54 protein-coding genes, 1 tRNA gene and 1 pseudogene (1 of these 56 only partly in view) are annotated in these 54,150 nt (G+C 69.4%); 26 read left to right on the top strand and 30 right to left on the bottom strand.

Annotated features, from left to right (window positions below; genetic code table 11):
* Window positions 1-196 precede the first annotated feature (196 nt).
* From E5F05_RS14885 to E5F05_RS14905, 5 genes are all read right to left on the bottom strand, one after another.
* Window positions 197-1,348 (bottom strand): sensor histidine kinase, encoded by a 1,152-nt coding sequence (locus tag E5F05_RS14885; protein WP_129119414.1) that lies wholly within the window; start codon window positions 1,346-1,348, stop codon window positions 197-199.
* A 276-nt stretch (window positions 1,349-1,624) separates the two neighbouring features.
* Window positions 1,625-2,404 carry a VOC family protein gene (locus tag E5F05_RS14890; RefSeq protein ID WP_306461362.1) on the bottom strand — a complete coding sequence of 260 codons (780 nt, stop codon included), beginning with the start codon at window positions 2,402-2,404 and terminating at the stop codon, window positions 1,625-1,627.
* 116 nt (window positions 2,405-2,520) lie between these two features.
* Window positions 2,521-3,702 carry an acetyl-CoA C-acyltransferase gene (locus E5F05_RS14895; protein ID WP_129119415.1) on the bottom strand — a complete coding sequence of 394 codons (1,182 nt, stop codon included), beginning with the start codon at window positions 3,700-3,702 and terminating at the stop codon, window positions 2,521-2,523.
* A 13-nt stretch (window positions 3,703-3,715) separates the two neighbouring features.
* On the bottom strand, window positions 3,716-4,174 hold the full coding sequence (locus E5F05_RS14900) for a GNAT family N-acetyltransferase (protein ID WP_129119416.1): 459 nt from the start codon (window positions 4,172-4,174) through the stop codon (window positions 3,716-3,718).
* A 38-nt stretch (window positions 4,175-4,212) separates the two neighbouring features.
* A complete protein-coding gene (locus tag E5F05_RS14905) occupies window positions 4,213-6,291 on the bottom strand; it encodes a 3-hydroxyacyl-CoA dehydrogenase NAD-binding domain-containing protein (protein ID WP_129119417.1) in 2,079 nt (692 codons plus the stop codon).
* A 129-nt stretch (window positions 6,292-6,420) separates the two neighbouring features.
* Between E5F05_RS14905 and E5F05_RS14910 the strand changes: the two genes are divergently transcribed.
* Window positions 6,421-7,410 carry an NADPH:quinone oxidoreductase family protein gene (locus E5F05_RS14910; protein WP_129119418.1) on the top strand — a complete coding sequence of 330 codons (990 nt, stop codon included), beginning with the start codon at window positions 6,421-6,423 and terminating at the stop codon, window positions 7,408-7,410.
* An 80-nt stretch (window positions 7,411-7,490) separates the two neighbouring features.
* Here the strand turns inward: E5F05_RS14910 and E5F05_RS14915 are convergent, their stop codons facing one another.
* Complete coding sequence (locus E5F05_RS14915; protein ID WP_129119419.1) at window positions 7,491-7,928, bottom strand: hypothetical protein; 438 nt, start codon at window positions 7,926-7,928, stop codon at window positions 7,491-7,493.
* A 56-nt stretch (window positions 7,929-7,984) separates the two neighbouring features.
* Window positions 7,985-9,190 (bottom strand): aminotransferase class V-fold PLP-dependent enzyme, encoded by a 1,206-nt coding sequence (locus E5F05_RS14920; protein ID WP_129119420.1) that lies wholly within the window; start codon window positions 9,188-9,190, stop codon window positions 7,985-7,987.
* A gap of 95 nt (window positions 9,191-9,285) precedes the next feature.
* Here E5F05_RS14920 and E5F05_RS14925 point away from each other — a divergent pair, with 95 nt between their 5' ends.
* The 3 genes from E5F05_RS14925 to E5F05_RS14935 are packed head-to-tail and all read left to right on the top strand — an operon-like array spanning window position 9,286 to window position 11,448.
* Window positions 9,286-9,744, top strand: coding sequence for a GbsR/MarR family transcriptional regulator (locus E5F05_RS14925; protein ID WP_164973492.1), 459 nt, complete (start codon window positions 9,286-9,288; stop codon window positions 9,742-9,744).
* Window positions 9,741-10,670 (top strand): ABC transporter ATP-binding protein, encoded by a 930-nt coding sequence (locus tag E5F05_RS14930; RefSeq protein ID WP_129119422.1) that lies wholly within the window; start codon window positions 9,741-9,743, stop codon window positions 10,668-10,670. Before E5F05_RS14925 ends, E5F05_RS14930 begins: the two co-directional genes overlap by 4 nt.
* Window positions 10,660-11,448 (top strand): ABC transporter permease subunit, encoded by a 789-nt coding sequence (locus tag E5F05_RS14935; protein ID WP_129119423.1) that lies wholly within the window; start codon window positions 10,660-10,662, stop codon window positions 11,446-11,448. Before E5F05_RS14930 ends, E5F05_RS14935 begins: the two co-directional genes overlap by 11 nt.
* A gap of 2 nt (window positions 11,449-11,450) precedes the next feature.
* Here the strand turns inward: E5F05_RS14935 and E5F05_RS14940 are convergent, their stop codons facing one another.
* Window positions 11,451-12,497 (bottom strand): WD40 repeat domain-containing protein, encoded by a 1,047-nt coding sequence (locus E5F05_RS14940; RefSeq protein ID WP_129119424.1) that lies wholly within the window; start codon window positions 12,495-12,497, stop codon window positions 11,451-11,453.
* Between the two features lie 56 nt (window positions 12,498-12,553).
* Here E5F05_RS14940 and E5F05_RS14945 point away from each other — a divergent pair, with 56 nt between their 5' ends.
* Window positions 12,554-13,903, top strand: a complete 1,350-nt coding sequence (locus E5F05_RS14945) for an FAD-dependent oxidoreductase (RefSeq protein WP_129119425.1) — start codon at window positions 12,554-12,556, stop codon at window positions 13,901-13,903.
* A gap of 57 nt (window positions 13,904-13,960) precedes the next feature.
* Here the strand turns inward: E5F05_RS14945 and serA are convergent, their stop codons facing one another.
* Window positions 13,961-15,589: a phosphoglycerate dehydrogenase gene (gene serA, locus E5F05_RS14950; protein ID WP_129119426.1), complete on the bottom strand. Its 1,629-nt coding sequence runs from the start codon at window positions 15,587-15,589 to the stop codon at window positions 13,961-13,963.
* A gap of 77 nt (window positions 15,590-15,666) precedes the next feature.
* Window positions 15,667-16,526 (bottom strand): IS5 family transposase gene (locus E5F05_RS14955; RefSeq protein WP_146719925.1). Its coding sequence is split into 2 segments (ribosomal slippage): window positions 15,667-16,169 and window positions 16,169-16,526, totalling 861 coding nucleotides; the frame shifts between segments, so codons are not numbered across the junction.
* 267 nt (window positions 16,527-16,793) lie between these two features.
* On the opposite strand from E5F05_RS14955, the gene E5F05_RS14960 reads away from it, so the two are divergent.
* Window positions 16,794-18,044, top strand: a complete 1,251-nt coding sequence (locus E5F05_RS14960) for an Nramp family divalent metal transporter (protein WP_375791566.1) — start codon at window positions 16,794-16,796, stop codon at window positions 18,042-18,044.
* Between the two features lie 82 nt (window positions 18,045-18,126).
* Here E5F05_RS14960 and aat read toward each other — a convergent pair whose 3' ends face one another.
* Window positions 18,127-18,747 (bottom strand): leucyl/phenylalanyl-tRNA--protein transferase, encoded by a 621-nt coding sequence (aat, locus tag E5F05_RS14965; RefSeq protein ID WP_129119451.1) that lies wholly within the window; start codon window positions 18,745-18,747, stop codon window positions 18,127-18,129.
* A gap of 78 nt (window positions 18,748-18,825) precedes the next feature.
* On the bottom strand, window positions 18,826-19,242 hold the full coding sequence (locus tag E5F05_RS14970) for a PaaI family thioesterase (RefSeq protein ID WP_129119452.1): 417 nt from the start codon (window positions 19,240-19,242) through the stop codon (window positions 18,826-18,828).
* 269 nt (window positions 19,243-19,511) lie between these two features.
* Here E5F05_RS14970 and metG point away from each other — a divergent pair, with 269 nt between their 5' ends.
* The 6 genes from metG to E5F05_RS15000 all read left to right on the top strand — a co-directional run bounded on the left by metG (window position 19,512) and on the right by E5F05_RS15000 (window position 26,427).
* The gene (gene metG / locus E5F05_RS14975; RefSeq protein WP_129119453.1) at window positions 19,512-21,557 is read left to right on the top strand and encodes a methionine--tRNA ligase; all 2,046 of its coding nucleotides are present in this window, start codon (window positions 19,512-19,514) and stop codon (window positions 21,555-21,557) included.
* 66 nt (window positions 21,558-21,623) lie between these two features.
* Window positions 21,624-22,526 carry an alpha/beta fold hydrolase gene (locus tag E5F05_RS14980; RefSeq protein WP_129119454.1) on the top strand — a complete coding sequence of 301 codons (903 nt, stop codon included), beginning with the start codon at window positions 21,624-21,626 and terminating at the stop codon, window positions 22,524-22,526.
* Between the two features lie 65 nt (window positions 22,527-22,591).
* Entirely contained in the window at window positions 22,592-23,434 is an 843-nt protein-coding gene (gene rapZ, locus E5F05_RS14985) for an RNase adapter RapZ (protein ID WP_129119455.1), read from the top strand.
* On the top strand, window positions 23,431-24,765 hold the full coding sequence (locus E5F05_RS14990; RefSeq protein ID WP_129119456.1) for a gluconeogenesis factor YvcK family protein: 1,335 nt from the start codon (window positions 23,431-23,433) through the stop codon (window positions 24,763-24,765). The genes rapZ and E5F05_RS14990 overlap by 4 nt, the downstream gene beginning before the upstream one ends.
* A gap of 49 nt (window positions 24,766-24,814) precedes the next feature.
* Window positions 24,815-25,552 carry a glucodextranase DOMON-like domain-containing protein gene (locus tag E5F05_RS14995; protein ID WP_241687179.1) on the top strand — a complete coding sequence of 246 codons (738 nt, stop codon included), beginning with the start codon at window positions 24,815-24,817 and terminating at the stop codon, window positions 25,550-25,552.
* The gene (locus E5F05_RS15000) at window positions 25,549-26,427 is read left to right on the top strand and encodes a DMT family transporter (protein ID WP_129119458.1); all 879 of its coding nucleotides are present in this window, start codon (window positions 25,549-25,551) and stop codon (window positions 26,425-26,427) included. The genes E5F05_RS14995 and E5F05_RS15000 overlap by 4 nt, the downstream gene beginning before the upstream one ends.
* Here E5F05_RS15000 and E5F05_RS15005 read toward each other — a convergent pair.
* Window positions 26,410-26,604 carry a hypothetical protein gene (locus E5F05_RS15005; protein WP_129119459.1) on the bottom strand — a complete coding sequence of 65 codons (195 nt, stop codon included), beginning with the start codon at window positions 26,602-26,604 and terminating at the stop codon, window positions 26,410-26,412. The two genes, E5F05_RS15000 and E5F05_RS15005, sit on opposite strands and share 18 nt — an antisense overlap.
* A gap of 53 nt (window positions 26,605-26,657) precedes the next feature.
* Window positions 26,658-27,920, bottom strand: coding sequence for a DUF4127 family protein (locus E5F05_RS15010; protein ID WP_129119460.1), 1,263 nt, complete (start codon window positions 27,918-27,920; stop codon window positions 26,658-26,660).
* A 116-nt stretch (window positions 27,921-28,036) separates the two neighbouring features.
* On the opposite strand from E5F05_RS15010, the gene E5F05_RS15015 reads away from it, so the two are divergent.
* Both E5F05_RS15015 and E5F05_RS15020 read left to right on the top strand, forming a co-directional pair.
* A complete protein-coding gene (locus tag E5F05_RS15015; protein ID WP_129119461.1) occupies window positions 28,037-29,197 on the top strand; it encodes an ABC transporter permease in 1,161 nt (386 codons plus the stop codon).
* On the top strand, window positions 29,197-29,883 hold the full coding sequence (locus tag E5F05_RS15020; RefSeq protein WP_129119462.1) for an ABC transporter ATP-binding protein: 687 nt from the start codon (window positions 29,197-29,199) through the stop codon (window positions 29,881-29,883). Before E5F05_RS15015 ends, E5F05_RS15020 begins: the two co-directional genes overlap by 1 nt.
* A 12-nt stretch (window positions 29,884-29,895) precedes the next feature.
* On the opposite strand, the gene E5F05_RS15025 is transcribed toward E5F05_RS15020, so the two are convergent.
* The 3 genes from E5F05_RS15025 to E5F05_RS21695 form a co-directional block, all read right to left on the bottom strand.
* The gene (locus tag E5F05_RS15025) at window positions 29,896-30,345 is read right to left on the bottom strand and encodes a hypothetical protein (protein WP_129119463.1); all 450 of its coding nucleotides are present in this window, start codon (window positions 30,343-30,345) and stop codon (window positions 29,896-29,898) included.
* A 98-nt stretch (window positions 30,346-30,443) separates the two neighbouring features.
* Entirely contained in the window at window positions 30,444-31,535 is a 1,092-nt protein-coding gene (locus tag E5F05_RS21690) for a hypothetical protein (protein ID WP_244944491.1), read from the bottom strand.
* Window positions 31,536-31,537: 2 nt separating this feature from the next.
* Entirely contained in the window at window positions 31,538-32,380 is an 843-nt protein-coding gene (locus E5F05_RS21695) for a hypothetical protein (protein WP_244944492.1), read from the bottom strand.
* 77 nt (window positions 32,381-32,457) lie between these two features.
* On the opposite strand from E5F05_RS21695, the gene alr reads away from it, so the two are divergent.
* A complete protein-coding gene (gene alr / locus E5F05_RS15035) occupies window positions 32,458-33,516 on the top strand; it encodes an alanine racemase (RefSeq protein WP_164973500.1) in 1,059 nt (352 codons plus the stop codon).
* Between the two features lie 337 nt (window positions 33,517-33,853).
* Here the strand turns inward: alr and fni are convergent, their stop codons facing one another.
* Entirely contained in the window at window positions 33,854-34,882 is a 1,029-nt protein-coding gene (fni, locus tag E5F05_RS15040; RefSeq protein WP_129119465.1) for a type 2 isopentenyl-diphosphate Delta-isomerase, read from the bottom strand.
* 128 nt (window positions 34,883-35,010) lie between these two features.
* Here fni and E5F05_RS15045 point away from each other — a divergent pair.
* Window positions 35,011-35,087 (top strand) — tRNA-Met (locus E5F05_RS15045).
* A gap of 320 nt (window positions 35,088-35,407) precedes the next feature.
* On the opposite strand, the gene E5F05_RS15050 is transcribed toward E5F05_RS15045, so the two are convergent.
* From E5F05_RS15050 to hpf, 3 genes are all read right to left on the bottom strand, one after another.
* A complete protein-coding gene (locus E5F05_RS15050; protein WP_375791565.1) occupies window positions 35,408-35,782 on the bottom strand; it encodes a hypothetical protein in 375 nt (124 codons plus the stop codon).
* Window position 35,783: 1 nt separating this feature from the next.
* Window positions 35,784-36,854, bottom strand: a complete 1,071-nt coding sequence (locus E5F05_RS15055; protein ID WP_129119466.1) for a butyrate kinase — start codon at window positions 36,852-36,854, stop codon at window positions 35,784-35,786.
* 118 nt (window positions 36,855-36,972) lie between these two features.
* Window positions 36,973-37,539: a ribosome hibernation-promoting factor, HPF/YfiA family gene (gene hpf / locus E5F05_RS15060; RefSeq protein ID WP_129119467.1), complete on the bottom strand. Its 567-nt coding sequence runs from the start codon at window positions 37,537-37,539 to the stop codon at window positions 36,973-36,975.
* 435 nt (window positions 37,540-37,974) lie between these two features.
* Here hpf and E5F05_RS15065 point away from each other — a divergent pair, with 435 nt between their 5' ends.
* Entirely contained in the window at window positions 37,975-38,202 is a 228-nt protein-coding gene (locus tag E5F05_RS15065) for an Imm32 family immunity protein (RefSeq protein WP_129119468.1), read from the top strand.
* Window positions 38,203-38,251: 49 nt separating this feature from the next.
* Here the strand turns inward: E5F05_RS15065 and E5F05_RS15070 are convergent, their stop codons facing one another.
* Window positions 38,252-39,433 carry an acyl-CoA dehydrogenase family protein gene (locus E5F05_RS15070; RefSeq protein ID WP_129119469.1) on the bottom strand — a complete coding sequence of 394 codons (1,182 nt, stop codon included), beginning with the start codon at window positions 39,431-39,433 and terminating at the stop codon, window positions 38,252-38,254.
* Window positions 39,434-39,517: 84 nt separating this feature from the next.
* Window positions 39,518-41,200 (bottom strand): acyl-CoA carboxylase subunit beta, encoded by a 1,683-nt coding sequence (locus E5F05_RS15075; protein WP_129119470.1) that lies wholly within the window; start codon window positions 41,198-41,200, stop codon window positions 39,518-39,520.
* Between the two features lie 145 nt (window positions 41,201-41,345).
* On the opposite strand from E5F05_RS15075, the gene E5F05_RS15080 reads away from it, so the two are divergent.
* On the top strand, window positions 41,346-41,840 hold the full coding sequence (locus E5F05_RS15080; RefSeq protein ID WP_129119471.1) for a c-type cytochrome: 495 nt from the start codon (window positions 41,346-41,348) through the stop codon (window positions 41,838-41,840).
* Window positions 41,841-41,892: 52 nt separating this feature from the next.
* On the opposite strand, the gene E5F05_RS15085 is transcribed toward E5F05_RS15080, so the two are convergent.
* Genes E5F05_RS15085 through E5F05_RS15100 form a run of 4 tightly spaced genes read right to left on the bottom strand, consistent with a single transcriptional unit; the run spans window position 41,893 to window position 45,081 of the window.
* Window positions 41,893-42,522 carry a CoA transferase subunit B gene (locus E5F05_RS15085; RefSeq protein ID WP_129119472.1) on the bottom strand — a complete coding sequence of 210 codons (630 nt, stop codon included), beginning with the start codon at window positions 42,520-42,522 and terminating at the stop codon, window positions 41,893-41,895.
* Window position 42,523: 1 nt separating this feature from the next.
* Window positions 42,524-43,258, bottom strand: a complete 735-nt coding sequence (locus tag E5F05_RS15090; RefSeq protein WP_129119473.1) for a CoA transferase subunit A — start codon at window positions 43,256-43,258, stop codon at window positions 42,524-42,526.
* A 22-nt stretch (window positions 43,259-43,280) separates the two neighbouring features.
* Window positions 43,281-43,994, bottom strand: coding sequence for an alpha/beta fold hydrolase (locus E5F05_RS15095; RefSeq protein ID WP_129119474.1), 714 nt, complete (start codon window positions 43,992-43,994; stop codon window positions 43,281-43,283).
* On the bottom strand, window positions 43,987-45,081 hold the full coding sequence (locus tag E5F05_RS15100; protein WP_129119475.1) for an alpha/beta fold hydrolase: 1,095 nt from the start codon (window positions 45,079-45,081) through the stop codon (window positions 43,987-43,989). The genes E5F05_RS15095 and E5F05_RS15100 overlap by 8 nt, the downstream gene beginning before the upstream one ends.
* Window positions 45,082-45,196: 115 nt before the next feature.
* Here E5F05_RS15100 and E5F05_RS15105 point away from each other — a divergent pair, with 115 nt between their 5' ends.
* The 6 genes and pseudogenes from E5F05_RS15105 to E5F05_RS15125 all read left to right on the top strand — a co-directional run bounded on the left by E5F05_RS15105 (window position 45,197) and on the right by E5F05_RS15125 (window position 49,831).
* Window positions 45,197-46,357, top strand: a complete 1,161-nt coding sequence (locus E5F05_RS15105) for an ABC transporter substrate-binding protein (protein ID WP_129119476.1) — start codon at window positions 45,197-45,199, stop codon at window positions 46,355-46,357.
* A 134-nt stretch (window positions 46,358-46,491) separates the two neighbouring features.
* Window positions 46,492-46,917 (top strand): branched-chain amino acid ABC transporter permease, encoded by a 426-nt coding sequence (locus tag E5F05_RS21940; RefSeq protein WP_280530581.1) that lies wholly within the window; start codon window positions 46,492-46,494, stop codon window positions 46,915-46,917.
* 17 nt (window positions 46,918-46,934) lie between these two features.
* Window positions 46,935-47,351, top strand: coding sequence for a branched-chain amino acid ABC transporter permease (locus E5F05_RS21945; RefSeq protein ID WP_280530582.1), 417 nt, complete (start codon window positions 46,935-46,937; stop codon window positions 47,349-47,351).
* A gap of 29 nt (window positions 47,352-47,380) precedes the next feature.
* A pseudogene (locus tag E5F05_RS15115) lies at window positions 47,381-48,211 on the top strand (branched-chain amino acid ABC transporter permease); the annotation flags it as partial.
* A gap of 112 nt (window positions 48,212-48,323) precedes the next feature.
* Entirely contained in the window at window positions 48,324-49,112 is a 789-nt protein-coding gene (locus E5F05_RS15120; RefSeq protein WP_186805505.1) for an ABC transporter ATP-binding protein, read from the top strand.
* Window positions 49,109-49,831, top strand: coding sequence for an ABC transporter ATP-binding protein (locus E5F05_RS15125; protein ID WP_129119478.1), 723 nt, complete (start codon window positions 49,109-49,111; stop codon window positions 49,829-49,831). Before E5F05_RS15120 ends, E5F05_RS15125 begins: the two co-directional genes overlap by 4 nt.
* Before the next feature lie 72 nt (window positions 49,832-49,903).
* Here E5F05_RS15125 and E5F05_RS15130 read toward each other — a convergent pair whose 3' ends face one another.
* The 3 genes from E5F05_RS15130 to E5F05_RS15140 form a co-directional block, all read right to left on the bottom strand.
* A complete protein-coding gene (locus E5F05_RS15130; protein ID WP_129119479.1) occupies window positions 49,904-50,644 on the bottom strand; it encodes an alpha/beta hydrolase in 741 nt (246 codons plus the stop codon).
* A 104-nt stretch (window positions 50,645-50,748) separates the two neighbouring features.
* Entirely contained in the window at window positions 50,749-52,068 is a 1,320-nt protein-coding gene (gene aspS / locus E5F05_RS15135; protein ID WP_129119480.1) for an aspartate--tRNA(Asn) ligase, read from the bottom strand.
* Window positions 52,069-52,309: 241 nt separating this feature from the next.
* A complete protein-coding gene (locus E5F05_RS15140) occupies window positions 52,310-52,792 on the bottom strand; it encodes a GreA/GreB family elongation factor (RefSeq protein WP_129119481.1) in 483 nt (160 codons plus the stop codon).
* Between the two features lie 325 nt (window positions 52,793-53,117).
* Between E5F05_RS15140 and E5F05_RS15145 the strand changes: the two genes are divergently transcribed.
* Window positions 53,118-53,699: a hypothetical protein gene (locus tag E5F05_RS15145; protein ID WP_129119482.1), complete on the top strand. Its 582-nt coding sequence runs from the start codon at window positions 53,118-53,120 to the stop codon at window positions 53,697-53,699.
* A 49-nt stretch (window positions 53,700-53,748) separates the two neighbouring features.
* A protein-coding gene (locus E5F05_RS15150) for a 3'(2'),5'-bisphosphate nucleotidase CysQ (RefSeq protein WP_129119483.1) crosses the window boundary here: on the top strand, window positions 53,749-54,150 show its start. It continues 648 nt past the right edge of the window; only the first 402 of its 1,050 coding nucleotides appear in the window; the start codon lies at window positions 53,749-53,751; its stop codon lies beyond the right edge, outside the window.

Genomic DNA, 54,150 nt, shown 5'->3' on the forward strand with positions numbered 1-54,150 from the left:
TCGGCAATCTGGCCGTTGCAGCCTACCTTCGGGTGGGCTGAGGATTGAAACGGCACCGGCTGGGGCGAGGACCTGGCTGCCGCGCAGTTGCAGCCTACCTTCGGGTGGGCTGAGGATTGAAACATTACCGTGCTCTGCGGCCCACTGCCGCACCTCTGCGTTGCAGCCTGCTTTCGGGGCTGCCCCCTTCCCTGCCTCAGTTCAGCAGTTCCACGAAGTCGTCGTCTTCGCTGTCCTGGGCGAGGGGCAGGGTGAAGATGAAGGTCGAGCCATGGCCGCGTTCGGACTCGGCCCAAATGTGGCCGCCGTGTTCCTCGACGGCCAGTTTGCAGAACGCCAGACCCATGCCGGTATCAAAGCGGCCGTGCAGGGTCAGGCGTGACTGCTCGAAGGCGGCAAACAGATTTGGAAGGTCATCGGCGGGGATGCCCTCACCGTCGTCGCGGACCGTGATCTGCGTTTCGTCCTCGGCCTGACGCACCTGAATCTGAATCAGGCCGCCGGTGGTGGTGTGTTTCAGGGCGTTGCTGATCAGGTTGGCGAAGATGCGGCGCAGGATGTCCGGGTCGGCGCGGGTAGGACTGAGGTTCGGGGCGACTTCCACACCGATGTGCCGGTCGCGCAGGCCGCTGCCCACGTCGCCGCACGCCTGCTCGATCACCTCCTCGAACATCGGGCTGAACACCAGCTCGGGCCGCAGGTGCATCTTGCCCGCCTGGATCTTGCGGACATCGAGCATGTTCACGGCGAGGTGCAGCAGATGTTGCGTCTCGTCGTGGGCGACCTTGACCAGTTCCCGGGTGTCGTCGGGCACACGGTCGTCGTCCTCGACCACTTCCAGCAGGCCCATGACGGCGGCAATCGGGTTTTTCAGGTCGTGGACGAGCATGTGAACCAGTTGGTCGCGCACGCGCTCCTCGTGTTCCCAGGTTTCCAGGCGGCGCTGGAGTTGACCGATCCGGCCCTCCAGTTCGCGGTGCCGGGCAGCGCGGGCCAGCAGCGCACGGACCTGAAGGGCCAGCGCCTCGGGCGGCGTCGCGTCGCTGATCAGGGCGTCCGCGCCCGCCGCCAGCAACGCGCCCAGGCCCGCACTTCCCACCGCCAGCCAGTAGGTCCCCGCCAGTTCGGCCCGCTGCCGCAGCAGGGGCAGCACCTCCGCCAGGGGCACGCCGCGCGTATCGGCATACAGCAGCGCCACGGCGGGCGGGTGGACATGCGCCTCGCGCAGCAGCGTCTCCGCGTCGGGGATAGCGAACACTTCGGCCTGTCCCAGCACGGGCACGAGCAGATCGGCGCGTGCCCGGTCGTGCGAGACGACGAACACCACCGGGGAATCGGCACTTGGCATGAGGTACCGGGCAGTCTAGCGCGCGGGGAAAGCCGTATTGCCGCACCTGCCCGCCGTGCCGCCTACAGACGGGCCCCGCCCCCTTCAGGGTTGCCCAGTCCTGAGGGTGAGGGGCGTCAGGCCCGCCTCGATGCTCGCGCGACGCGGCTCCAGAAAGGGCGCGAGCACCAGTTTCTCGCCCAGGTGTGCCGGGTCCTCGTCCACCGCGAAGCCGGGGCCGTCGGTGGCGAGTTCGATCAGGATGCCCTGCGATTCGCGGAAGTAGATGGAGTGGAATCAGTGCCGGTCCACCTCGCCGCTGGTCCGCAGGCCCAGGCCCCTCAGATGGGCATTCCAGGCGTGGTACTGCTCATCCGGCACGCGCAGCGCGAGGTGGTGAACGCCGCCCGCGCCGGGGCGAACCGGGGGCAGGGACGGGTCGAGGCGCAGGTGCAGTTCGGCGTGCGGCCCGCCTTCGCCCATGCTGTAGACGTGAACAGTGCGTCCGGGCGCTTCGGGGTCCGGGTACGTACCCGCCGCGTGCAGGCCGTAGGCGCGCGTCAGAACCCGCTCGGTGGGAAACAGGCCCGGCAGGGTGAGTTCCACGGGACCGAGGCCGAGAATCTGATGCTCGGCGGGAACCGGGCTCCCCTCCCAGGCCACGCCGCCGGGGCCGCCTTCCACCAGGCTGAGGCGCTGGCCTTCGGGATCGCTGAAGTCCAGATGTCCGCGGCCTGCCCGGGTGACGCGCGTCACCTCCAGCCCCTGCTCCCGCAGGTACGCCGCCCACCACTCCAGGCTCCCGTTCGGCACACGCAGGCCCGTGCGGGTGATGCTGTTGTTGCCGGGCACCTCGGGCGGCACCGGCCACTCGAAAAAGGTGAGGTCACTGCCCGGACTGCCCGCCCCATCGGCAAAGAAGAGGTGGTAGGCCGTCACGTCGTCCTGATTCACGGTCTTCTTCACCAGGCGCAGCCCCAGCACGCCGGTATAAAAATCGAGGTTCGCCTGAGCATTCGCCGTCACGGCTGTGACGTGATGCAGCCCGTGGGGAACGAGGGCAGGAGAGGAAGTCATGTCTCACATTAAGAATTCGACGTTAAACGACTGTAAGACGAGGGCAGCCGGATGCCCCGACCACAAGGGCCGGGGCACCTGAGCCTCAACGCTGAAAGCTGACGGCGGAAAGCTCCTTACAACACTTCGAACAGTCCCGCCGCCCCCATGCCGCCGCCCACGCACATGGTCACGACGACGTGCTTGGCGCCGCGGCGCTTGCCTTCCAGCAGGATGTGCCCGGTCAGGCGCGCGCCGCTCATGCCGTAGGGGTGGCCGATGCTGATGGAGCCGCCGTTCACGTTGTAAATCTCGGGGTTGATGCCCAACTTGTCGCGGCAGTAGAGGGTCTGCACGGCGAAGGCCTCGTTCAGTTCCCACAGGTCGATGTCGTCCACCGTCAGGCCGTGACGCTTCAGCAGCTTGGGCACGGCGAAGATCGGGCCGATGCCCATCTCGTCGGGTTCGCAGGCGGCGACGGCGAAGCCCTTGAAGAGGCCCAGGGGTTGCAGGCCGCGCTCGCGGGCGAGGTCGCTGCTCATCACCACGACCGCCGAGGCCCCGTCGCTGAGCTGCGAGGCATTGCCCGCCGTGATCACGCCGCCCTCGATCACCGGCTTGAGCTTGGCGAGGCCCTCCAGCGTGGTGTCGGGGCGGTTGCCCTCGTCCTTGCTCATCGTCACTTCGCGGTCACTGATCTGACCGGTCGCCTTGTCCTGCACCTTCATGGTGGCGGTATAGGGCACGATCTCATCGTCGAAGAGGCCCTGCTGCTGGGCCGCCGCCGTCCGCATCTGGGACTGGTAGGCGTACTCGTCCTGCGCCTCGCGGCTGACGCCGTAACGTTTGGCGACCACTTCCGCCGTCTCCAGCATCGGCATGTAGATGTCGGGCTTGTGTTCCATCAGCCACTCGCCGCGCAGCCGGTACTTGTTGGCGTGTTCGTTCTGCGTCAAGGAAATGCTTTCCAGGCCGCCCGCCACGAAGATGTCACCCTGTCCGGCCATCACGTGATTCGCCGCCAGCGCGATGGTGTTCAGGCCGCTGGAGCAGAAGCGGTTGACGGTCACGCCGGAAACGGTGACGGGAAAGCCCGCCCGCAGCGCGATCTGACGGGCGATGTTGGAGCCGGTGGCGCCTTCGGGGTTTCCGGCGCCCATGATCACGTCCTCGACTTCGGCGGGGTCCACACCTGCGCGCTCGACGGCGTGGCAGGCCACATGCGCGCCGATGTCGGAGCCGTGGGTGTCGTTGAGGTAGCCCCGGTAGGCCTTGCCGATGGGGGTGCGGGCGGTGGAGACGATGACAGCTTCGGGCATGGGTGGAACTCCTTCAGGATGTGGGAAGCGGGCCAGTTCCGGCCTGCTCCAGCGGAATCACGAAAATCTGGCAGCTCTCTTCCAGGCCGCCCGAGGCGGCGTACAGGCGGCGGGCAGCGGTGTTGCCCGCTTCTGTCAGCACCCAGGCGGCCACGCAGCCCAGCGCGCGGGCGTGGGTGGTCAGGGCGTTCATCATGCCGCGGCCCAGGCCCCGCCCCCGGTAACCGGGCGAGACCGCAACCTCGTTGATGAACAGTTCCGGCGGCTTGTCGGGGTAGACGTACCGGAACGCTCCCACCACGCCGACCACCGTTTCACCGTGCAGGGCCACCGCCAGATGATGCCGGGCGTCCGCGAAGAACTCGGCGGTCCAGCGCGGGTCCACCGGACCGTCAAAAACGTCCGGGGCCACGTGGTCGAGCACCGCGGCCTCATCGGGGTTCAGGACACGCACGGTGATTGGCTGGCTCATCCGGGACCTCCTCCATCTGGACCTCTGGAAAGCGGCGTTCAGGCCCTCGCCTTCTCGCGGTCCCACTGGGCAAATGTCTTGCCCTCGTCCGCCAGCCGCTTCAGCAGCGGCGCGGGCGTCTGGCCGTACTTTTCCAGGGCGGCAGCGACGTTTTGCAGGCCCATCTCGTCGGCGTACTGCATCGGGCCGCCCCGGTAGGCGGGGAAGCCGTAGCCGTAGATGTAGATCACGTCGATGTCGCCCGCGCGCTGGGCAATGCCTTCTTCCAGAATCTTCGCGCCCTCGTTGACCAGCGAGTACACCAGGCGTTCGGTCGCCTCTTCCCGGCTGATCTCGCGGGGCTGGACGCCCTTCTCGGCGCGGTAGTCCTCGATGAGTTTCTGGATGTCGGCGTTGGGGCGGGGCCTGCGGTTCTCGTCGTAGTCGTAGATGCCCGCGCCGGTCTTCTGGCCCTTGCGGCCCGTCTCCACGATGCGGTCGAGCCAGCCGTCGGGCTTGGGCTGGCCGCGCACCTTCGCCTGGTGCTGGCGAATGGCGTAGCCGATGTCCAGGCCCGCCATATCGGTCATCTGGAAGGGTCCCATCGGGAGGCCCAGCGCGTTCATCGCGGCGTCGGCGTCCTGCGGGCGGGCGCCTTCCTCGACCAGCTTGCGGGCCTCGTCGCCGTAGCGGTGGACCATGCGGTTGCCCACGAAGCCATCGCAGACGCCCACCACCACGCCCACCTTGCCGATGCGCTTGGCGAGGTTCAGGCAGGTCGCCAGCACGCTGTCGCTGGTCTTGTCGGCGCGCACGATCTCCAGCAGCTTCATCACGTTGGCGGGGCTGAAGAAGTGCAGGCCGATCACCTGCTCAGGCCGCGAGGTGACGGAGGCGATCTCGTTCACGTCCAGGGTCGAGGTATTGGTGGCGAGAATCGCGCCGGGTTTGGCGACCCCGTCCAGACGCCTGAAGATGTCCTTCTTCACGTCCATGTTCTCAAAGACGGCCTCGATGATGATGTCGGCGTCCGAGAGCGCGTTCATGTCGAGCGTCGGCGTGAGGAGGCCCATCCGCTGCTCGACCTGTTCCATCGTCAGGCGGCCCTTTTTCGCGGTGTTCTCGTAGTTGCGGCGAATGACCGAGAGGCCCCGGTCGAGCGCCTCCTGCGAGGTTTCGACGATGGTGACGGGAATCCCGGCGTTCAGGAAGTTCATGGCGATACCGCCGCCCATCGTGCCCGCGCCGATGATCCCGGCAGACTTGATCTCGGTGGTGGGCGTGTCTTTGGTCAGGCCGGGAATCTTGCCCGCCTCGCGCTCCGCGAAGAAGATGTGGCGCAGGCCGCGCGACTGCGGGGAGTCCTTCGCCTGCACGAAGAGCCGGGCTTCGGCGTCCCAGCCTTCCTGAAAGGGCTTGGTTGCGGCCATCTCGGCCAGCTCGATGATCAGTGAGGGCGAGAGCTGGCCGCGGTGCGTCTTCTTGATGCCCTCCCGGGCGGCGGCGAACAGTTCGGGGCTGGCATCCTTCACCTGCCGCTCGCTGATGCGCGGGAGGGGGCGCTCGCCCTCGTGGGCGCGGGCAAAGGCCACCGCCCCTTCGCGCAGGTCGCCCTCCACGATCTCATCCACCAGGCCGAGTTCCTTCGCCTCGGTCGCCCCAATGGGGTTGCCGGAGAGCATCATCTCCAGCGCCTTCTGGGCACCCATCACGCGCGGCAGGCGTTGGGTTCCGCCCGCGCCAGGAAGCACGCCCAGCTTGACTTCGGGCAGGCCCAGCCGCGCGTCCTTTGTCGCCACGCGGTAAGTGCAGGCCAAAGCCACTTCCAGACCGCCCCCCAGCGCCGTGCCGTGAATGGCCGCGACGGTGGGCTTGGGGAAGGCGTCCAGTCGGGCGATGAAGCCGCGCAGGTCGGGTGCCTGCTCGCGGGGCAGGTCGAAGGTCTTGATGTCCGCCCCCGCGATGAAGGTGCGCCCCCCGCCGATGATGACGACGGCCTTGATGTCCTCGCCCTGCTCGGCGGCATCCAGGCCCGCGTGGAGGCCCTCGGGCACGCCGGGCGAAAAGGCGTTCACGGGCGGGTTGTTGATGGTCAGGACGAGAACGTCACCCTCGCGGGTCTGGTCAACGATGCTCATGAAGGCTACCTCCTGTGTTGCTGTGTGCCCGCCTATGCTTCCACGCCTCTCTCTCCGGGTCAAATACGTGAACGTTCAGAGTGTACGTCCGCGTTCACTTGGCGGGGGACAGTCGGGTATGCTCCGCGCATGAGCGAAAGCATGAAGGCCATCGTCGTCGAACGCCTCGGCCCCCCCGATGTGATGGAACTCCAGCACGTGCCCGTGCCGCAGCCCGGACCCGGTGAGGTCCGCCTGAAGGTGGAGGCGGTCGGCATCAACTTCGCGGACGTGCTGGCGGTCGCGGGCGAGTACCTCACGCGGACGCGCCTCCCCTACACGCCCGGGATGGAGTTCGCCGGGACCGTGGACGCGCTGGGGGAAGGCGTAACGGGGGTGCAGGTCGGGCAGCGGGTCGCCAGCCTGGGGGGACGCGGCGGCCTGGCCGAGTACGCTGTCTCCCCGGCCGCCGCGCTGATTCCAGTGCCGGAGAACCTGACGGCAGCGCAGGCGGCGGCTTTCCCGGTGTCGTACTTCACGGCGTACCACGGCCTCAAGACCCTCGGACACGGCCAGCCCGGCGAGTGGGTGCTGGTGCAGGCGGCGGCCGGGGCGCTGGGGACGGCGTCCATCCAACTGGCGAAAGCTCTCGGCATGAACGTCATTGCGATGGCGAGCACCGAGGAGAAACTCCAGATCGCCCGGGACCTCGGCGCGGACGTGACGCTCCTTCAGGACGACCCCGAGCGGGTGCAGAAGGTGCGGGACGCGGCGGGGGGCAGGGGCGTGCCGCTGATTCTGGAAGTGGTGGGCGGCAGGCGCTTTCAGGAAAGCCTCGACATGGCCGCGAACCGGGGGCGCATCATCGTGATCGGGAACGCCAGCCGCGAGCAGGCGAACCTGCGCCCCGTCGAACTGATGAAGCGCAACCTGACCGTGACCGGCCTGTGGCTCACCTCGCTGATGTCGGACCAGGAAGCCACCCGCGAGGCGGCCCAGGCCCTCACCCCCCTGGTCGCCAGCGGCCAGGTCACGCCCCAGGTCGGGCCGACCTACGCCCTGGAGGGCAGCGCCCGCGCCTTTCAGGACATCCTCGACCGCAAGACGACGGGGAAGGTGATCATCGAGCCGGGGAGGTAGGGGGAGCGGTCAGCCATCAGCAGTCAGGAATCAGAAGAGCAGCGGACGCCTCGGCGTCCGCTGCTCTTTCTGCTGACGGCTTACGCAAACAGCCGCAGCAATGGCCGCCACCACGGAATCGCCAGCAGCACCGTCACCAGGCTCAGAACCGTCCAGAGGGCCGCTGTACGGAACTTGGCCTGGTTGCCTGCGGCGCGTTTGGTCAGGGCGTTGCCGAGGGTGGCGAAGACGGCCGCCAGCAGGCCCAGGCCCACGTGTTCCCACTGGAAGCTGGGGCGAGCGCCCGCGAAGGCGGGAATGCGCTGCATCCCCAGATAGGCGAACAGCAGCAGGCCCAGGACCACCTGAAGGTGCAGGCTGCTCATGAACATCGCCACGGCGCCGCGGTCGGTGGAGGTGAAGGTCTGCACGCCGCCCACACCCCGGAAGGAGCGGAGCAGCGCCCAGACGCCCGCCAGCAGCACCAGCCAGCGCACGAGGTTGTGAAGCGTGAGCAGGATCACGTAAAGGGTCGCCATACCCTCATCCTACCCGACACGCCTGACCGAGCGGAAAGGTAGAAGTCATCGGTCCCTCAGCCCAGGGACGCGGCCCCTGCGCGCACGGGCTGGACCTCTTGCGCGCCGCCCAGTGCCGCCCAAGCCGCCTGCACCGCTGCGCCGCGCCCGAACGGCACGCCCAGGCTGGCAAAGGCGTCTTCCAGCATTCCGGCGATGCCCAGGGCGTCGTAGCGGTCGGCGTAGCCCAGGGTGCTGACGCGGAAAACGGCGTCCTCGAAGGGGGCCTGACCCGCCAGCGCCCGCTGCCCCATCTCCGCGAGGCGGGCCGCAACTTGCCGACCCGTCAGAGGCGCGGGGGGCTTCAGGACGGCGACGGCGGGCGAGGTGCGGGCGGCCCAGGCGGGGGCACCCAGGGCGGCCCCGGCGGCAATCAGCGCGTCGGCCTGCCGCCGTTTCTCGGCCCACAGCACCTCCAGCGGCACGCTCAGGAGGCGGTCCAGCGCCAGCGACAGCGCCGAGATCAGGTTGATGGCCGGGGTCTGGGGCGTGTTTCCGGCCTTCTGCCCCTTCAGCTCGCGGGTCAGGTCGAGGTAGAAGCCGCGCCGGGGGGCGGGAATCATCCTTTCCTGCACCTCGGGGCTGAACAGCACGAAGCCCAGACCGGGGGGCGTGGCCGTGCCCTTCTGGCTGCCGCTCACGATGGCGTCCACGCCCCAGGCGGCGGGCCGCAGCTCCGCGACGCCGTAGCTGGTCACACAGTCGGCAATGATGATCAGATCGGGATTCTGCGCCTTGGCCGCCTGCGCGATGGCCGCGAGGTCGTGCAGCGCCCCGGTGCTCGTCTCGGAGTGGGTGATCAGCAGGGTGTGGGCCTCCCGCGCGGCGTCGGCCACTTCTTCGGGGTCGAGGAGTTCGCCCCAGGGTTTGGCGACGCGCACCGTTTCATAGCCCAACCTCTCGCTCATGTCGCCCCAGCGTTCGCTGAATTTTCCGGCCTGCGCGTTGACCACCCGGCCGCCCTCCGGCGTGAGGCTGATCAGCGCCCCCTCGAAGGCCCCCGTCCCGCTGCTGGTGGTGATCACCGCGTCGTAGGGGTCCCCCAGCAGGCGCATCAGCTTGGCCCGCGCCTCCATCAGCCGCTCGACGCCCAGCGGCGTGCGGTGGTGGAGCTGTGGCTGGGCCAGTTCGAGCAGCACACGCGGCTCGACCTCGACCGGGCCGGGCGCGATCAGGCGCGGACGGTTCAGGGGGATGTGCGGAGGCAGCGGGCGGTCGCTCATACTGTCCAGGGTAGTGCCCCCGTCAGCGGCGCGGGCGCAGGCGTCTGACCTATGACCTTCTTTCAGAAATGTCTGAAAAGTCATACTATTCGGATATGGACGGACAGCAGCAATTCGTGGAGCGGGCGGGGCTGGTGCTGGAGATGCTGGGGATGCCGCGGGTGGCGGGGCGCGTGCTGGGCGCGCTGCTGACCGCTTCCCCGAGGGGGGCGACCGCCGCCGAACTCGCGGAGCTGCTCCAGGCCAGCCGGGCGGGCCTCAGCACCGCGCTGAAGCACCTGACCCTGATGGGCCTGGCCGAGCGCGCGCCCAATCCCGGCGAGCGGGCGGACCGCTACCGGGTGCGGCCGAATGCCTGGGCCACGCTGACCGAGCAGGGCAACCGCAAGTTGCAACTGCTGCACGACCTCGCCCTCGACGGCCTGCGGGCGCTGCCGGGGGGCGCGGACCCCGGCCCGCTGCGCGAGATGGAACAGTTCTACGCGCTGTGGCTGCGCCTCTACCCCACCGTGCTGGAGGAGTGGCACCAGATGCAGCAGGAGGTCAGGGTATGAACGCCATCGAGACGAGCGGGCTGAGCAAACTCTACCGGCGGGGCGTGGGCCTGCATCCCCTCAGCCTGGGGATTGCGGCGGGCGAAATCTTCGGCTTCCTGGGGCCGAACGGGGCGGGCAAGACGACCACCATCCGCACGCTGCTGGGCTTCCTGCACCCGACCGGGGGCGAGGCCCGCATCTTCGGGCGGGACGTGTGGCGCGAGCGGGAGGCAGTTCATGCCCGCGTGGGCTACCTCCCCGGCGAGGTCCACCTGCCGCGCGACCTGAGTGCGCGTGAACTGCTGGAACGCTGCGCCCGCCTGCGTGGCACGCACGACATCACCTATGGGCTGGAAGTGGCCCGCCGCCTGGAGCTGGACATCGCCCCGCGTCTGGGCACCCTTAGCAAGGGCAACCGGCAGAAGGTGGGGCTGGTCCTGGCGTTGATGCCCCGCCCCGACCTCCTCATGCTGGACGAACCGACCGACGGCCTCGATCCCCTGGCGCAGGAGACGGTGCTGGAACTGCTGCGGGAGGCGCGGGCGGAGGGGCGGACGGTGTTCCTGTCCAGCCACGTGCTGAGCGAGGTGGAGCGTGTCGCGGACCGGGTGGGGATCATCCGGCGGGGGCAACTGGTCCGGGTAGACGAACTGGCGGTGCTGACGGCCAGTCTGCCGCAGCGGGTGCAGGTGCGCTTTGCCGCGCCGCCGCGCGTGAACCTCGCCGCGTTGCCGGGCATGGCGGAAGGCCGGACACAGGGCCTGGACTTTCAGGGCCTGTGGCGGGGTGGGGCGGACGCTCTGATTCGCGCGCTGGCCCCGGAACCCCTGGTCAGCTTCAGCCTGGTGCCGTCCACGCTGGAGGACGCCTTCCTGGGTGAGTACCGCCTGGACGAGGACCGGCCAGACTCAGAACGGGGCGGGGAGGTGCCGCATGTGGCCTGAAATCCTGCGTGAGTCGCTGCGGGACGCGCGGCGGGGCTGGCTGTGGTGGGCTATCGGCCTGCTGCTGTACGTGCTGCTGATCCTGGCCTTCTACCCGAGCATCAAAAGCGACCCCAGCGTGAACGAGATCATGCACAAGCTCCCCGCGTCCCTGCGTGTCCTGTTCGGGGAGGATCTCACCACGCCCGCCGGGTACGTGGGGGGCCGCCTCTTCAGCCTGATGCCGATCCTGCTGAGCGTGTTCGCCGGGCTGACTGGCGCCGCGCTGATCGCCGGGGAGGAGGCGCGCGGGCACCTGGAATTCCCGCTCGCGCAGCCCGTCTCGCGCCGCGCACTGCTGGTGGGGCGCACCCTGACGCTGCTGCTGTTGCTGCTGGGCCTGGGGTTGGTGCTGTTCCTGGGGACCTGGGCGCCGGGTCAGGTGTTCCAGGCGCCGCTGCCCGCCGCGCGGGTGCTGGAAACCGCCGCGCTGCACACGCTGGGCGCCTGGGTGTTCGGCGCGCTGGCCCTTGCGGTGGGGGCCGCGACCGGGCGGGCCGGGGTCGCGGCCGCCGTGGGTGCCGGGCTGGGCACCCTGCTGGTCGTGCTGCATACCCTCAGCGGGCAGGTGGCGGCCCTGCGGGACCTGGCCTGGCTGAATCCCTGGAAGGAGGCGCTGGGCGGCTCGCCCCTCCTCCACCCCGTCAGCGTGACGCCGCTGCTGGTGTGCCTGCTGGTCGGGGCCGCCTTTGCCCTGATCGCCGCGCCGTTCTTCCAGAACCGGGACGTGGGACGCTGAAGCTAGCGGGGAGCGAGGGGCAACAGTCGGATGCCCCCCTCGCCGTCCCCGCCGATCAACGTGGTGCCGTCGGGACTGAGGGCCTCGGGCCAGCCGTCCCAGACACGGGTCAGGGCACCCAGGGTCCGCCCGGTCGCCACCTCGCGCAGTTCCAGCCACTCGCGGCCCTGCACGTCCACGCCCGTGCGGCGCACCAGCACGCGGGTGCCGTCCGCGCTGAAGCCGATCACGCCGCTGGTGCCGACCAGATAGGGGGGCGTGGGGGCCTCCTTCCCATCCGCCAGGGTGATCAGCCGCCCGCGTGAGGCCAGCAGGCCCTGGCTGTCGGGCGTGAAGGTCCCGTAGCCCACGCCGCTGAGGGTGGTCCGCAGCGCGCCGGTCTGCACGTCGAAGATCCGGGTCCGCGTCTGCCCCCGGAAGATCGGGGCGAAGAGGCGCCCGTCCGGGCTGAATTCCAGGCGGGACGGCTCGTAGCCGGTTTCGCTGTTGACGGTCGTGACCCGCCGCTCGGTCGGCCATTCCCAGAGCTGCGCGTAGCCACTGCGGTTGCCTGCCGCCAGCCGCGTGCCGTCCGGCCCGAAGACCAGGGACAGGGTGCCGTTCAGGCCGCCCGCGCTCAGCACCTTCTGAAACCCGGGGGGAGTGGTCGGGTAGGTGCTCAGGATGCCCACCCGCCCCGCATGGGTGAAGGGATCGGGCGTGAGGACCACCGCCAGCCAGCGCCCGTCGGCACTCAGGGCCGGGGGCACGTCGAGCTGCACCTCGGGGGGGAGGAAGACCTCGCGGCGGGCCTCGCCGGTCGTGGGGTCGAGCAGCCGCACGTGCGAACTGTAGCGGCCCCGCACCGCCGCGACCCCGCCCGTCGGCGTGCCAGCCGGTCCGGGCAGGACGCGCGGCGCGACGCCCACCAGCACCAGCGGATCGGGCGGCACCCGCATCTCACCGGGGGCGGACTGGGCGGGCGAGGTGGGGGCCAGGGCGGTCAGGGCCAGCAGGGACAGTGCCAGCCGCCTGGGGTGACGCGGCGCAGCGGAGGGTCTGGGCTTCACCCCCCCAGGCTAACGGCTCGGGCGAGGCCAGTCCCGTCATGCCCTACCCTCTTCCTATGCGGATCGTGATTGTGGGCGGGGTGGCGGCGGGCATGAGCGCGGCGAGCCGGGCGCGGCGGCAGAACCCGGACGTGCAGGTCACGGTCTTCGAGCGCGGCGCCGACATCAGCTACGGTGCCTGCGGCCTCCCCTACGTGATCGGCGGCGACGTGCCCAGCTTCGAGCGCCTGATCGCCCGCACCCCCGAGCGGATGCGCGAGCAGGGCGTGGGCGTGCGCCTGCGGCATGAGGTCACGGGCGTGGACGCCGCCGCCCGGACCGTCACCGTACTGGACCGGGACGCGGGCCGTTCCTTCACCGAGCCTTACGACCGCCTCCTGATCGCCACCGGGGTCAGCGCCGTGCGCCCCGACTGGGCACACACCGACCTGCAAGGCGTGCATGTGCTGCGCGACCTCCCCGACGGGCGGGCGATAGAGGCCAGCCTTCAGGGGGCCAAACGTGCCTGCATCATCGGTGGCGGCTACATCGGGCTGGAGATGGCGGAGGCGCTGCGTTCACGTGGCCTGGAGGTGAGCCTGCTGGAAAAGGGGCCGGACGTCGCGGGCCGGATGCTGGACCGTGACTTCCAGCAGCGGGTGCGGGCCGAACTGGAGCGGCACGGGGTCGAGGTCCGCTGCGGCACGACCGTGGAGGAGCTGATCGGCAAAGGCGGACGTGTGACCGGCGTGCAGACGGATGGCGGCCGGGTGCCCGCCGACATGGTGATCGTGGCTGTGGGTGTGAAGCCGAACACGGCGCTGGCGCGGGCCGCCGGGGCCAGCATAGGCAAGACGGGCGCGGTCGCCGTGAACGCCCGGCAGGAAACCGGGAGAGAAGGCGTGTACGCGGCGGGCGACAACACCGAGAGCACCCACCGCGTCACCGGGCAGAAGGTCCACATTCCCCTGGGCCTCACCGCCAACCGGATGGGCCGCGTGGCGGGCGTGAATATGGCGGGCGGCGATGCCCGTTTTCCCGGCGTCGTGGGCACCGGCATCTTCAAGACCTTCGACCTGGGCGCGGCCCGCACCGGCGTCACGCAGGCGGAGGCGGACGGGCTGGGGCTGAAGGCGGTCAGCGTGGAGGTGGACAGCACCGACCACGCCGGGTACTACCCGGACGCCGCGCCTATCCGCGTGCGCCTGACGGGCGAGCGCGGCAGCGGGCGGCTGCTGGGCGCGCAACTGGTCGGCCAGCCCGACAGCGTGAAGCGGGTGGACGTGGTGGCGGCCCTGCTGCACGGGCGCGGCACGGTGCAGGACCTCTTCGAGACGGACCTGGCCTATGCGCCGCCCTTTTCCAGCGTGTGGGACGTGCTGCTGGTGGCGGCGGACCGGCTGGGGCGGGAACTGTGCGAGGAGTGAAGCGGCGCGTGGCCTCAGCCTAAGCTGGGACCACGCGCCCCACGTCCCACTTTTGATTCAGACCCGCACCAGGAACGCCGAGTCGATCACGTCCAGATCGCGGATCGCCTGAAGCTGCTCGGGCGTGAGGTTGTCGTCCAGCGTCAGGGTGAAGAGCGCCTGCCCGCCCTTCTGCGCCCGGCCCAGTGCCATCCCGGCGATGTTGATGCCCCAGGTGCCCAGCAGGTTGGAGAGCTTGGCGACCGCGCCCGGGCGGTCCTGGTTGCTGGCGATCAGGATGAAGCCTTCCGGGGCGAGTTCCACACGGTAGTCGCGCAGGCGGGTGAGGCGCGGGCTGCGGCCAAAGACGGTGCCGCCGACCGTGCGCGTGCGCTGCTTCTCGCCCTCCGCGCCGCTGGTGACCTTCACGATCACCTCGGTCTGGTAGTCGGGGCTGTCCTGCACTTCGCGCACGGCGAGGTTGAGGCCGCGTTCTTTGGCGAGCGCGCGGGCGTTGATCATGTTGGGGCGTTCGTCGGTGCTGCCGCTGAGGTAGCCGACCAGGGCGGCGGTGACGACCGGGGCGGGATCGGCGGGGAATTCGCCCCGGAAGGTGATTTCCATATCGTGTGCGCCCGGCAGCAGTTGCGCCAGGATGCGCCCCAGCTTCTCGCCCAGGTCGAGGTAGCCGCCCAGGGCTTCGAGCGTCTTGGCGTCGAGGGCGGGGGCGTTCACCGCGCCCTTGCTCACGTCGCCGTGCAGGGCAGCCAGCACCCGCCCGACAATCTCCGCGCCGACCCGCTCCTGCGCCTCGTAGGTGTTCGCGCCGAGGTGCGCGGTGATGCCCAGATTGGGCGCGTTCAGGAAGGGGTGGTCCGGGGTCGGCGGTTCCTCCACGAACACGTCCACGCCCGCGCCGAAGAGGTGCCCGGCCGAAAGGGCCTCCACCAGCGCCGCCTCCTCCACGATGCCGCCGCGGGCCGCGTTCACCACGATGGCGCCGGGCTTCAGCCGCGCCAGTTCCCGCGCGCCGATCATCCCCTGCGTCTCCTCGGTCAGCGGCGTGTGGACGGTCAGGAAATCGACCCGGCCCAGCAACTCGTCGAGGGACGCGGCCCGCTCTACCCCCAGGCGCTCGAACTTGTTCTCGGGGACGTAGGGGTCGTAGGCGATGACCTTCAGCCGCAGGCCCTGCGCCCGGTCCGCGACGATGGAGCCGATACGTCCCAGGCCGACGATGCCCAGCGTCTTGTCCTTGAGTTCCACGCCCAGGAACTTGCGGTCCCACTCGCCCGCGCGGGTCTTGCGGTCGCTGCGGGTCAGGCCGCGCGCGGCGGCGAGCAGGTGCATGATTGCCAGCTCGGCGGCGCTGACGTTGTTGCTCTCCGGGGCGTTGAGGACCAGGATGCCCCTTCGACTGCACGCTTCGAGGTCGATGTTGTCCACACCGACGCCGCCGCGCCCGATCACCTTCAGGCGGTCGCCCGCGGCCTCCAGCAGCTCGCGGTCCACCTTGGTGCGGCTGCGGGTGATCAGGGCGTCGTACCCGGGCAGGCGGCGCAGCGTCTCCTCGCGGGGGAGGTTGCCTTCATAGTCGATCTCGAACCCCTCGTGATGCAGGTCGCCGGGGTTCATCTCGTCGCAGATCAGCACGCGCAGGGGCGTGGTGCGGGGCTGATCCGGGCTGGTCAGAACGGGGACCGTCATGCGGTCAGGGTAAGGGGGCGGGACGCGCAGGCGCCGGAGTTGGCTAGGAGTTGGCTAGGGTCTGTCTGGCTGAAGAATCAAAGCCAAAGAAGGATGCAAGCGAGGTGGACACCGGCTAAAAACTGGTGTCCACGCTTCTCGTACCGGGTGGCAATCGCCCGAAAATCCTTGAGGCGATTGATCCCCCGTTCGACGACCTGGCGGCCTTTGTAGGCTTCTGCGTCAAATTTTGGGGGGCGTCCCCCCCGCTTGCCCTTCCGCAGCCGGGCCTTGCGCGCATCCTGGCGCTCGGGACAGACACACCTGATCTTGCGTGCCCGCAAAGCACGCCGGTATTTCCTCGCCCCATACGCCCGATCCATCCGAAGGGTCGGGGGACGCTTGCGCGGGCGTCCCGGTCCGGGACGCCCCACCCGCACGGCCTCCAGAAGCGGCACGAGGTAGGTCGGGTCGCTCGCCTGCCCAGCAGAGATCAGCACACTGAGGGGCCGACACTTCCCATCCATCAGGACGTGGATTTTGGTGGTGCGTCCCCCACGACTGATCCCGAGCCACTCGTCTTCGAGCGCCCCCTTTTTTCCAGCTTGGCTGGCTCTTTTCGTGCGCCCATCGCGCTGCGATGGGCTTTGACGTGCGTGCTGTCCACCGCCGCGCCTTCCCAATCAATCTTTCCCTCAGCATCCGCTTTCAGGTGCAGGGCGGCCAGAATCTCGGCCCAGACCCCGCTGCGCGACCAGCGGGTGAAGCGGTCATGACACGTCTTCCACGACCCATACCGCTCGGGAATGTCTCGCCACGTTGCCCCGGTCTTCTGACGCCAAAGAATGCCGTTCAGCACCGGCTTATGGTCCTTGTAGGCGTGTCCCTTCTTGGGGTTTTTGGGGAGCAGTGGGGCCAGAATGGCCCACTGCTGCTCCGTCAAATCTGTCCGTCCCATCTCCCTATCCTGCCAACTTCAGCCAGACAGACCCTAGAGGGAGGCTGGGCGGGCCAGAAGGTGAGCCAGCGACGTTCCCTTCAGGGCCTTCCCTGGCAACGCGCCCCGACACTGCCCCTCTCCCGCATCGTCCCCTTCCGCCAAGTTTTCGCAAGGGTGGACTTTATTTTTAGGTTACCCTAAAATCAGGTCATGTCCTCGGCCCCTTCCTCCCCCTCGTCCGATGGCCCGGTGCCGCCTCCCCCAGGCTCAGCCCTCGACGCGCGCATGACCGCACGCGCGGCGGAGGTTCTTTCCCGGCCCCAGCAGCGCCGGGGACTGGCGCGGATCGTGCCTTTTCTCGGACCGGCGGTGATCGCCAGCATCGCCTACATGGACCCAGGCAACTTTGCGACCAACATTCAGGGTGGGGCGCAGTTCGGGTACACGCTGCTGTGGGTGATCCTGGCCGCCAATCTGATGGCGATGCTGATCCAGAACCTCAGCGCCAAACTGGGGATCGCCACCGGAAAGAATCTGCCGGAGGTGATCCGCGAACGCTGGCCCCGCCCGCTGGTGTGGCTGTACTGGATTCAGGCCGAAGTCGTGGCGATGGCGACCGACCTGGCCGAATTTCTGGGCGCGGCGCTGGCGATCCACCTGCTGACGGGCCTGCCGATGTTCTGGGGCGCGGTCATCACCGCCGTCCTGACCTTCGCGCTGCTGACCCTGCAAAAGCGGGGATTCCGGCCCCTGGAAATCGCCATCCTGGGCTTCGTGCTGGTGATCGGCGTGGCGTATCTGGTGCAGGTGCTGATCGCGCGGCCCGGGGCAGAAGCGCTGCGGGGCTTCATCCCCAGTTTTCGGGGACCCGAGAGCGTGTACCTCGCGGTTGGCATCATCGGCGCGACCGTCATGCCGCACGTGATCTACCTGCACTCGGCGCTGACCCAGGGCCGCATTCCCACCCGCACGGATGAGGAAAAGGTGCGTCTCTCGCGACTGAACCGGATCGACGTGCTGCTGGCAATGGGGTTCGCGGGCCTGATCAACATGAGCATGCTGGCCGTCAGCGCCGCGACTTTTCACGGCAAGGGTGTGGCCGATGCCGGGAGCCTGGAAACCGCCTACCGGACGCTGACGCCGCTGCTCGGCCCGGCAGCGGCAGTCGCCTTCGCGATTGCGCTGCTCGCCAGCGGCCTGAGCAGCAGCGCGGTCGGCACGATGGCCGGGCAGGTCATCATGCAGGGCTTCGTGAGCTTCGGCATCCCGATCTGGCTGCGCCGCACCATCACCATGCTGCCCGCCTTCGCCGTGATCCTGGCGGGCATGGACCCCACCTCCACGCTGGTGCTGTCGCAGGTGGTCCTGAGTTTCGGCGTCCCCTTCGCCCTCCTTCCCCTCCTGCTCTTCACCGCCGGGCGTGACGTGATGGGCGTGCTGACGAGCCGCCCGGTGATCAGTGGGCTAGGCTGGCTCTTCGCGGCCATCATCATCGGGTTGAACGGGTATCTGCTGTGGGGGGCATTGAGGGGGTGAGGCGTGTGGCCTGTCGCTTGTGGCCCGTAGAAGGCAAGAGCGAAAGCATCCGCTCTGGCCTCCACAGGCCACACGCCACGCGCTACAAGCCAGCGTCCCGTCCCAGCGCCTCCGCCAGCCTCTCCCGGTACTCTGCCCCGCTCACCTCGCACACGCCCAGCCGGGCGATATGCGAGTTCTGAATCTGGGCATCCAGCAGCGTGAAGCCCCGCGCGTGCAGGTGCGCGGCGAGGTGAATGAGCGCGGCCTTGCTGGCGTTCGTGACGCGGTGGAACTTGCTTTCAGCGACAAAAGCCCCACCCAGCGCCAGGCCCATGACCCCCCCCGCCAGTTCGCCGCCTTGCCACACCTCGAAGGAGTGCGCCAGGCCGGTCCCGTGCAGGTGCGTGTAGAGCGCGGCGAGGGGCGGGCTGATCCACTCGCCGTCGCGTTCGGGTGCGCCGGGCAACTCACCCCGGCACCCCTCCACCACGTCCCCGAAGGCCGTGTCCACGCGCACCTCAAAGCGCCCCAATTCACGCCGCAGCCGCCGCGCCACGTGCAGGCCCTCCGCCTCGGTGAGCGGCACCAGCGCCCGCCGCTCCACCGTGTACCACTGCACGCCGTCCCCGTTGTCCATCAGAAAGGCGCCCCCGGCGTACCCGCGCGCGACTTCGCGGGTGAGGGGGTCGGGGTGGTGGAGGAAGAACGAAGCCTGTGGCATGTGGCTTGTCGCTTGTGGAGGCAAGAGCTTGGAGCTGTAGCTTCTGCCCTCTACAGGCCACAAGCTACACGCCACAAGCTATTTCGGATACAGCACCGCCTGCGTACACCGGAAGAGCGCCATCACCTTTCCGCCGGGGCCGCGCACCTCGGCGTCCCAGACCTGGGTGGTGCGCCCGGCGTGGACGGCGCGGGCCTCGCAGGTGACGGTGCCCTCGCGGGCGGTGGAGAGGTGATTGCTCTTGAGTTCGATGGTCGTGAAGCCGCTGGCGCCTTCCGGCAGCAGCATCCGCGTGCCGTAGCCGCAGGTGGTGTCCGCCAGGGCGACCACGCTGGCGGCGTGCAGAAACCCGTTCGGGGCGAGCAGTTCGGGCCTCACCGTGAATTCGCCGCGCAGCAGGCCGCGCTCGGCGTGGGTGAAGCGAATGCCGATCAGGCCGGGCAGCAGGCCCTCGCCCAGCGTGTTGAGTTGGTCCAGGGTCGGAAGCTCAGGCATGGGTCAGGCTAGCAGGGAGACAGGCAATCCGTCCGGCGCCGCGCCTCTCCCCTCCTCCAACCCGTACACTGGGGGCATGACCATCACTGCCGCCGTGATGATGCGAATGCCCTCGCGCGCCTGAGCGATTGGGACGGGCGGGGTGCCAGCACAGGGCGCCCCGCCTCTCTTGTCTCAGGTGCTTTTTACGGCGGCACAGTTTTTTCCGTATCTTTGGGAGGTTGCCCGGCCCTCCTCTCATCAGGGACCGGCCCGGGCGGGGAGCGGCCATGACGAAACAGCCTGAGTCCGAACACAGTCACCCGGAGAGCCGGGAGTTCTTTATTACGACCGCGATTGACTACCTGACCGGCCCGCCCCATGTCGGGCACGTGTACGAGAAGGTGCTGGCCGACGCGCTCGCGCGCTATCACCGCCTCGCCGGATACGACGTGACCTTCCTGACCGGCACCGACGAGCACGGCGAGCGCATCGTGAAGCTCGCCGCGCAGGAAGGTGTCACGCCGCAGGCCTTCGCGGACAACCTCAGCGACAACGCCTTCCGGAGCCTGTGGGACCGCCTGGAGATCAGCTATGACGACTTCATCCGCACCACCGAGGGCCGTCACAAGCGGTTCGTGGAGGAGATTCTCCAGCGCGTGTACGACGCGGGCGATATCTACTTCGCGGAGTATGAGGGCCTGTACTCGGTCGGCGCCGAACGCTACGTGACCGAGAAGGAACTGGTGGAGGGGCCGGACGGCGTGCGGCGCTTTCCCGGCGACAAGGACCCGCCCGAACTGCGGCGCGAAGCGAACTACTTTTTCAACATGGAAAAGTATCAACCCTGGCTGCTGGAACACATCCAGCAGAACCCCGACTTCATCCAGCCCGCCGGATACCGCAACGAGGTGCTGGAGATGCTCAAGGAACCCATCGGGCCGCTGAGCATCTCGCGCCCGAAAAGCCGCGTGCCCTGGGGCATCGAGCTGCCCTGGGACCCCGACCACGTCACCTACGTGTGGTTCGACGCGCTGCTGAACTACGTGTCGGCGCCGGTCAGCCGCGGGCTGGGCGAAGACATCATCGGCACTGCCTGGCACGTGATCGGCAAGGACATCCTCAAGCCGCACGCGGTCTTCTGGCCGACCATGCTCAAGGCGGCGGGCCTGCCGGTCTACCGCAAGCTGGTCGTCCACAGCCACATCCTCGCGGAAGACGGGCGCAAGATGGGCAAGAGCCTGGGGAACGCCATTGACCCCGAGCAACTGGTCCGCGACTACCCGGTGGACGCGGTCCGCTACACCCTCCTGCGCGAGGCGAGCCTGAGTGCCGACAGCCCCTACGGCGAGGGGATTCTGGTGTCGCGCCTGAACTCCGACCTGGCGAACGACCTGGGCAACCTGCTCTCGCGCACGGTCAGCATGATTCAGAAGTACCGGGGCGGCGTGATCCCGCAGGCCCTGGAGGTAGGCGAACGCGAGCGCGAGATCGAGGCGGCGGCCCTGGCCCTTCCCGGCGAGGTGCTGCGGCTGGCCCGCGACCTGAAGGTGAACATGGCCATCGAGGCGGCGATGAACTTCGTGCGCGACCTGAACCGCTACATCGCGGAGAGCCAGCCCTGGAACCTCGCCAAGTCGGACGAGACGGCGCGGCGGCTGGATACGGTGCTGTACACCGCCGCCGAGGGCCTGCGCGTGGCCAGCGTCGCCCTGGAGGCCGTGATTCCCGGCAAGGCCCGCGAACTGCGGGCGCAACTGGGCCTGGGGGGACAGTCGTACAGTCTCACCGGGGCCTGGGGCCTCACGCCCGCCGGGACGCGGGTGGTGGGCGGCCCGGTGCTGTTCCCCAAGCCCGAGCCGAAAGAAGCGGCCGACAGTACCGCCAGACCCGCCCCCAGGAAAGAGAAGAAAACCATGACCCAGACGCAGAACGGCAAGGCGCAGGACCACAAGACCCCCGAGCAGAAGCTCGCGCCCACGCCCACGGCCACCCCTGCCGCCACCGAGCCGCTGATCTCCATCGACGACTTCGCCCGCCTGGACCTCCGCATCGCGGAAGTGGTCGCCGCCGAGGCGGTCGAGAAGGCCGACAAGCTGCTGAAACTCAGCGTGAAGCTGGGCGACGAGACGCGCACGGTGGTGAGCGGCATCCGCAAGTGGTTCGCGCCCGAGGATCTGGTGGGCCGCAAGGTGGTCCTGGTGGCGAATCTCAAGCCCGCCAAACTGCGCGGCATCGAATCCCAGGGCATGATCCTCGCCGCCGAGGACGACGAGGGGAACCTCGATCTGGTGGGCACGCGGCTGGAGCTGCCCAGCGGGACGAAGGTGCGGTAAACACGGCTCCCGGGCGGCCTCCAGATTGAAGGCAGGTTGCCCGGTTTCTTCTGGGTCTGGAGAACCATGCACGATCTTCGACTGAAAGCGCCCTCCCTCCAGCCCCTGCGCGTTTCCTACCGGGGCCGAGTCATTCACGCCACGACCTCCGGGCAGGGCGGCCCGCCCGTCGTCCTGATGACTGGCCTGGGCGTCCCCGCCTCCTCCTGGTGGGAACTGGAGGATGACCTGGCCGAAGCGCTGATGGACCTGATGGAGACGGGCCCGTGGGGGAACCGCCCCTTCATCGGACCCGCCACCGCCGGTTTCACGCGCGTCATCACCTATGACCGCGCGGGCGTCGGGCAGAGCACACCGCCCGAGCAGGTCCGTGACCTGGGCGATGTTCTGGGCGAACTCGACGCCGTGTTGCAGGCCGCTGAGGTCAACGAGCCTGCGGTCCTGGTGGGGCACTCGGTCGGCGGCCTGGTGGCGTTCGAGTTCGCCCGCCGCTTTCCCGCGCGGGTCGCCGGTCTGCTGTTGCTGGACAGCTCGCACCCCGATCAGGCCGCACGTCTGGCCCTTCACGCCCCCCCGGAGCAACGTCAGGTGGAGGCACAGCGGATGATCCAGATGCAGGAAGAACATCCGGAGCGGCCCGACCTCGCGGCGCTGCTGGGGCAGGGTCCGCATGTCACCACCCCGCGCGTGCTGGGGGACCTGCCCCTGGCGGTGATCTCACGTGGGGTGACGGCCTTTGGCCCAAAGCAGATGCAGCAGAACCCTGATCTGACGGAAGCCGACTGGCAAAACCGCATGGGGACGTGGGCGGCCCTCCAGGCAGAATACGCAGCGGCCTCCACCCGAGGACGGCAGGTGCAGGCGGAGCGGAGCGGCCACTATCCACAACTGGACGAACCCGAACTGGTGATCGCCGTCCTCCGTGACCTCTGGGAAGACGTTCGTAGGCAAACGGCATCAACTTCCTGACGGGCAGCACGCTTCGCCCGAACCTGGGGAAAGCCTCCTCGGACGCCCCGCGTTACACTACCCCCATGCCGTTCGTCGTCGTGTCGGGGTTGTCGGGAAGCGGGAAGAGCACCGCGTTGCGCACGCTGGAGGACGCGGGCTTCTTCATCACCGACAACCTGCCGCCCGAGCTGTGGGGGGCGATGCACGACCTGGCCGCCGCGCGGGGGCTGGAGCGGGTGGCGGTCAGCACCGACGCGCGCACGCGGTTTTTCCTGGGCGCCCTGGAGGACAGTTACCTGCGGCTCTCGCGGCGCCGCGAAGACCTGCGGGTGCTGTTTCTGGAGGCCACGTCGGAAGTGCTGCTCCAGCGCTACAACCTGACGCGGCGCGAGCATCCGCTGGGCGAGACGCTGATGGTGGACTTCGCCCGCGAACGCGAACTGCTGGCACCGCTGCGCGCGCTGGCGGACATCGTGATCGACACGACCGACCTCACGGCGGCGGACCTCTCACAAAGGGTGCTGCAAACGCTGCGGCTGGAGCAGGACTTCCACCTGCGGCTGCTGAGTTTCGGCTTCAAGCACGCCCCGCCGCGTGACGCCGACCTGGTGATCGACGTGCGCTCGCTGCCCAATCCCCACTACGTTCCCGAATTGCGCCCCCGGACCGGGCTGGAAGCCGACGTGGCCGGATACGTCTTCCGCGACGAGGCGTCCGAGCAGTTTTACGGGGAGGTGCGGGACTTCGTGCGGAGTGCGGCCCAGCGGGCGCAGGCGTCCGGACGGCACGGGTACACGGTGGCCATCGGCTGCACCGGGGGGCAACACCGCTCGGTGGCGGTGGCGGCCCGGCTCGCGCAGGACCTGGCGGACCTGGACGCACAGATCACCGACCACCGCGACATGCAGTTGGGAGAGAGCGGATGAGCGACCTGCCACGGGGCCGCCGCGAGGCCGTGCGGGCGGGGGGCCGCCGGGCCAGGATGTGGCTCACGCCGGGCATGGGCGTGAAACGCTGGCTGCTGCTGTTCATCGTCTGCACCTTCGTCGGGGCGGTGGGCTTTTTGCACTTCACCTGGACGGGACCGCTGCATTTCGTGGCGACGCGCTGGATTCTGTGGCTGAACGCCCTGACCGAGCCCGACATCATGCCGCTGTACGTGGGGGGCATGGCGGTGATGGCCCTCGCGCTGGGGGGGGCCTTCCTCAGCATCGTGATGCTGAACCGCTCGATGCTGCGCTCGACCGGCACCGCGCCGGAAAACGCGCTCGACCTGATCTATTCCCACCGCACCCTCTCGCGCGGCGCGCGGATCGTGGCGGTGGGGGGCGGCACGGGCCTCTCAAACCTGCTGTCGGGCCTCAAGGCCCACACCAGCAACATCACGGCCATCGTGACCGTCGCGGATGACGGCGGCTCCAGCGGGCGGCTGCGCGAATCGCTGGACATGATCGCGCCGGGCGACCTGACCGACTGCTACGCCGCGCTCTCGGACAGCCCGGTGCTGGCCCGGCTGCTGCTGCACCGCTTCGGGCGCGGGGAGGGGCTGGAGGGCCATACCTTCGGCAACCTGCTGCTCGCCACGCTCAGCGAGGCCCAGGGCGGGCTGCAAGGCGCGATGCGCGACGTGCACGAGGTGCTGCGGGTGCGGGGGCAGGTGTTCCCGGCGACCACCACGCCCGCCACGCTGGTCGCCCGCCTCTCCGACGGGCGCGAGGTGCGCGGCGAGAGCGGCCTGGCCCGGCAGGTCGGCGCGGCCCGCGTCGAGGGCGTGCGGCTGGAACCGCCGGACCTGCCCGCCCTGCCCGCCGTGCTGGAAGCCATCCGGGACGCGGAACTGATCGTGCTCGGCCCCGGCAGCCTGTACACCAGCATCCTTCCGGCGCTGCTGGTGCCGGACATCGCCCGCGCCGTGCGCGAGTCGGGCGCGCCGGTCGTGTACGTCGCCAGCCTGATGACCGAACCCGGCGAGACGACCGGCCTGAGCCTGGAAGACCACGTGAACGCCATCACGACTCATCTGGGCCGCGCGCCCGACTGGGTGCTGCTGAACAGCAAGACCATCCCCCCCGACGTGCAGGCCCGCTACGCCGCCGAGGGCGCGCAGGTGCTGACCCTGCAAGGCGCCAGCCGCGACCTGCGGGGCCGGGTCCGCAGCGCGCCGCTCCTGCAAGCCGGGGAAACGGCCCGCCACAACCCGGCCGCCCTGGCCCAGACGCTGCTGTCGCTGATCGCCCGCGCCCGCATGGCCCCCTGACCGCCTCCACCCTGTTCAGTGCCGATGGGCAGCCGCTATGCTGGCGCGCGTGTTGACGCTGCTCACCGCCGCCCTCCTCTCCTTTTCCGATCCTGCGGGGGACGCGCGGGGCGACGGCGGCTACATCCTCCCCACCCGGCCTCCCGTGAGTGCGGACGCGCTGGACCTGCGGAGCTTCCAGGCGGCCCCACAGGCGGCAGGGATGCGCTTCACCGTGGGTCTGGGCCGCATCGAGAACCCCTGGGGGGCGCCGAGCGGCTTCTCGGCGGGCGTGACGGACATCTTCGTGGGCCGCGGGCTGGGAGGGGAGCGGACGCTGGACGACCTGCGGCTGAGGACGACGGGCGGCGGCTGGACCTACCACCTGCGCGTCACCGGCTTCGGCAGCACCCTCACGCAGACCCCGGAAGGCGGGGGAACCCCGGTGCCGCTCCCCGCGCCGACCGTGCGCCTGGAGGGGACCCGGCTGGTCATCGACGCGGCCATCCCAGCCGGGGAGTACGCCTACTGGGTCACCAGCAGCGTGTACTCGCCGCTCTCGCCGGACGGCCTGCTGCGGCCAGTCACCACGCCCGGCCCCACCCACCTGGAGGCGGGCCGGGCCGACGCGCCCGTGCCGGTGGACGTGCTGCTGCCGTCCGGTGAGACGACGCCCTTCACCCAGGGCACGCTGGCCCCAGTCGGCCAGACGCGCGACACCCGCGCCCTGATCCTGGGGGCGCTGGGTGGCCTGGGCCTTCTGCTGGTGGTCGGGGCGACGGTCGCGCTGTGGCGGAGGGGCGGATGAGGGTTCCGGCGCCGCTGCTGATCCTGCTGGCCGCCGTGCTGTGGGGCCTGCTGGGCATCCTGGGCAAGAACGCGCAGGCGGCGGGCGTGGGGCCGCTGGAGGTCGCCTTCTGGCGGGCGGTGCTGGGAGGCAGCCTCTTCGCGCTCCATTCGGCGGTGACGCGCTCCACTCTGCCGCGCGGGCGGGATCTGCTGGTGACGGCGGCCTTCGGCCTGACTGGCGTCAGCGTCTTCTACGGCTCCTATCAACTGGCCGTGCGGGCGGGTGGCGCCAGCCTCGCCAGCGTGCTGCTGTACACCGCCCCGGCGTTCGTGGCGCTGCTGGGCTGGGCCCTGCTCCGCGAGCGCCTGGGCGTGCGGGAAGGCGTGGCGGTGGCCGGAACCCTGACGGGCATCGCGCTGATCAGCCTGGGCGGTGGGCAGGGCGTGAACGTGACGGCGGCGGCCCTCGCCTGGGGTCTGACGGCCGGATTCACCTACAGCCTGTACTACCTGTACGGCAAGGCGTACTTCACCCACTACGCGCCCACGGCCCTCTACGCGGTCGCCCTGCCGGTCGGGGCGCTGGGGCTGCTGCCCTTCGTGGAGTTCAGCCACAAGACGCCCGCCGCCTGGGGCAGCCTGGTCGCCATCGCCGTGCTGAGCACCTACCTCGCCTACAGCGCCTACAGCGCGGGCTTGAAACACCTGCCCGCCACCCGTGCCAGCGTGATCGCCAGCCTGGAACCGGTGGTGGCAGCGGGACTGGCCGCGCTGCTGTTCGGTGAGCGCCTCTCGCCCACGGCCCTCCTCGGCGCGGGGCTGGTGATCGGCGCGGCATTGCTGCTGAGTGTGGAGAAACGCCCGGCTCCGGAACCCTTAACGCAGGTCGAGTAGCAAGGCCAGCACGACCGGGCCGAACGTGAGGAGCGGGCAGCCGATCAAAAGGAGCCAGCCCCAGAAACGGCGCGGCACCAGATACGTCACACCCATCAACGCCACCCCGATCAGGAGCAGCGCGAGCAGCAACAGGCCCAGCGGGGACAGGACGAAGAACAGCGGGACAGCGTCCACACCCCAGTGTTCCACTCAGGGGAGCAGTAGGGAAGGCGGCTCCCTTCGCGACTTCACTTCCCCTCCAGATCGAAGTCCCACTCGAAGGAGCGGCCCCAGGGCAGCGAGGCGTCCTCCAGCCGATAGGTCAGGCCCACACGCAGGGGAAAGTAATTGCGGGCGAGGTCCAGCAGTTTGGCCTGTCCGGCGGGCGTGTTCAGTTCCGCCTCGGGAATCGCCTTGCGGAGCGCGGCCCGCACCTCCGCGCTGTAGATCACGTCGTTGGCGTACTCGCGGGCCAGCAGGGCGTCCTGCCGAAACGGGTCGGCCCCCTCCAGCGCGAGGCGGGCGTGGGCCAGGGCGGTGCCCAGGTTGTTGCCGGGCGTGCCCCAGGCCGCGAGCGCCCGCAGGTTGGCGTGCTGGCGCAGGGTGGCGAGGTCGGTCCACAGCCGGGGGTTGCCCAGGTTCACCTGCGCCACGTCCGCGACGGCGACCGGGCCGCGCCGCAGCAGGGCGCTGATGCGGATAGCTGCCTGCCGTGGATCGCCGCCGTTGTACACGAACAGCGTCAGGTCGGCCGGTCCTGAATCCACCACGCGGAAGCTGCTGGCCTGCGCGTGGTTGACGGTACTCTGGGTGAGGGGAATCCCCTCGTACTTGATCACCTGCTGCGCCTTCGCCGGGTCGCTGTACTCGACGCGCACCGCCCGCTCGGCGGGGGCGAGGGCACGGGCGGCGAGCATACTCAGCACCTCGTCCGCGCCGGGGTAGACGCGCACGTTGGCGGGCGCCTCCTTGCTGAGTTCCGCGCCCTCTGCCGGGGCGGGGCTGCCGGGCAGGGCGTCGTCCCAGGTCACGTGCAGTTCCTTGAAGACGCCGTCCCGCGCCCACTGGAGCATCTCGCGCACCACCGCGAGGTTGCGCGCCCGGTCCGTCGCGTCCGGCTCGCGGGGCAGGGTGATGAAGGCGTACACCGGCTGCCGGGTCCGCGCCTGCCAGTCCCGCACCGGCTGGAGGCGGGCCAGGGCTTCCTGCGCCGTCAGCGGGCTGTTCCGCGACTGCACCAGCCCGCCATAGGCGAAGGTGTCCAGCGCGGCGATCAGGGGCTGGTCGGTCGGCTGCGCGTTCAACCAGGCGGTCAGCGCCGCCGGGTCCGCGCCACGCTCGGCATTGCCCAGGAGGTCGGCGGGGGGCACCTGCACCTTCCCGCCGTCCACACCCGCGATCAGGGCGGGCAGCACCCGCGTCGCCGGGCGCGAATCGAGCGGCACGAGCGTCTGGGCGCCCGCGCAGGCCGCGAGCAGAAGGCCGGACAGCAGCGAAAGACGGCGGATCATTCCGGCAGCGTAGAGTCAGGACGTGAGGGCTGGAGGAGCGGACGGTGGAGGCGCCGGGGCGGCGTCAGTCACCCTTCCCGCCGTCCTCACCACCCCGGCAGCGTAGCTTGTAGCTCGTGAATGGATCAGACCTCTGGAGCCTGGCGTGGCGGGGCCTCACGCGCAGACCGGTACGGACGCTGCTGACGGCGCTGGGGATCACGGTGGCCGTGGCGAGCATGGTCGTCTTCCTGTCGCTGGGCGAGGGCATACGCAAGGTCTTCACGTCCGAACTGGGCGCCATCGGGCCGGATGTCCAGGTCAGCCTCAGCGGCTTTTCCCAGGGCCTCGCGCCGCAGCCGAACCTGCCGCAAACGGTGGTGGGCGACCTCCAGAAGCTGTCGGGCGAACTGGGCATCACCTCGGTGACGCCGGTGGTGATGGCGGTGCGCGGCAGCCTGGACGTGTCGCAGAGCGTGGTGCTGTACGGCCTCCCGGCGGCGCAGGGGGTGCGGGCGGTGTTTCCCAACGTGCAGGCCGCAAGGGGCCGGGCGCTGACGGCGGCGGACGAGGGGCAGGGCGTGGCGGTGGTGGGCGCGAAGGCCGCCAAGAACCTGCACCTGGGGGTCGGCTCGCGGCTGAACCTGAACCGCCGGAGCCGGGTGGAGGTGGTGGGCATCCTCGCGCCGGAGTCGGGGCTGGTGGACAACTTCATCTTCCTGCCGCTCTCGACGCTGCAACGGGCGGAGGGGGCGCAGGGGCGGGTGTCGCTGGTCGCCCTGAAGCTCGCCAATCCGCGTGACGCGCGGGCGGTGGCGAGTACGATCTCGCGGCGGCTGAACCTGGAGGCGCAGACGCAGTCGGATTTCCTGTCGTTCGTGGACCGGGCCCTGCGCATCAGCGACGCGGTGCGCTTCGGCATCAGCCTGATCGCGCTGATCGTGGGGGGGCTGGCGGTGGCGAACACGGTGATGATGGGCGTGTTCGAGCGCACCCGCGAGTTCGGCACGCTGCGGGCCATCGGGGCACGGCCCGGGTTCGTGCGGACGCTGGTGCTGACCGAATCGCTGCTGCTGGCCCTGGTGGGCGGTGTGGGGGGGCTGCTGCTGGGCCTGGTGGGGATCGCGGCGGTGAACGCCTACACCCAGAGCCTCGCGGGGATCGACGCGGCGGCGCTCACGCCCCGGCTGACGCTGCTGGCGCTGGGCATCAGCCTGCTGCTGGGGCTGATTTCCGGCCTGCTCCCGGCCCGGAGCGCGAGCCGCCTCAGCATCACCGAAGCGTTGGGGCGGGTCTGATGACGCTGCCTTCCGGCTCGGTCCTGACCGCCCAGAACCTCTCGCGCATCTACCCCAGCGGCGAGGACACCGTGACGGCCCTCGCGCCCTTCACGTATGCCTTTCCGCCCGGGATGACGGCGGTGGTCGGCCCCAGCGGCAGCGGCAAGAGTACGCTGCTGAACCTGCTGGCGGGCTTCGACCGGCCCACCACCGGCCGCGTGCTGGTGGACGGCACCGATCTGCACGCGCTGTCGGAGGCGGGCCGCGCGGACTTCCGGCTAGCGAACTACGGCTTCGTGTTCCAGAACCACAATCTCGTCACGATCCTGACGGCGCTGGAAAACGTGGAGTTTCCGCTGATGCTGGCGGGTGTCCCGGTCCGGGAGCGGCGCGAGCGGGCGAGGGCGCTGCTGGACGGGGTGGGACTGGCCGCGCGGGCCTCGCACCTGCCGTCGCAGCTCTCGGGCGGGGAAGCGCAGCGGGTCGCCGTCGCCCGCGCCCTCGCCCATAACCCGCGCGTGCTGCTGGCCGACGAACCGACCGGCAACCTCGACTCGCACACCGGCGAGCGGGTGCTGGAACTCCTGACAGGGTCGGCGCGGGAAGGCCGGACGGTGGTGCTGATCACCCACGACCGGGACGTGGCCGCGCTGGCCGACCGGACACTGCGGGTCCGCGACGGTCTGGTGACGGCGGACGGCTAACGCCCGGAGGTTTCAGTTCTGCTGGATATTCGCCTGGGGGTCGCGCAGCCACATGGTGCGGCCCTGGGCGTCCTTCAGGCTGACCACGACCTGCACTCCCTCCCCTGGCCGCAGGCCCCGCGCCGCGCCGCGCCCGGTGCCCTGAAGGCAACTGTTCGCGCCGCAGTCCTGAGACTCACCCCGGGTGGTGACGGCACTCCACACGCCGTCCTCGGTGACGACGTACACGCCGGTCAGCGTCAGGGGCGGCAGGGGCGCGCGGCTGGGCTGCACCCGCACCCGCACGTTCAGGGTCGTCCCGTCGAGGGTAGGCGTCGCCTCCGCCTTCAGGCTGCGGCCCGTGACCTGGAGGGACGTGGGCGCCCCGAGCAGGTCCCCGGCGGTCGGGGCGGGCGGCGCGGCGAGGTCGCCGCAGGCGCTCAGCAGCGCGGCGGCAAGGGGCAGAAGCCACGCACGTCTCATGGCTTCAGAATAATGGAAAACTCATCTGCCGGGAGCGGCCTTGCTGACAATGCGGGACGCTGGCCCCGGCGGCGCGGCCACGCGCGGAGGAAAGGGCCTCACCAGTCGAGGTCGGGCGTGGTCACCACCCGGTCGACGGGCTGGTCGGTCAGCAGCGTGTACGTGAGGGTATAGGTGCCGGGAATCACGCGCGTCAGGATGATGGTGTCGCCGTCGGCGCGGGGATTCACCCCGGCCAGGCTGGGGCCCTGGACGTTCAGGGGACCCCGCACGGCGGACGCGCTGCCGCCCGAGGGCAGGGGGTCGAGCAGGCGGACATTTTCCAGCGTGCTGTCCACCGTGAAGGTCAGGGTGACGGTGTAGCCCTGCGCGGAGGGTTCCACGTTCTTGCTGAGGGTGGCCCGAGCGCCGCCCTGCACGGTGCGGGTCACGTTCGCGCCGCCGGGGTTGCGGACGCGCGCCTGCCCGGTGGTCCGCAGGTCCAGCGGTGCCAGAACCGCCTCGGCGGTGTCGCTGCGGCACACCCGGACGGGGACCTTGAGACGCAGGGGCGCCCCGCTGCTGAACTCGCCGGGCTGCTCCAGCGGATAGTCGCTGCTCCACCCGGCCGGGAGATTGAGTTTCAGGCGGGCGGGGAGCCGGTGCGGGAACTCGGTCCGGGCGGTCGCGGTGAGCTGCGTCACGTCGCAGGCGTTCACGATGTCCGGCGCGGTCACGAGGGTGAGTTCGGTCTGCACCCGGTATTCGAGGGTGACCTTCCCCGTTCCGGCATCGGAGACGTGGCCGGGCACCGGCGGCGTGAAGGTGCTGCCGGGAACGGTGCTGGGCGTGACCGGGTAATCGCCGGGCGGCAGGGCCACCGTCGCGGGCGTGGTGAGGGTGCGGCCCGCCACCTCGAAGGGAATCCCCGGCAGCGGCAGGCGCTGGTCACCGTACACGGCCACCGCGTCCACCATGAGCTGACCCTCCGGGGGCCGGGCCACAAAGCGCAGCTTGGTATAGCCCGGCTGGTAACGGATCTCGCCGGGCGACACGATGTTCCCGCTGCCCGCGACAATCGCGGCGCTGACCGGCAGGTACCCGGCGGGCAGGGCGGGCCGCACCACGCTGTCCCCGACCAGGGTGTAGCTCGCGCCGGGAACGGGACGGCCCTGGGGATCCACCACGTCCACGAGGAGCTGGTTCGCCATCTTCAGGCCCTCGGGGGGGTGAAGCCGCCGACCCGGGCCGTGACGGGCTGGTCATTCAGGCGGAACGAATAGCGGATCGCGTTGGAGTACTGCTTGGTGGTCGGCAGCACGCGGATGAATACCTGCCACTCGCCTACCTGATCGGGGGTCAGGGTGAAGCGGTCGGCGGCCGTCTGACCGTCCCCGCTGGTCGTCAGGTTCACGCGCTGCCCGCCGGGCTGCACCACCCAGGTTTCGGCCTCCTGCGGGCCGTCCACGTCATAGTTCTGCACACTCAGGGTCTTGCCGACCCACTCGGCGGGCACGTTCAGCCGGGCAGCCAGCAGCGGCGTCTGCTCGGTGTCGCGGGCGTTCACCGAGAAGTCGCTGGTTTCCAGAGTGAAGGGTGCGGCCGTCCGCAGCGCGAAGGCATTCTTGCCGTCGCCCCGGCTGGTCACCTTGAGGGTGTAGGTCCCCGCGGGCAGCCCCCCCGCGAAGAGGCTTTCCCAGGTGTGTTCGCGGTTGGTGGAGAAGCGCCGCTCCGCGATCAGGCCGCCGGGACCGCTGAGGGTGAAGGTCGTCTCGAACGGCTCGTTTTTCTTGTACAGCTCGTCCCCGAAGTACCCCGCGCCCCGGCGGCCGTCCACGTAGTCCGCCAGGTTGAAGGTCGGGCTGTACACCTCCAGCCCCAGGGGCTTCCCGGCATCCGGCGGGGCGACGCGGATCAGGTACGTTTCCTGCGGCTGCGGCCACTTCTCCCCCACTGAGACGAGGGGCAGGATGCCGCCCGTCTGCGCGAGAGCCGGGGTACCCCCCAGGGCGGCGAGGGTCAGCACCATTCGGGACAGGGCGGGTCGCGTGGTCACTGTCAGAGAGGATACACGCGCCTTCCCCGGCCGGGCGGTCCACCTGTCCACCGCGCCGCCCCGCTACCATGCGGGGGATGCTGGCACGCGCGCAAGCCCTGATTTCCGAGTCCGCCCTGCGGGGCAACCTGACGGCCCTCGCCCGGCGAGCGGGTGCCCGGCTGCTGCTGCCGGTGAAGGCTGACGCCTACGGGCACGGGCTGGAGATCGTCGCCCGGGTGGCCGCCCGCCATCCCGACGTGTGGGGCCTGGCGGTGGCCGTCCCGCGCGAGGCCGTGGCCCTGGCCGCCCTGGGCCTCGGCAAGCCGATCCTGCTGCTCACGCCGCCCGCGCCGGAGGAGGTGGGGCCGCTGGCCGACCTGGGGGTGCGCCTGCCCGTCGCCTCGGTCACGGAGGCGGACGCCCTGCCGCCCCACGCCCGCGCGCACCTGAAGGTGGACACCGGCATGAACCGCCTGGGCGCGCGGCCCGACGAGGCGATCCGGGTGGGACGGCGTCTGGCCGAACGGGGGCTGCTGGAGGGGGCCTATACCCACTTCGCCACCGCCGACGAACCGGACCCGAGCTTTGCCCGGGAACAGCTCGCCCTCTTCCAGGGCGTGCTGGCCGCGCTGCCTCCGGTCCTCGCGCACGCGGCGAATGGCGGCGGCATCCTGAGTTTCGGCCCGCTGCCGGGTCTGTCCCTCGCGCGGCCCGGCCTGGCCTCCTACGGCTTCGCCCCCGCGCACCTGCGTGAGCAAGCGCCCCTGACCCCGGCGATGACCCTCAAGGCCCGCGTCACCCACGTCCACGCCGTCCACCCCGGCGAGAGCGTCAGCTACGGCGGCCTGTGGCGGGCCGGGCGCGAGACGAGCGTCGCCACCGTCGGCATCGGCTACGCGGACGGCTACCCCCGCAACGCGACCGGCAGAGCCCAGGTTCTGGTGCAGGGCGAGCGCCGCCCGGTGCTGGGCCGCATCTGCATGGACCAGTGCATGGTGGACGTGACCGGCCTGGAGGTCCGCGTGGGCGACTGGGTGGAAGTCTGGGGCGGGGGCGAGATCACGGTGACGGACGTGGCCGGGTGGGGCGACACCGTGGAATACGAGGTGCTGACCGGGCTGGGCGCGCGGGTGGAGCGGGTGGCGGAAGGCTGAGGGTGCGGCCTGGCCAGGGCTGTCATCAGCCCGCTTCCTGTTGATGGCTGGGGCTGCTGCGAAACCCCGGCGGTGTGGTTGGTGGAAATGGACAGGACGTGTCTCTGACCTGCGGTCAGGGCAAGCTGCGCTTACCACCCCCCGCTCTTGCAGGGCTTTACAAGTCCCAACCTCTGCTTCGCAGCTTTGCAAGTCCCCCGCCAGGGGGGAGGGAGCAAAAGCCGTCCTCGTCGTGCTTTTCTTACATGAGACTTATCTGCATCACTCCGCCTGCAAGGGGGGAAGGGAAAAAGGCGGCCCACACGCTCCCGTCTTCTGCATCGCGTCAGCCCCACGCTCAACGCTCATCCCCTAGCCTCCCCCGCACCACTTCCACACTGCCGAATCCACCGACGAACAGGGCCACCCGCAACTCGTGAATGAAGCGGGACAACCACGCCTCCACCGCCTCCGCACTCTCCAGAGCGGGGGCGAGGAGGGGCCGGGCCACCGCGACCACCTCCGCACCGAGAGCCAGGGCGCGGGCGGCATCCAGACCGGTGCGGATACCGCCGGACGCGATCAGGGGTGTCCCAGGTGCGGCGCGGCGGGCACCCATGAGGGCCTGCGCGGTCGGAATGCCCACCTCGCACAAGTCCGGCGTGAGGACGGCGCCGTAGCGAACGAGTTGCTCCACGCGCGCCCAACTGGTGCCGCCCGCGCCCGCCACGTCCAGCGCGGCGAACCCCGACGCCGCCACCGCCGCGACCGTGGCGGCGTCCAGGCCGTGCCCCACCTCCTTCAGAAGGACCGGGAAGGGCAGGGTGGGGACCACCTCCGCCAGCCGGGCGCTCAGCCCCGCCCAGTGCGTATCTCCGCCCGCCTGCATGGCTTCCTGAAGCGGGTTCACGTGGATGGCGAGCGCATCCGCCCCAACCTCCCGCACCGCCCGCTCGGCCTCGGCAGCGCCGTAGCCCAGCAGGAACTGCGCCGCGCCGAGGTTCCCGACCAGCAGCACGTCCGGGGCCACGTCGCGGACCTGAAAACTGGCGGCGGTGTCCGGGCGCTCCAGCATCACCCGCTGCGAGCCGAGCATCAGGCCGATGCCGAGACGTTGCGCGGCGACGGCAAGGTTACGGTTGATGGCCGCTGCCCTCTCCGCCCCGCCCGTCATCGCCCCGATCAGCACCGGTGCCCGCAGCGCCCGCCCCAGAAACGGCACGGTGAGGTCCACCGCGTCCAGGTCCAGTTCCGGCAGCGCCCGGTAAGGCCAGGGCACCCGCTCCAGCCCGGTGGTCACGCCCGCGTACTGGCTCGCGGGCAGCAGGCACGCCTCGATGTGCCGCAGCTTGCGCGCCTGAATGCTCTCCGGGGCCGGGTCGGTCACGGTCCCAGCCTAACGCGAGCGCCCCGGGGGTTCGGCCCGCTTTCCCAGCCGCTGTTGACAGATTTTTGAACTCGCGCTACTATTTCTGAGCGCCGGAAGAACAGACGTTCGGAAACGCGCCAGAGCGACGCAGGGTAGAGCAGTCTGGTAGCTCGTCGGGCTCATAACCCGGAGGTCACAGGTTCAAATCCTGTCCCTGCAACCAAAGAACCCCACCACAAGGTGGGGCTTTTTCTTTGGCCTCTCTTTCGGGCTGGGGGATGCAGCCCTCTCTCATGTAGGAAAGTGCGGCGGGGTTTTCTCCCTCTCCCCTTGCCGGAGAGGGCCGGGGAGAGGGGTGGCAGCCGTCAGGCTGCCCTCAAAACAGGTCCGGCATTCGGTCATCCATTGGCCTCTCTACGCCAGGCCTGCTCACCCCCTCTGCAAGTCAAGGGGGAGGGGCTTTTTTACTGTCCTACACGGTGTTTCTTCTCTATGAGAGCCTTGTCTGCGTCACCTACCTCTTTTGGGTGAGTGCCCTCTCCCCTACCTCATCCGGTCGCGGACCTCTTGCAGGGTGTCCTCGAACGCTTCCTGAAAGTCGTCCTCCAGCTCGAAAGCGCGGATGAGTTCGTCCTGCAAGGTGGTGAGCTGTTCGCGCGTCCAGCGCACCCGGACCTGCCGGGCGCTGCTCACGTTGCCTTTCCCGGCAACGTAACGCGCGGCGTGGCGCAGAGCCTCGCGGGGGTCGTCGGTGGGGGCCACGATACTCAGGTTCCGCAGGCCGCCCCGGTCGTTGACCAGCGAGCAGGTCACCTCGATGCGCTGGCCCCGGCGCGCGAGAAACACCTGATCCACCCGCCACATGCTGGTCGCGCGGATGGGTTCGGGGGCGGGGCGGGGCAGGCGGCGGCGGGCCACGTCAGGGGGTTCCGTCCGGAGGTGGGGTCCAGTCGCGGGGCTGTTCCAGGCCCAGCAGCACGCGGCCCGCGCCTTCGGCCAGGGCTTCCAGTTCCAGCTCGCCGGGCACAATGATGACGGGCGCGATCCAGCCCAGCCGCCGCTCGATGCGGTCCACCAGGGCTTCCCAGCGGGCCGCTCCCCCCGTGATCGCCAGCGCGTCCGGGCGTCCGGCCAGCGCCCCGCACTGCTCGCCAATCGCCTTGCACGCCTGGTGCACGAAGGCGGCGGCGGCGGCCTGCACTTCGGGGTCACTGGCCTCGCGCGCTTCGAGTTCCTTGAGGTTGGCGCTGCCGGTCAGGGCCAGAAAGCCGCTCTCGGACGCCAGACGCCGCAGCACTTCCGCCGGGGTATGACCCTCGGCCAGGTGCAGCAGCGCCGCGCTGGACAGCGGGCCAGCTTGCAAGGCCCCCATCGGACCGCCGCCCGCCGCGGTGCCGGTGGTGTCGATGGCGCGGCCGCCGTCAAAGGCGGTGACGCTGGTGGTGGCCCCCAGGTGCGCGACGACCACCCGGGCCTCCTGAAGCCGCTTGCCGACCTCGTGGGCGGCGCGGCGGGCGACGACGCGGGCATTCAGCGCGTGAAAGCGGGCCTCGCGCGTGACGCCCCGCACGCCCGTCACGCGCGCCTCGGGCAGCAGTTCGTGCACACTCTGCGGATCGACCACGAAGGCGGGCACGCCCCGCGCCTCCCCGACGCTGAGGGCCAGCACGCTGCCCAGCCCGTCGCGGCCCTCCTGGGCGGCGTAACGGGCCAGTTCGGGCGTGACGCGGTAGGTGCCCGCCGCGACCTGCCCCAGCCAGCCGCCCCGCGCGACCACCGCGTCCGGGAAGGGCCAGTCGGCGGTGGCGTCGAGCACGGCTTGGGTCAGCGCCCCCAGGTCCTGTTCGCCCGGCGGCCCGGCAAGCGGCACCTCGGCCCGGGTCAGGGTGACGCGCAACTGGCCGGGCAGGGCGGGGTTCTCACTGGGCAGGACGCTGGCGCAGGCGAGTTTCACGCTGCTGGAACCGGGATTGACCACATGCGCGATCATGAACGCCCCAGCGTAGCAGATGCGGCGGGGCAGGCGTCCCGGCAGGTGAGAAGGCCGTGAGGTTGCGCCGGGGGCGAGGATCGGCAGGCTCCTCGCCCCCGGACGGGTCCCACGGGCCTCAGCTCGGTTCGATCAGGCCGTAATGCCCGTCCCGGCGGCGGTACACCACGCCGCAGCCCCCCGTATCCATGTTCTTGAACACGTAGAAGTCATGGCCCAGCGCCTCCATCTGCGTGACGGCGTCCTCGGCGCTCATGGGGCGCAGGTTGAAGCGCTTGGTGCGGACGATCTCGGGGCGGAACTCGGCGGCTTCCTCGTCCAGGCCCGCATTCACATCGGCCTCGGCCAGGCCCACTTCAGGCTCGGGCACGGCTTCCTGGCGGTGGCGCATGTATTTTGTCTTGAACTTGCGGAGCTGGCGCTCCAGCACGTCGGAGGCGCGGTCAATCGCGGCGTACATATCGGCGTGGTGCTCCTCGGCGCGGATAATGCCGCTGGGCACATTGAGCTGCACCTCGACGCGGTTGCGCCGCCCGGCGTCCCGCACGTCGCGGACGGTCAGGACCACGCGCGCATCGGTGATCTGGTCGCTGAAGCGGTCCAGGCGCGTGAGTTTTTCCTCCACGTAATCGCGCATCGCGTCGGTGACGTCCACGTTCCGGCCTGACAGCTGATAGATATGCACGGCTTCACCTCTTTCCGTTTCTCCCGGGGGGTCATTGCCCCGGGAGTCCACTCTAGGGTCCACATCAGATGAATGTCAGGCGAATGGGCCACAGCAGACGCTCACGCGGCGGGGTATGGTGGAGGGGTTGAGCTGCCTGCTGGACCGCCGAGCTTCAGGACGTGTGCCAGCAAGAAAGACGCCCACCCGCTGAGGGGTGGACGGAAAAAGTGGGAGGAACAGCCCGATCAGCGCCGGTCGCGCACGCGGACGGGAATGGGCACCGGCTGGGGCTGAGGCGAGCCTTTCAGCGCCTCCCGCAGCCAGTCAATGAACTCGCGCAGGCCCTTCATAACCCCAGTGTAGAGGCGTGGGCGCGGGGCAGATGCACCTAAAGTTACGGTGGCTTCACGGAAGACGGTTCAGTTTGGAAGAGGCGGAGGTACAGTCGCAGGCATGGACGAACCCGAAACAAACTGGTGGGAACCTGAGGCTCGAATTGAGGTTCGCATGGTTGAGGGAGCACACGTGATCTTCGGGAATGCGGCAGGATTCCGCACGCTTTCCAACATGCTCCTGAGCCTGGCAGAATCCACCGTCCCTGGAAAACATCTCCACTTGGAGGACTTCTCCGGGTTGGAGGAGGGCTCCGACGAACTCATCCTCAGCAGGCTTGACGACTGAGGGGCCAGCGGGAATCCACTCGCCCCACTGACCCCCGGCAACCTCGCCCTTACGCCCCGAAACGGCCCATCACGTCGCGGCTGATGACGAGGCGCTGCACCTCGTCGGTGCCCTCCCCGATGCGGGTGAGGCGGTTGTCGCGCCAGTAGCGTTCGACCGGGTATTCCTTGATGTAGCCGTAGCCACCGAGAATCTGGATCGCGTCGTCGCAGGCCTGCACCCCGACGGTGCTGGCGAACAGCTTGGCCCGCGCGGCGGCCACCGTGAAGTTCTCGCCCGCGTCCTTGAGGTCGGCGGCCTTGCGGAGCAGCAGGCGGGCCGCTTCGAGCTGGGTGTCCATGTCCGCCAGCTTGAAGCCGATGGCCTGGTTCATGGCGATGGGCTTGCCGAACTGCTCACGCTCCATCGCGTACCGCGCCGCAAACTCGAAGGCCGCCCGCCCCAGCCCCAGCCCCATCGCGCCGATGCCGATGCGCCCGCCGTCCAGCACGCGCATCACGTCCTTGAAGCCCTCGGCACGGGTGCCCAGCAGCGCGCCTTGCGGGAGGTGAATGTCCTCGAAGATCAGTTGCGCGGTGTCGCTGCTCCGCAGGCCCAGCTTGTCCTCCTTGCGCCCGATGGAGAAGCCCGTCACCTCGTCGCGGTTGAAGACGAAGGCGCTGATGCCGTCGTTCTTGCCCTTGCCGGGGCGCGGCGCGTCGGTGCGGGCCAGCACCACGTAGGTGCCGCCCACGCTGCCCTGCGTGATGAAGTTCTTGGAGCCGTTCAGAATCCAGCTTCCGTCGGGCTGCTCCACCGCCCGCGTCTGGAGGCCGCCACTGTCGCTGCCGCTGCCGGGTTCGGTCAGGCCCCACGCCCCCAGCTTCCGCGCGCTGGCGAGGTCGGGCAGGAACTTCTGCTTCTGCGCCTCGGTCCCCGCCAGGATGATGTGACCCTGGCACAGCGAGTTGTGTGAGGCGACCGTCAGGCACAGGCTGCCGTCATAGGCCGCGATCTCCTCGATGATCATGGCGAAGGTGGCGGTATCCAGCCCCGCCCCGCCGTATTCCTCGGGCGTCTGCGCGCCCATCACGCCCATCTCGCCGAGTTCCCGCACGAGGTCGAAGGGAAACTCGCCGGTCTGGTCACGCTCGGCGGCGCCGGGAGCGACTTTGTTCTTCAAAAAGCTCTGGAGGGCGGAAAGGATCGTGCGCTGGTCGTCGGACAGGGGACGGACGAGGGTGCTGGTCATGGGTGCCTCCGGCAAGGGGTTAGGAGTTAGGGATTAGAGAAGGAGGGGGAGGGGACGGGGTGGCTTTTCCTAACGCCTAACCCCTCACACCTGGAACACGCCCACCTTGAGTTCTTCCTGCTGCGGATTCTGCGCGCAGGCTTCGAGGGCGCGGATCAGGCGCTCGCGGGTGTCGTTCGGCGGGATGATCTCGTCCACCCACAGGCGCGCGGCGGCGTAGCGGGGGTCGAGTTCGGTGTCGTACTTGGCCTTCACCTCGTCGTAGAGGCGCTGGAGTTCCTCGTCGTCGGGCGGGTGGCCCTGGCGCTGGAGGGCGGCGACCTGGATGTCGAGCAGCGTCTTGGCCGCCGCGTTGCCACTCATCACCGCGTACTTGGCGCTGGGCCAGGCGAAGAGGAAGCGGGGGCCGTAGGCCTTGCCGTTCATGGCGTAGTTGCCCGCGCCGAACGAGCCGCCCGTGATGATGGTGATCTTGGGAACGACGCTGTTGGAGACGGCGTTCACCATCTTCGCGCCCCGGCGGATGATGCCTTCCTGCTCGGAGTCGCGGCCCACCATGAAGCCGGTCACGTCGGACAGGAAGACCAGCGGCACACCCGCCTGGTTCGCGTCGAGGATGAAGCGGGCGGCCTTGTCGGCGGAGTCGCCGTAGATCACGCCGCCGACCTCGATGCGGGTGCGGAGGCCGGGCTCGCCACCCGACTTGAGCTTCTTCTTGATCACGGTGCGCTGGTTCGCCACGAAGCCGACCGGGTAGCCGCCCACGCGGGCGAAGCCGCACACGATGGTCTGGCCGTACTCGGGCTTGAACTCGTGAAAGCTTGGCTCTCCGTTGGCTCCCCCATCGGCCAGCGCGGTGATGACCTCGCGCACGTCATAGGGCTTGCTGCCGTCGAAACTGACCACTTCGGTGAGGTCGCGTTCCGGCGCGGGCTGCACCTCGGCCCGCCGCTTCGCCCACGGCGCGACCTCGCCTTCCGCGTACATCCCGGCCAGTGCCCGGATGCGCTTCAGGGCCGCCTCGTCGTCCGGTTCCTTGTAGTCCACGGTTCCGGCAATCGAGGCGTGCATGTCCGCGCCGCCCAGTTCTTCCGACTCCACGACCTGCCCGATGGCGGCCTTGACCAGCGCGGGACCCGCCAGGTACAGGCCCGACCCCTCGGTCATGATCAGCGTGTCGCACATGACCGGCAGGTACGCGCCGCCCGCCACGCAGTTGCCCATGATCGCGGCAATCTGCGGGATGCCCCTGGCGCTCATGCGGGCATTCAGGTAAAAGACGCGCCCGAAGTCGTCCTGATCGGGGAAAATCTCGTCCTGCATCGGCAGATAGACGCCCGCCGAGTCCACCAGATACACGACAGGCAGCCGGTTTTCGAGGGCGATGGTCTGCGCCCGGATCACCTTTTTGGCCGTGATCGGGAAGAAGGCGCCTGCCTTTACGGTGGCGTCGTTGGCGATGATCATCCAGGGACGGCCCGCGACGCTGCCGATGCCGGTGACGGTGCCGCCCGAGGGAGCGCCGCCCACTTCCGGGTACATCTCCCACCCGGCGAAGGTCATCAGTTCGTCGAAGGGGGTCCCCTCATCCACCAGGCGGGCGATGCGCTCACGGGCGGTGAGGCGGTTTTTCTCGTGCTGGCGCTGCTGGGCTCTGGGGCCGCCTCCGGCACGGACTTTCTGCTGGTCGGCGGCGAGGCGGGCCAGGGCCTCCGGCCAGGTAGCGGCAGTGGGGGGCGCCGGAGCGCGGGTGTCGGGCTGGGTCATCTGTGCTCACAGTCTAACAAACGCCCGTTAGGAGTGGGGAGAGGCCGCTTCATCGCCCCTTGCATTCCGCCCTGCCCGACCGACAGGTCAGGTAGACTGGTCCGGTCAGCGTGCGTTCGCCTCAAGTTCTGTGCAGGAGGAACCCATGAAACAGGCTGCCCTCACCCAGTCGGTCCTCTTCAAGTCGGCACTGTTCAAGTCGGCCCTGTCCCTCGCGGCCCTGCTGGCCGGTGCCGCCGCTGCCGCCTCGCCTAACGGCAAGGCCCTGTTCACCACCAACTGCGCCGGTTGTCACCAGGCGACGGGCCAGGGCGTCCCCGGTGCCTTCCCGCCACTGGCGAACCATGTGGGAACGCTGCTGGCGGCGCAGGGCGGGCGGGCCTACGTCGAGCACGTCGTCCTGTACGGCCTGAACGGCAAGATCAGCGTAAACGGCAAGACGTACAACGGCGTGATGCCCGCCTTCGGACAGTTGAAGGACGCCGATCTCGCGGCCATTCTCAATTACGTCAGCACCAGTTGGGGCAACAAGCTGCCCAAGGGCCAGAAACCCTTCACCGCCGCCGACCTCGCCAAGTACCGTCAGGACAAGAAGACCCCGGCCCAGGTGAATGCCCTGCGGCCCAAGACGGTGAAATAAAAGCCGCAGGGCGGCCCAGGAAGGTGTCCCAGGCCGCCCGCCCCCCCCGCTGCTATTCCCGAATGGGCGCGCCCGTCTTGGTCCGCAGTTCCTCCAGCGTCACGCCAGGGGCGAGTTCGACCAGCTTCAGGCCGTCCGGCGTCACGTCCAGCACCGCCAGGTCGGTGATGATGCGGTCCACCACGCCCTGGCCGGTCAGGGGCAGCGTGCATTCGGACAGAATCTTGTGCGCGTCACCCTTCGCCACGTGTTCCATCAGCACCACCACGCGCTGCACGCCCGCCACGAGGTCCATCGCGCCGCCCATCCCCTTCACCATCTTGCCGGGAATCATCCAGTTGGCGAGGTCACCCTTCTCCGACACCTGCATCGCCCCCAGGATGGCGAGGTTGATGTGGCCGCCCCGGATCATGGCGAAGCTGTCCGCGCTGGAGAAGAAGCTCGCGCCGGGCAGCGCCGTCACCGTTTGCTTGCCCGCGTTGATCAGGTCGGGGTCCACCTCGTCCTCGGTGGGAAAGGGGCCGATGCCCAGCAGGCCGTTTTCCGATTGCAGCCACACGCTGACGCCCTGGGGGATGTGGTTGGCAACCAGAGTCGGGAGGCCGATCCCCAGGTTCACGTAGTAGCCGTCTTGCAGTTCCCGCGCGGCGCGGGCCGCCATCTCGTCACGGGTCCAGGGCATCTCAGACCTCCTCTCCAGCGGCGCTGGAGGCGTTCGTCGCCGCCTTCCGCACCGTCCGCTGCTCAATGCGCTTTTCGGGATTCGGGTTCAGCACCACACGCTGCACGAAGATGCCGGGCGTGTCGATCTCGTCGGGGTCAAGCTCCCCGACCTCCACCAGTTCCTCCACCTCGGCCACGGTGACCCGGCCGCAGGTGGCGGCCACCGGGTTGAAGTTCTGCGCGGTCTTGCGGTAGACGAGGTTCCCCGCCCGGTCGGCCTTCCAGGCTTTCACCAGTGCCAGGTCGGCCTTGATACCGCGCTCCAGAATGTACGTCTCGCCGTCGAAATCCTTGTGCTCCTTGCCGTCGGCGACGACGGTGCCGACGCCGGTTTTGGTGTAGAAGCCGGGGATGCCCGCGCCGCCCGCGCGCATCCGTTCGGCCAGGGTGCCCTGCGGGGTGAACTCCAGTTCCAGCTCTCCGGCGAGGTACTGGCGCTCGAATTCCTTGTTCTCGCCCACGTAGGAGGAGATCATCTTGCGAATCTGGCGGGTTTCGAGCAGCAGGCCCAGGCCCCAGCCGTCCACGCCCGCGTTGTTGCTGACGGCCGTCAGCCCCTTCACGCCGCTGTCGCGCAGCGCGAGGATGAGTTGCTCGGGAATGCCGCACAGGCCGAAGCCCCCCACGGCGACGGTCTGCCCGTCGGCCACGATGTCTTGCAGCGCCTCACGGGCGCCCTCGTAAACCTTGTTCATGTCGGCTCCAATGTAACGAACGTCAGGGCAGGGTGGCGAGAAATTCGGAAATCAGCGCCCGGAACGCGCCGGGGTCTTCCTGCGGGAAGCCGTGGCCGCGGCCCTCCAGCACGGCGGCGGACGTCCCCAGAGCGGCAGCCTGCGCGCGCACCATCTCGGGCGTGATCAGCGTGTCGAGTTCGCCGCCCAGCACCAGTACGGGCAGCCCTTTGATTCGCGCGGCGTCCACCCGCCACCCGGCCAGGGCGCGGGCATTGCCGCTGTAGTGCGAGTCCGCCATCCGCCCCGCGTCCGCCACCAGTTCCGGGAAGTTGGCCGGGCTGCCCGAAGGGAAGAGCGCCCCCAGGCTCAGTTCCCGGAGCTGCCCATTCACGCGCAGCAGTTCCAGCACCGGGTAATTCTCCTCGGGGGTGACCAGGCCCGTGAGGGGTGCACTCGCCGCGAGGATCAGGCCGGAGAGGTGGTGAGGGTCACGGGCGGCGAACTCCAGGGCGACCGCCCCGCCCAGGCTGTGCCCCAGCAGCACGGGCCGGGTGATCTCCCGCTCGGCCAGCCAGGCCGCCAGCCAGTCGGCGTAGGCGGGGATGCTCACCTCGCCAGCGTGCGCGGTTCCCGCGAAGCCGGGGAGGTCGGGCGCCAGGACACGCCAGCCGGTCGGCGGATCGGCCAGCAGGTCCACCCACCAGGCCGCGGAGGCGAAATTGCCGTGGATGGCGACGAGCACCCGCTCAGGCATGGGACGCCTCCCCGGTCTGAAGCGGCTCGGGGGGGAGGGGCACGGCGGGCAGCGCGTCGTCCAGCAGGGCACGCAGCAGGCCCGCGAAGGGCGCGGTGTCGGCCACGCAACCCAGGTGGCCGTGCGCGGAATCGTACTCCAGGTGCGTGTGGGCCACGCCCGCCGCCCGGCTCGCCCCGGAAAAGGCGCGCATCTCGGCGGCGGGGAAGAACTGGTCACCGCGAATGTTGACGGTCAGCAGGCGCAGGCCCACGTCCCGCCAGTGGGCGAACAGTTCGGCGCGCGGCAGGACGGCACAGAGGTCGTGCGTCTCCACCACGCGGGCAATGTCGAGGATGTGCGCGAGGCTGGCCGTCGCCATCCGCGAGCGCAGGTACGCCTCGAAGTCGGCGTCCCGGAAGGTCCGTTCCAGCCCGTCCGCGCCCAGCCCGAAGAAGGAGATCAGGCGCAGCGCCCCGGCCAGGCCCCCACGCGGCGCGGCGTCGCGCAGCAGCGGCCCGAAGGCCCCGCGCAGCACCGGCCCCGCACTGGGACTGGTGCCAACCGCGGCCACACGGGGAGCGAGGTCCGGCGAGCGGGCCGCCCACTGGAGCGCCTGCATCGCGCCGAAGCTGGGGCCGATGACGGCGTGCCAGCGTTCCGCCCCAAGGTGCCGCAGCAGCGCGAGTTGCAGCGCGTGCAGGTCCGCAAAGTCCCAGGCGGGAAACCGTTCGCCCCATCCCTCACCGTCCGGGTGCGGCGTGTCCGGGCCGGTCGTCACCACCTGCGGATCACGGGCCTGCACGTTCGACAGCGTGTTCATCGCCACCACGAAGAAGCGGTCCGTGTCCACCACGCGCCCCGGCCCGATCAGCGCCGCCCACCAGCCGGGCGTGCCGTCCGCCCCCACACCCGCCGCCTGTGACGTGCCCGTGTAGTAGTGGCAGACCAGCACCGCGTTGTCCCGCGCTCGGTTCAACTGGCCCCACGTCTGCACGCCCAGCCGCACCGGCACCGGCACACCGGCCAGCGGCGCCGTCACCTCCAGCGTGAACGCGCCGGGCGCTGTCCCCGTTGGTGCCGCCCCCACTCCCTCAATCTGTCGCATCGCCCCGAGGGTAGGCGGGAAGCGTTACGGGGTGGTCACAGGGAGAGGGGACGCTCTGGCGATCCTCCCGGCTGTAACGCCCCCGTGACGCCTCTCCCCTACACTGCCCCTGAACATGAAAAAGATGCTACTGACGGGCGTTCTGCTCGCGCTCTCCGGCGCGGGCGCGGTGAAGGTGGGCGTGCTGCTTCCGCTCTCGGGGGCGAGCAGCGTGTCGGGGCAGGCGGCCAAGAACGGCTATCTGCTGGCGCTGGACGAGATCAACAAGGCGGGGGGCGTGCTGGGCCAGCCGCTGGAACTGGACTTCGCGGACGACGGTTCGGCGCCCGCCAAGGCCGTGCCCGAGTTCGTGCGGCTGGTGACGGTGGACAAGGTGGACTTCATGGCAGGTGGCGTGAGCAGCGCGACCTCCATCGCGATCAGCGGCCCGGCCAAGCAGTACAACACCTTCATGGCCTGGATCGGCGCGGCGGCGGTCCCGGTCGAGGACGCCTTCGCGGGCTATCCGTACTTCTTCCACTACCACCCCTGGTCGTACTACAACTTCGAGGCGATTCTCGATTACTTCAAGTACCTCAAGCGCAGCAAGGGCGCGAAGAACATCGCCATCGCCTACGAGGACGGCCCCTTTGGCAGTGCGGGCATCGACCAGACGGTTGCCCTCTTCAAGAAGGCGGGCTTCAACGTCGTGATGGCCGAGAAGTTCAAGACCGGCAGCGGGAACTTCGGGCCGCTGGTCAGCAAGGCGAAGGCCGCCAAGCCCGACATCTTCTACTGGGTGGGCTACGACACCGACGCGCTGCCGCTGGCCACCGAGATCAAGCAGCAGAACCTGAATGTGGGCCTGATCTACGGCACGCCGCCCTCCTGGCCGGTGGGCTTCGAGAAGAACCCGCTTTCGGACAACATCGCGGGTCTGAGCCTGTGGCTCCCCTCCAGCCCGCAGGCCGAGAGCCGCAAGTTCGTCGCCGCCTACAAGCAGAAGTTCGGCAACGTGACCGAGGAATACTTCGCGCCGCTCGCCTACGTGAACCTCAAGACGCTCGCCGCCGCCATCAACCGCGCGGGCAGCACCGACAAGGACAAGGTGGCGGCCGAACTCGCCAAGACGAACGTGCCCACGCCTTTCGGCCCCCTCACCTTCAGCAAGAGCCTCAAGACGCAGTACCAGGGCTTCAAGGCCGGGAACTGGCTGCACTTCCAATTCCTCGGCGACAGCCGCGTGCCGGTGTATCCGATCAAGTTCGCGCAGAAGCCGATGGTGTGGAGCAAGTAGGGGGTGAGGAGAGAGGGCCAGGGCGGCTGCTCGCGCGTTCCAGGTTTTCCCTAACTCCTAACGACTAACCCCTAACGCCTCCCCAGGGCCGCCTGCCACCACCGGGGCGGCTCGCCTCTTCTAACGGAGCCTCCATGGAACTCTTTTTGCAAACGCTGCTGAACGGTCTGCTGCAAAGCGGCCTGTATGCGCTGGTGGCGTCGGGGCTGGCGCTGGCGGTCGGCGTGGTCGGCATCGTGAACTTCGCGCACGGCGAGTTCCTGATGATCGGCGCGTTTCTGGCCTGGGGGGCGAGCGCCTACCTGGGCGTGGACCCGCTGCTCTCGCTGCCGCTGGTGGCGGTCGCCGTGTTCGCGGTGGGCGCGCTCACGTACCGGGTGAGCATCCGGCACGTGCTGCTGGCCCCCGAACTCAACCAGATGCTGCTGACCTTCGGCCTCGGCATCCTGCTGCAAAACCTGGCGCTGATGCTGCTGGGCGGCAACACGCGCACGGTCACGACGCCCTACCAGGGCAGCTCGATCAGTTTGGGGGAACTCAGCGTGGGGGGCCGAAGCTGATCGCCTTCGGCTTCGCGGTGGCGATCCTGGCGGGGCTGTACGCGGTGCTCTACCGCACCAACCTGGGCCGCCAGATGCGCGCGGTGGCGCAAAACCGGCGCGGTTCGCAACTGATCGGCATCAACGTGGACCGGGTGTACCTGATCGCTTTCGGGGTGAGCTGTGGCCTCGCGGCCATCGCGGGTGTCCTGGTCGCCACGCTGCTGTTCGCGTCGCCGACCGTCGGGCTGGTCTTTGCGCTGAAGGCCTTTGCGATCATCGTGATGGCGGGGCTGGGCAACCTGACCGGGGTGCTGTGGGCCAGCGTGGTGCTGGGGGTGTCGGAGGCGCTGGTGCAGACCTACGTGCCGGGCGGCGGCGGGTGGAGTGACGCCGTGTTCTTCCTCCTGATCTTCGCCACGCTGGTGTTCCGGTCCTACCGGGGGGCCAGGTGACTCGGGGCATGGGGAGCCGCGCTGCGGACATGACGCGCACCGTGACGCGCCGTCCGGACTTCACGGCGCGGGCGCTGGTGCCGCTGGGCCTCTTTTTCCTGCTGGCGCTGGTGTTTCCGTTCCTGCCGCTGGGAACGCGGGCGGAATACCTGCTGCAAATCGCTTTCTTCACGCTGGTCGCGGCCATCCTGGCGCTGTCGTGGGACATCCTGGCCCGCAGCGGGCAGGTATCGCTCGCGCACGCGGCCTTCTACGGGCTGGGCGCTTACGGCTTCGCCCTGCTGGTCAAGGTGATGCCCTGGTTCGCCGCGATGCCGCTCGCCGCGCTGATCGCGGGACTCGTCAGCCTGATTCTGGGGGCCGTGACGATGCGCCTGAGCGGGATGTACTTCGCCATTGCCACGCTCGCCTTCACGGAGGTCGTGCGGACGATCATCCAGAACCTGCCGGAGTCGGTGGCGGGCGGGGCGAACGGCCTGCTGGTCCCGGCGCTGCTGGGAGGGAACGCGCGGGCACAGTATTTCCTGGCCTTCGGGGTGCTGCTCTTCACGGCCCTGGTGAGCCTCACCATTCGCCGCTCAAGGTTGCACCACGCCTTCGCCGCGATCCGGCAGGGCGAGGAGACGGCACGGGTGCTGGGCGTCCAGGTGGTGCGCTACAAGCTCATCGCCTTTTTCATCTCCTCCTTCCTGGCGGCGCTGGGCGGCGTGCTGTTCGCCGGGAAGACTTTTTTCATCAATCCACTGGAAACCTTCAGCCTCGCCAATTCCATCGCGCCGCTCACGACGAGCATTTTTGGCGGGCTGTACACCACGCTGGGACCGATTCTGGGCGCGACCGTGCTGCGGGTGGCCGAGGAACTGCTGCACAACTCCGTGAAGAACGGCTATCTGGTCGTGTACGGCCTGGTGCTGATGCTGAGCATCCTGTGGCTGCCGCGCGGGTTGATGGGCCTGTTCCGGCGGGGGAAGCATGGGGGGAGTTGTGACTGCCGTCAGCCATCAGCCTTCAGCGGTCAGCGGGAAAGAAACGGTGCTGCGGACCGAGGGCCTCAGCAAGCGGTTCGGCGGGCTGCTGGCCGTGCAGAACGTGACCTTTACGCAGTACGCCGGGGAGATTCTGGCCGTGATCGGGCCGAACGGGGCGGGCAAGACGACCCTGCTGAACCTGCTGTCGGGCGTCTACCGGCCCACCTCCGGGCGGCTGCATCTGCTGGGGCGCGACGTGACGGGTGCCAGCATGGAGGCCCGCTGTCACGCGGGGCTGGGCCGCGCCTTCCAGATCGTGCGGCCCTTTCCCGAGATGACGGTCCACGAGAACGTGACCGTGGGGGCGCTGTTCGGCAAATCCGGCGTGTCCCTGCCGGAAGCGCGCGAGCGGGCCTATGACCTGCTGGAACGCACCGGCCTCGCCGCACACGCCGACAAGGCCGCCCACGAACTGACCCTGCTTCAGGACAAGCGGCTGGAGGTCGCCCGTGCCCTGGCCACCCAGCCGCGCGTGCTGCTGCTCGACGAGGTGATGGCGGGCCTGCGTCCGGCGGAGGCGCAGGAGGCGGTCGCCCTGGTACGGAGCGTGCAGGGGAGCGGCGTCAGTGTCCTCTTTATCGAACACATCATGCCGGTGGTGCGCGACCTGGCCGACCGCGTGGTCGTGATGGATCAGGGGCAGGTGATCGCAGAGGGCACCTACCGCGAGGTGACGGCGAATCCGCAGGTGGTCGCCGCCTACCTGGGCACCGAGGAAGGGTTACAGGCATGACGCAGGGACAGGAATTGGTGATCGAACACCTCGCCGCCGGATACGGCAAGGTGCAGGTGCTGTGGGACGTGAGCCTGCACGCCCGGCCCGGCGAGTTCGTGGCCGTGATCGGCGCCAACGGGGCGGGCAAGACGACCACGCTGCGTGCCGTGAGCGGTGTGGTCAAGCCAACCGGGGGCCATATCCGGCTGGGCGGGCAGGACATCACGCGCTCGGCGCCCTCGCAGATCGTGGGGCTGGGGCTGGGCCACGTCCCGGAGGGCCGCGAACTGTTCCCGCTGATGACGGTGCGGGAGAACCTGGAACTGGGGGCGGCGATGCGGGCCGAAGCGCGGGCGACGCAGGCACAGACGCTCGACCACGTCTACACGCTGTTCCCGCGCCTGCGCGAGCGGCAGGGGCAACTGGCGGGCACCTTATCGGGCGGCGAGCAGCAGATGGTCGCCGTGGGCCGCGCGTTGATGGGCCGCCCCAGCGTGCTGGTCGTGGACGAACCCTCGCTGGGCCTCTCGCCCCTGATGACGCAGACCGTGTTCGGGGCGCTGAAAGCCGTGAACGCCGAGGGCGTGACGGTCCTGCTGGTCGAGCAGAACGTGGGCCTGAGCCTCAAGCTCGCGGACCGCGCCTACGTGCTGGAAAACGGCCAGGTGGTCAACGAGGGGACGGGGGCGGCGCTGCTGGCGGACCCGAGGGTGCGGGAGGCGTATCTGGCGCTGTGAGGGATGCAGAAGACAGAAAGCAGATGGCAGAAGGCCGGGAGGAATCCTTCCAGCCTTCTGCCTTTTCACTTTTCACCCCCCCGTCAGGAACCGCCCCGTCTCGCGGTACAGCATCTCCACCGCGTCGAGAGAGTCGAAGGTGTGGTTCGCGCCGGGGATAGCGATAGCGTCGCAGGCGAGGGCCTGGGCGTAACGAATCCCCCATTCGGGCGGGCAGACGTGATCGGCGTCCCCGTGAAAGACGCGGGCCACGCCGCCCCAGCGCGCGGCGGCGTCCAGCGGTTTCATCCGGGGTATCTCCAGCAGGAACTCGCGGCCCAGGGGCCAGCCCTGATAGTCGAGGATGACGGGTGGCGCGTAGCCACCGCGCAGGAACGGGAGCCACAGTTCCGGCAGGGCCGGTGCCCACAGCGCGAGGCGGTGGGGCCTGACCCGCTCGGCGGCCAGGGCCGCCACCAGTCCCCCCATCGAGAAGCCCAGCAGCATCACCCGTTCGGGGTCGAGCATCGGCAGGCCGCGCACATAGTCGAAGGCGGCCTCCACGTCCTCCAGCTCGCGCGCGACCGTCATCTCGCTGAAGTCCCCCTCCGATTCGCCGCTGCCGCGGAAGTCAAAGCGCAGGCTCGCCACCCCCCGCGCCGCGAGGTACCGCGACAGCAGCGGCAGGATGCGGTGGTCACCGGTCCGGTTCCCGGTGAAGCCGTGCAGCATCACCACCGAGGACCACCCCTGCGCGGGCCGCTCGCCGTCCGGAAGGTGCAACATGCCATAGAGCCGCTGGCCGCCAGAGGTGAACTGGGCGAACTGTTCCATGCGGGTGATTGTGGCAGAGAGAGGTCGAACCGTCGAAAGGTCTAACTGCCAGGGCAGTTCGACGGTTAGACCTTCAGACCGTTAGACAGGCGGCCCCAGCCGCCTTAGGGCGTCAGCCGGTGCCGGTCCCTCGGGAACGCCCGGGCGTAGCGGACGTTGGGAATGCCCAGCAGCCTGGCGGTCAGGCGCTCGGCCCCAATGGCGAAGCCGCCATGGGGGGGCATCCCGTATTTAAAAACCTCGGTGTAGCCCGCCAGCGATTCGGGGTTGAGCTTGTAGTCCGCGATGGACTCCAGCAGCACCGGGTACTCGTGGATACGCTGGCCGCCCGAGGTGATCTCGATGCCGCGGAACAGCAGGTCGAAGCCGCGCGTGATGTCGGGGTTCAGGCTGCCGTCCTCGTTGATTTCGGCGTGGGTGTAGAAGGGCCGGGCCGCGCGGGGGTATTTGGTGACGAAGACGAATTCGGTGCCTTCCGTCTCGGCGTAGTGCTGGCTGAGCAGGCGTTCGGCTTCGGGGTCGAGGTCCTTGCCGCCGACCGCGTGGCCGTACTTCTCGGTGACGAGCTGGCGGGCCTCCAGCAGCGTGATCCGGGGGATGTGGGCCGGGACTTCGGGCAGCGTCGCGCCGAGGAGGGCCAGTTCGGGCTGGGCGCGTTCCTTCAGGCGGGCCATGATCGCGGCCAGCACGCGGGTTTCGATGTCCATCACGTCCTCCTCGGACTCGATGAAGCCCATTTCCACGTCCAGCGACAGGTACTCGTTGAGGTGGCGGCTGGTGGCGTGCTCCTCGGCGCGGTAGACGGGCGCGACCTCGAAGACGCGCTCGAAGACGCCCACCATGATCTGCTTGTAGAGCTGCGGACTCTGCGCCAGGTAGGCGGGGTGGCCGAAGTAGTCGATGGGAAAGAGGTTCGCGCCGCCCTCCGCCCCCGCCGACACGATCTTGGGCGTGCTGATCTCGGTGAAGCCCTCGCTGATCAGGTGGTCGCGGAAGGCCGCCACCAGTTCGGCCTGTACCTTCAGCGCCGCGCGTTCCTTGAGGCCGCGCACCGTCACCACCCGGTAGTCCAGCAGCGTTTCGGGGTTCACGTTCCATTCCATCTTGGGCAGTTCGACGGGCGGCGGCTGGGTGGCGGGGGTCAGCACGCGCAGGCTCTCGACCTGCACTTCAAATCCGCCGGGGGCTTTGGGGTGGGCCTTCACCTTGCCGATGACCTCAATGCTGCTCTCGGGCAGGGGGAGGTCAAGGCCGCTGCCGACCGCCTGCGCGACGCCGCTCACGTCGCGCAGCACCAAAAATTGCACGCCCCCCAGGTCGCGGCGGGCGTGCAGGAAGCCTTGCAGTTTCACGGTCTGCCCTTCGTGCTGGGGCAGTTCGCGGGTCAGCGTTCGTTGGAGTCGGGCGGTTGCGGCGGTGGTCATGGTTGGAGGCTCCTTTGATAGAGAAAGCCCCCGACTCCTTTGAGGGGTCGGGGGCGCGGCGTGCAGCGAGACGTCCCCTAGCAGGGATCATCATTCACGTTGCTGGCGTGCGCCGCAGTCATGCCGCCGAGTCTAGCCGCAGCACCTTGACGGGTCAATGCGGGGAGCTAGGCAGGCGGCTCATCCGGTTTCCGTCCACCCCGTTCCCCCGCCCCGGAAGCACCGCTCAACCGGAAGTCTCTCAGGAGGAAGCGATGTTCCTGACGGTGTACTGCACCGGCCCCGACCCGAGTTCCACCTCGAAGGACTCCCCGACGCGCCGCCCCAGCAGCGCCTTCCCGACCGGGCTGTCCTCGCTGACCTGCGCGGCGCCCCCGGCCAGCGCATCCACTTCCACCGCGCTGACGAGCTGCACCTGCACCTCGCGGTCATGCGTCTCGTCCTGCAAGACCACCAGCGAACCCAGCGCCACCTGTTCGGGCTGATCCTGGGCGGCCTCCACGATGACGGCGCGGGTCAGCACGTCCTCCAGTTCCAGAATGCGGGCCTCCATGCCGGGCAGGTCGAACTGCGCGGCCTGGAGGTTGCGGTCCTCCAGGTCCATCGCGTCGTCCAGCGTGTCGGCCAGGCTCCTGAGCGCGTCCTCGTGACGCTGCCGTTCCTTCTGGAGCGTCTCTTCCAGACGCCGGTACCCCTCGGCTGTGACCTGAATCTCCTCTGCCATCTGCGGCCCCCCTCGGTGACATTGAACTGGACTCCGGCAGGACGGGCCAGAAGACCGGCCACGCGCGCCTGCCGGTCGAGACACTTCCTCCCCAACTGCACCCCGAAACGTCCACCCGCACTGTAGGGAGTGGCCGGGCTGCCACCCATGACAGGCCGCTCAAGTGGGGCTGAGGCAATTCTCAGCCTGGGCGTCTTTGCCCGCTTCATAAGGGAGACACAACGCGCCTTCCTGAAGCTTTCATCGGGGGAAGGCGGTTCCTCCGGTCTAATTCGTGGGATCAGTTGGCCGCCGCCGAGGGCAGGCCAGCGGCAGGAGGAACGCCATGACCAGGACACCGCCCGACGACGCCAACGAAGGAACCACCGGCCCCACCCGTGCCGGGGAAGACCAGTCCGCCAGCCCCGACGCCGGAACGCCGCCGACAGTGGATTACTCCCGGCCCCGCGACGACAACCCCGAGCAGCAGGACATCCAGTCCAACGCGCACGCCATCTACGCCGCCGAGGCGGACCGGGAAGACCTCCCGGTGTCCGGCGACGTGACCGCCGGAAGGGACCTCAGCGGGACGGACGCGCTGGCCGGAGCGGGCATCACTTTCGACGACGGGATCGAGCCGTCCCTGCGGACAGAAATGCTGGACAATGCCATCGCGTACAGCGAGAACACGCCGCCCGCCAACGTGAACGACGAGCCGGGCTTCGACGACGGCGTCCCCAACAGCTTCTCCGACTTCAGCGTGGTCACGGCGGACATCCCCGGCGGCACCACCCGCCTGGCCGATCCCAGCTTCGACGCGGGAGGGGAAGTCAAGGGGCCGCGCATCGGCGGCTCGGGCGGCATCGACGGCGGCCCTCCCCGGACCCGGCCCCTGCCCGGCACCGAAGAGGCCGACGAGCAGGAATAAGGCGGGAAGCAGGGACCGTCCGGCGCTATCGCTGCACTATCCTGCCCCCATGACGGCCGCGCCCCCTTTTCAGACCGAGCTGAACGTCGCCACCCGCCTCGCCCTGGAGGCGGGTGAGCTGCTGCGCGGGCACCTGGCGCGGGGCCTGACAGTCGAACACAAAACCGGCGCGGATGATCCGGTGACCGCCGCCGACCGTGAGGCGTCCGAGCTGATCCTGGCGGGCCTGAACGCGGCTTTTCCACAAGACGGCCTGCTGAGCGAGGAGGCCGCCGACAGTCCGGCGCGGCTGGACACGCAGCGCGTGTGGATCGTGGACCCCATCGACGGCACGAAGGAGTACACGACGGGCAGCCCCGACTATGCCGCCAGCATCGGCCTCGCGGTGGACGGCGAACCGATGCTGGGCGTGGTGTACGCGCCCGCGACGGATGAACTGTTCGCTGGGGTG

Source organism: Deinococcus metallilatus, from assembly GCF_004758605.1.
Classification (GTDB): Bacteria; Deinococcota; Deinococci; order Deinococcales; family Deinococcaceae; genus Deinococcus; species Deinococcus metallilatus.

Excerpts from the sequence above, each read along its gene's own strand:
- E5F05_RS15080 (WP_129119471.1), top strand. The coding sequence starts at position 41,346 with ATGAAACAGGCTGCCCTCACCCAGTCGGTCCTCTTCAAGTCGGCACTG.
- E5F05_RS14910 (WP_129119418.1), top strand. The coding sequence starts at position 6,421 with ATGAGCGAAAGCATGAAGGCCATCGTCGTCGAACGCCTCGGCCCCCCC.
- E5F05_RS15090 (WP_129119473.1), bottom strand. The coding sequence starts at position 43,258 with ATGAACAAGGTTTACGAGGGCGCCCGTGAGGCGCTGCAAGACATCGTG.
- E5F05_RS14895 (WP_129119415.1), bottom strand. The coding sequence starts at position 3,702 with ATGCCCGAAGCTGTCATCGTCTCCACCGCCCGCACCCCCATCGGCAAG.
- E5F05_RS15120 (WP_186805505.1), top strand. The coding sequence starts at position 48,324 with ATGGGGGGAGTTGTGACTGCCGTCAGCCATCAGCCTTCAGCGGTCAGC.
- E5F05_RS15130 (WP_129119479.1), bottom strand. The coding sequence starts at position 50,644 with ATGGAACAGTTCGCCCAGTTCACCTCTGGCGGCCAGCGGCTCTATGGC.
- E5F05_RS15070 (WP_129119469.1), bottom strand. The coding sequence starts at position 39,433 with ATGACCAGCACCCTCGTCCGTCCCCTGTCCGACGACCAGCGCACGATC.
- E5F05_RS15105 (WP_129119476.1), top strand. The coding sequence starts at position 45,197 with ATGAAAAAGATGCTACTGACGGGCGTTCTGCTCGCGCTCTCCGGCGCG.
- E5F05_RS15140 (WP_129119481.1), bottom strand. The coding sequence starts at position 52,792 with ATGGCAGAGGAGATTCAGGTCACAGCCGAGGGGTACCGGCGTCTGGAA.
- E5F05_RS15095 (WP_129119474.1), bottom strand. The coding sequence starts at position 43,994 with ATGCCTGAGCGGGTGCTCGTCGCCATCCACGGCAATTTCGCCTCCGCG.
- metG (WP_129119453.1), top strand. The coding sequence starts at position 19,512 with ATGACGAAACAGCCTGAGTCCGAACACAGTCACCCGGAGAGCCGGGAG.
- serA (WP_129119426.1), bottom strand. The coding sequence starts at position 15,589 with ATGACGGTCCCCGTTCTGACCAGCCCGGATCAGCCCCGCACCACGCCC.
- E5F05_RS14970 (WP_129119452.1), bottom strand. The coding sequence starts at position 19,242 with ATGCCTGAGCTTCCGACCCTGGACCAACTCAACACGCTGGGCGAGGGC.
- E5F05_RS21690 (WP_244944491.1), bottom strand. The coding sequence starts at position 31,535 with ATGGCGAACCAGCTCCTCGTGGACGTGGTGGATCCCCAGGGCCGTCCC.
- E5F05_RS14890 (WP_306461362.1), bottom strand. The coding sequence starts at position 2,404 with ATGACTTCCTCTCCTGCCCTCGTTCCCCACGGGCTGCATCACGTCACA.
- E5F05_RS14990 (WP_129119456.1), top strand. The coding sequence starts at position 23,431 with ATGAGCGACCTGCCACGGGGCCGCCGCGAGGCCGTGCGGGCGGGGGGC.
- E5F05_RS15025 (WP_129119463.1), bottom strand. The coding sequence starts at position 30,345 with ATGAGACGTGCGTGGCTTCTGCCCCTTGCCGCCGCGCTGCTGAGCGCC.
- E5F05_RS14905 (WP_129119417.1), bottom strand. The coding sequence starts at position 6,291 with ATGAGCATCGTTGACCAGACCCGCGAGGGTGACGTTCTCGTCCTGACC.
- E5F05_RS15065 (WP_129119468.1), top strand. The coding sequence starts at position 37,975 with ATGGACGAACCCGAAACAAACTGGTGGGAACCTGAGGCTCGAATTGAG.
- E5F05_RS14980 (WP_129119454.1), top strand. The coding sequence starts at position 21,624 with ATGCACGATCTTCGACTGAAAGCGCCCTCCCTCCAGCCCCTGCGCGTT.
- E5F05_RS15075 (WP_129119470.1), bottom strand. The coding sequence starts at position 41,200 with ATGACCCAGCCCGACACCCGCGCTCCGGCGCCCCCCACTGCCGCTACC.
- E5F05_RS15055 (WP_129119466.1), bottom strand. The coding sequence starts at position 36,854 with ATGATCGCGCATGTGGTCAATCCCGGTTCCAGCAGCGTGAAACTCGCC.
- E5F05_RS14930 (WP_129119422.1), top strand. The coding sequence starts at position 9,741 with ATGAACGCCATCGAGACGAGCGGGCTGAGCAAACTCTACCGGCGGGGC.
- E5F05_RS15145 (WP_129119482.1), top strand. The coding sequence starts at position 53,118 with ATGACCAGGACACCGCCCGACGACGCCAACGAAGGAACCACCGGCCCC.
- aspS (WP_129119480.1), bottom strand. The coding sequence starts at position 52,068 with ATGACCACCGCCGCAACCGCCCGACTCCAACGAACGCTGACCCGCGAA.
- E5F05_RS14945 (WP_129119425.1), top strand. The coding sequence starts at position 12,554 with ATGCGGATCGTGATTGTGGGCGGGGTGGCGGCGGGCATGAGCGCGGCG.
- E5F05_RS14920 (WP_129119420.1), bottom strand. The coding sequence starts at position 9,190 with ATGAGCGACCGCCCGCTGCCTCCGCACATCCCCCTGAACCGTCCGCGC.
- E5F05_RS14900 (WP_129119416.1), bottom strand. The coding sequence starts at position 4,174 with ATGAGCCAGCCAATCACCGTGCGTGTCCTGAACCCCGATGAGGCCGCG.
- E5F05_RS15125 (WP_129119478.1), top strand. The coding sequence starts at position 49,109 with ATGACGCAGGGACAGGAATTGGTGATCGAACACCTCGCCGCCGGATAC.
- E5F05_RS15085 (WP_129119472.1), bottom strand. The coding sequence starts at position 42,522 with ATGCCCTGGACCCGTGACGAGATGGCGGCCCGCGCCGCGCGGGAACTG.
- E5F05_RS21940 (WP_280530581.1), top strand. The coding sequence starts at position 46,492 with ATGGAACTCTTTTTGCAAACGCTGCTGAACGGTCTGCTGCAAAGCGGC.
- E5F05_RS14925 (WP_164973492.1), top strand. The coding sequence starts at position 9,286 with ATGGACGGACAGCAGCAATTCGTGGAGCGGGCGGGGCTGGTGCTGGAG.
- E5F05_RS14885 (WP_129119414.1), bottom strand. The coding sequence starts at position 1,348 with ATGCCAAGTGCCGATTCCCCGGTGGTGTTCGTCGTCTCGCACGACCGG.
- alr (WP_164973500.1), top strand. The coding sequence starts at position 32,458 with ATGCTGGCACGCGCGCAAGCCCTGATTTCCGAGTCCGCCCTGCGGGGC.
- E5F05_RS14915 (WP_129119419.1), bottom strand. The coding sequence starts at position 7,928 with ATGGCGACCCTTTACGTGATCCTGCTCACGCTTCACAACCTCGTGCGC.
- rapZ (WP_129119455.1), top strand. The coding sequence starts at position 22,592 with ATGCCGTTCGTCGTCGTGTCGGGGTTGTCGGGAAGCGGGAAGAGCACC.
- aat (WP_129119451.1), bottom strand. The coding sequence starts at position 18,747 with ATGCCACAGGCTTCGTTCTTCCTCCACCACCCCGACCCCCTCACCCGC.
- E5F05_RS14960 (WP_375791566.1), top strand. The coding sequence starts at position 16,794 with ATGACCGCACGCGCGGCGGAGGTTCTTTCCCGGCCCCAGCAGCGCCGG.
- E5F05_RS14935 (WP_129119423.1), top strand. The coding sequence starts at position 10,660 with ATGTGGCCTGAAATCCTGCGTGAGTCGCTGCGGGACGCGCGGCGGGGC.
- E5F05_RS15020 (WP_129119462.1), top strand. The coding sequence starts at position 29,197 with ATGACGCTGCCTTCCGGCTCGGTCCTGACCGCCCAGAACCTCTCGCGC.
- E5F05_RS15000 (WP_129119458.1), top strand. The coding sequence starts at position 25,549 with ATGAGGGTTCCGGCGCCGCTGCTGATCCTGCTGGCCGCCGTGCTGTGG.
- E5F05_RS15010 (WP_129119460.1), bottom strand. The coding sequence starts at position 27,920 with ATGATCCGCCGTCTTTCGCTGCTGTCCGGCCTTCTGCTCGCGGCCTGC.
- E5F05_RS15100 (WP_129119475.1), bottom strand. The coding sequence starts at position 45,081 with ATGCGACAGATTGAGGGAGTGGGGGCGGCACCAACGGGGACAGCGCCC.